The 55,406-nt window shown below is 59.0% G+C and carries 47 protein-coding genes; 18 read left to right on the top strand and 29 right to left on the bottom strand.

Annotation, left to right across the window (positions count from 1 at the left end):
• Nucleotides 1–178: 178 nt before the first annotated feature.
• The 17 genes from QF010_RS32425 to rpsB form a co-directional block, all read right to left on the bottom strand.
• Entirely contained in the window at nucleotides 179–1,126 is a 948-nt protein-coding gene (locus QF010_RS32425) for an acetyl-CoA carboxylase carboxyltransferase subunit alpha (protein WP_008154040.1), read from the bottom strand.
• A 140-nt stretch (nucleotides 1,127–1,266) separates the two neighbouring features.
• Complete coding sequence (dnaE, locus tag QF010_RS32420) at nucleotides 1,267–4,788, bottom strand: DNA polymerase III subunit alpha (protein WP_429534707.1); 3,522 nt, start codon at nucleotides 4,786–4,788, stop codon at nucleotides 1,267–1,269.
• A gap of 83 nt (nucleotides 4,789–4,871) precedes the next feature.
• The gene (gene rnhB / locus QF010_RS32415; protein ID WP_033056287.1) at nucleotides 4,872–5,498 is read right to left on the bottom strand and encodes a ribonuclease HII; all 627 of its coding nucleotides are present in this window, start codon (nucleotides 5,496–5,498) and stop codon (nucleotides 4,872–4,874) included.
• An 11-nt stretch (nucleotides 5,499–5,509) separates the two neighbouring features.
• Nucleotides 5,510–6,640, bottom strand: coding sequence for a lipid-A-disaccharide synthase (gene lpxB, locus QF010_RS32410; RefSeq protein WP_429511992.1), 1,131 nt, complete (start codon nucleotides 6,638–6,640; stop codon nucleotides 5,510–5,512).
• Nucleotides 6,641–6,642: 2 nt separating this feature from the next.
• Nucleotides 6,643–7,419, bottom strand: coding sequence for an acyl-ACP--UDP-N-acetylglucosamine O-acyltransferase (gene lpxA, locus QF010_RS32405; protein WP_033056289.1), 777 nt, complete (start codon nucleotides 7,417–7,419; stop codon nucleotides 6,643–6,645).
• Nucleotides 7,416–7,856, bottom strand: a complete 441-nt coding sequence (gene fabZ, locus QF010_RS32400; RefSeq protein WP_008154051.1) for a 3-hydroxyacyl-ACP dehydratase FabZ — start codon at nucleotides 7,854–7,856, stop codon at nucleotides 7,416–7,418. Before fabZ ends, lpxA begins: the two co-directional genes overlap by 4 nt.
• Nucleotides 7,857–7,963: 107 nt before the next feature.
• On the bottom strand, nucleotides 7,964–9,019 hold the full coding sequence (gene lpxD, locus QF010_RS32395) for a UDP-3-O-(3-hydroxymyristoyl)glucosamine N-acyltransferase (RefSeq protein ID WP_033056290.1): 1,056 nt from the start codon (nucleotides 9,017–9,019) through the stop codon (nucleotides 7,964–7,966).
• A 2-nt stretch (nucleotides 9,020–9,021) separates the two neighbouring features.
• Entirely contained in the window at nucleotides 9,022–9,525 is a 504-nt protein-coding gene (locus tag QF010_RS32390; RefSeq protein WP_010462812.1) for an OmpH/Skp family outer membrane protein, read from the bottom strand.
• A 45-nt stretch (nucleotides 9,526–9,570) separates the two neighbouring features.
• Nucleotides 9,571–11,961 carry an outer membrane protein assembly factor BamA gene (bamA, locus tag QF010_RS32385; protein WP_033056292.1) on the bottom strand — a complete coding sequence of 797 codons (2,391 nt, stop codon included), beginning with the start codon at nucleotides 11,959–11,961 and terminating at the stop codon, nucleotides 9,571–9,573.
• A gap of 74 nt (nucleotides 11,962–12,035) precedes the next feature.
• A complete protein-coding gene (gene rseP / locus QF010_RS32380) occupies nucleotides 12,036–13,388 on the bottom strand; it encodes a sigma E protease regulator RseP (RefSeq protein ID WP_033056293.1) in 1,353 nt (450 codons plus the stop codon).
• 53 nt (nucleotides 13,389–13,441) lie between these two features.
• Nucleotides 13,442–14,632 (bottom strand): 1-deoxy-D-xylulose-5-phosphate reductoisomerase, encoded by a 1,191-nt coding sequence (gene ispC, locus QF010_RS32375; protein ID WP_033056294.1) that lies wholly within the window; start codon nucleotides 14,630–14,632, stop codon nucleotides 13,442–13,444.
• Complete coding sequence (locus tag QF010_RS32370; protein ID WP_033056296.1) at nucleotides 14,629–15,435, bottom strand: phosphatidate cytidylyltransferase; 807 nt, start codon at nucleotides 15,433–15,435, stop codon at nucleotides 14,629–14,631. Before QF010_RS32370 ends, ispC begins: the two co-directional genes overlap by 4 nt.
• Nucleotides 15,435–16,190, bottom strand: a complete 756-nt coding sequence (gene uppS / locus QF010_RS32365; protein WP_033056297.1) for a polyprenyl diphosphate synthase — start codon at nucleotides 16,188–16,190, stop codon at nucleotides 15,435–15,437. The genes QF010_RS32370 and uppS overlap by 1 nt, the downstream gene beginning before the upstream one ends.
• Nucleotides 16,191–16,203: 13 nt before the next feature.
• On the bottom strand, nucleotides 16,204–16,761 hold the full coding sequence (gene frr, locus QF010_RS32360; RefSeq protein WP_033056300.1) for a ribosome recycling factor: 558 nt from the start codon (nucleotides 16,759–16,761) through the stop codon (nucleotides 16,204–16,206).
• Nucleotides 16,758–17,501 (bottom strand): UMP kinase, encoded by a 744-nt coding sequence (gene pyrH, locus QF010_RS32355; protein WP_003172271.1) that lies wholly within the window; start codon nucleotides 17,499–17,501, stop codon nucleotides 16,758–16,760. The genes frr and pyrH overlap by 4 nt, the downstream gene beginning before the upstream one ends.
• Nucleotides 17,502–17,710: 209 nt before the next feature.
• The gene (tsf, locus tag QF010_RS32350) at nucleotides 17,711–18,574 is read right to left on the bottom strand and encodes a translation elongation factor Ts (RefSeq protein ID WP_033056302.1); all 864 of its coding nucleotides are present in this window, start codon (nucleotides 18,572–18,574) and stop codon (nucleotides 17,711–17,713) included.
• Between the two features lie 192 nt (nucleotides 18,575–18,766).
• Nucleotides 18,767–19,504: a 30S ribosomal protein S2 gene (rpsB, locus tag QF010_RS32345; protein WP_003219330.1), complete on the bottom strand. Its 738-nt coding sequence runs from the start codon at nucleotides 19,502–19,504 to the stop codon at nucleotides 18,767–18,769.
• 373 nt (nucleotides 19,505–19,877) lie between these two features.
• Between rpsB and map the strand changes: the two genes are divergently transcribed.
• The 9 genes from map to QF010_RS32300 all read left to right on the top strand — a co-directional run bounded on the left by map (nucleotide 19,878) and on the right by QF010_RS32300 (nucleotide 29,879).
• Nucleotides 19,878–20,660 carry a type I methionyl aminopeptidase gene (map, locus tag QF010_RS32340; protein ID WP_008146676.1) on the top strand — a complete coding sequence of 261 codons (783 nt, stop codon included), beginning with the start codon at nucleotides 19,878–19,880 and terminating at the stop codon, nucleotides 20,658–20,660.
• Between the two features lie 45 nt (nucleotides 20,661–20,705).
• On the top strand, nucleotides 20,706–23,408 hold the full coding sequence (locus QF010_RS32335; RefSeq protein WP_429534706.1) for a [protein-PII] uridylyltransferase: 2,703 nt from the start codon (nucleotides 20,706–20,708) through the stop codon (nucleotides 23,406–23,408).
• A 43-nt stretch (nucleotides 23,409–23,451) separates the two neighbouring features.
• Nucleotides 23,452–24,651, top strand: coding sequence for a succinyldiaminopimelate transaminase (dapC, locus tag QF010_RS32330; RefSeq protein WP_429534705.1), 1,200 nt, complete (start codon nucleotides 23,452–23,454; stop codon nucleotides 24,649–24,651).
• 161 nt (nucleotides 24,652–24,812) lie between these two features.
• On the top strand, nucleotides 24,813–25,544 hold the full coding sequence (locus QF010_RS32325) for a M12 family metallopeptidase (RefSeq protein ID WP_429534704.1): 732 nt from the start codon (nucleotides 24,813–24,815) through the stop codon (nucleotides 25,542–25,544).
• 106 nt (nucleotides 25,545–25,650) lie between these two features.
• Nucleotides 25,651–26,397, top strand: a complete 747-nt coding sequence (locus QF010_RS32320) for a M12 family metallopeptidase (protein WP_033056448.1) — start codon at nucleotides 25,651–25,653, stop codon at nucleotides 26,395–26,397.
• A 377-nt stretch (nucleotides 26,398–26,774) separates the two neighbouring features.
• The gene (locus QF010_RS32315) at nucleotides 26,775–27,083 is read left to right on the top strand and encodes an arsenate reductase (RefSeq protein ID WP_231670529.1); all 309 of its coding nucleotides are present in this window, start codon (nucleotides 26,775–26,777) and stop codon (nucleotides 27,081–27,083) included.
• Between the two features lie 33 nt (nucleotides 27,084–27,116).
• The gene (dapD, locus tag QF010_RS32310) at nucleotides 27,117–28,151 is read left to right on the top strand and encodes a 2,3,4,5-tetrahydropyridine-2,6-dicarboxylate N-succinyltransferase (RefSeq protein ID WP_429534703.1); all 1,035 of its coding nucleotides are present in this window, start codon (nucleotides 27,117–27,119) and stop codon (nucleotides 28,149–28,151) included.
• 121 nt (nucleotides 28,152–28,272) lie between these two features.
• Entirely contained in the window at nucleotides 28,273–29,478 is a 1,206-nt protein-coding gene (locus QF010_RS32305) for an aminotransferase class V-fold PLP-dependent enzyme (RefSeq protein WP_429534702.1), read from the top strand.
• Entirely contained in the window at nucleotides 29,475–29,879 is a 405-nt protein-coding gene (locus QF010_RS32300; protein WP_429534701.1) for a SufE family protein, read from the top strand. Before QF010_RS32305 ends, QF010_RS32300 begins: the two co-directional genes overlap by 4 nt.
• A 93-nt stretch (nucleotides 29,880–29,972) precedes the next feature.
• On the opposite strand, the gene tcdA is transcribed toward QF010_RS32300, so the two are convergent.
• A complete protein-coding gene (gene tcdA / locus QF010_RS32295; protein ID WP_197281731.1) occupies nucleotides 29,973–30,785 on the bottom strand; it encodes a tRNA cyclic N6-threonylcarbamoyladenosine(37) synthase TcdA in 813 nt (270 codons plus the stop codon).
• Between the two features lie 277 nt (nucleotides 30,786–31,062).
• Here tcdA and QF010_RS32290 point away from each other — a divergent pair, with 277 nt between their 5' ends.
• The 4 genes from QF010_RS32290 to QF010_RS32275 all read left to right on the top strand — a co-directional run bounded on the left by QF010_RS32290 (nucleotide 31,063) and on the right by QF010_RS32275 (nucleotide 36,275).
• A complete protein-coding gene (locus tag QF010_RS32290) occupies nucleotides 31,063–33,654 on the top strand; it encodes a glycosyltransferase (RefSeq protein ID WP_429534700.1) in 2,592 nt (863 codons plus the stop codon).
• A 199-nt stretch (nucleotides 33,655–33,853) separates the two neighbouring features.
• A complete protein-coding gene (gene dapE, locus QF010_RS32285; RefSeq protein ID WP_008146697.1) occupies nucleotides 33,854–35,005 on the top strand; it encodes a succinyl-diaminopimelate desuccinylase in 1,152 nt (383 codons plus the stop codon).
• Nucleotides 35,005–35,814, top strand: a complete 810-nt coding sequence (locus QF010_RS32280; RefSeq protein ID WP_033056314.1) for a putative RNA methyltransferase — start codon at nucleotides 35,005–35,007, stop codon at nucleotides 35,812–35,814. The genes dapE and QF010_RS32280 overlap by 1 nt, the downstream gene beginning before the upstream one ends.
• A gap of 83 nt (nucleotides 35,815–35,897) precedes the next feature.
• Entirely contained in the window at nucleotides 35,898–36,275 is a 378-nt protein-coding gene (locus QF010_RS32275; RefSeq protein ID WP_046054558.1) for a hypothetical protein, read from the top strand.
• Between the two features lie 69 nt (nucleotides 36,276–36,344).
• Here the strand turns inward: QF010_RS32275 and QF010_RS32270 are convergent, their stop codons facing one another.
• Nucleotides 36,345–36,554 carry a cold-shock protein gene (locus QF010_RS32270; protein ID WP_008146705.1) on the bottom strand — a complete coding sequence of 70 codons (210 nt, stop codon included), beginning with the start codon at nucleotides 36,552–36,554 and terminating at the stop codon, nucleotides 36,345–36,347.
• A 164-nt stretch (nucleotides 36,555–36,718) separates the two neighbouring features.
• Here QF010_RS32270 and plsB point away from each other — a divergent pair, with 164 nt between their 5' ends.
• Genes plsB through QF010_RS32255 form a run of 3 tightly spaced genes read left to right on the top strand, consistent with a single transcriptional unit; the run spans nucleotide 36,719 to nucleotide 40,392 of the window.
• Nucleotides 36,719–39,223 carry a glycerol-3-phosphate 1-O-acyltransferase PlsB gene (gene plsB / locus QF010_RS32265; RefSeq protein WP_033056317.1) on the top strand — a complete coding sequence of 835 codons (2,505 nt, stop codon included), beginning with the start codon at nucleotides 36,719–36,721 and terminating at the stop codon, nucleotides 39,221–39,223.
• Nucleotides 39,224–39,274: 51 nt separating this feature from the next.
• The gene (locus QF010_RS32260; protein ID WP_429534699.1) at nucleotides 39,275–39,673 is read left to right on the top strand and encodes a YbaY family lipoprotein; all 399 of its coding nucleotides are present in this window, start codon (nucleotides 39,275–39,277) and stop codon (nucleotides 39,671–39,673) included.
• 29 nt (nucleotides 39,674–39,702) lie between these two features.
• On the top strand, nucleotides 39,703–40,392 hold the full coding sequence (locus tag QF010_RS32255; protein ID WP_046046320.1) for a DUF4197 domain-containing protein: 690 nt from the start codon (nucleotides 39,703–39,705) through the stop codon (nucleotides 40,390–40,392).
• A 43-nt stretch (nucleotides 40,393–40,435) separates the two neighbouring features.
• On the opposite strand, the gene QF010_RS32250 is transcribed toward QF010_RS32255, so the two are convergent.
• From QF010_RS32250 to QF010_RS32240, 3 genes are all read right to left on the bottom strand, one after another.
• Nucleotides 40,436–41,788, bottom strand: a complete 1,353-nt coding sequence (locus QF010_RS32250; RefSeq protein ID WP_429534698.1) for a Fic family protein — start codon at nucleotides 41,786–41,788, stop codon at nucleotides 40,436–40,438.
• 96 nt (nucleotides 41,789–41,884) lie between these two features.
• On the bottom strand, nucleotides 41,885–44,950 hold the full coding sequence (locus tag QF010_RS32245) for an efflux RND transporter permease subunit (protein WP_429534697.1): 3,066 nt from the start codon (nucleotides 44,948–44,950) through the stop codon (nucleotides 41,885–41,887).
• A gap of 6 nt (nucleotides 44,951–44,956) precedes the next feature.
• Entirely contained in the window at nucleotides 44,957–46,057 is a 1,101-nt protein-coding gene (locus QF010_RS32240; RefSeq protein ID WP_429534696.1) for an efflux RND transporter periplasmic adaptor subunit, read from the bottom strand.
• A 93-nt stretch (nucleotides 46,058–46,150) separates the two neighbouring features.
• Here QF010_RS32240 and QF010_RS32235 point away from each other — a divergent pair, with 93 nt between their 5' ends.
• On the top strand, nucleotides 46,151–46,795 hold the full coding sequence (locus QF010_RS32235; RefSeq protein ID WP_033056324.1) for a TetR/AcrR family transcriptional regulator: 645 nt from the start codon (nucleotides 46,151–46,153) through the stop codon (nucleotides 46,793–46,795).
• Between the two features lie 118 nt (nucleotides 46,796–46,913).
• Here QF010_RS32235 and QF010_RS32230 read toward each other — a convergent pair whose 3' ends face one another.
• Nucleotides 46,914–47,696, bottom strand: coding sequence for a class I SAM-dependent methyltransferase (locus QF010_RS32230; protein ID WP_033056325.1), 783 nt, complete (start codon nucleotides 47,694–47,696; stop codon nucleotides 46,914–46,916).
• Between the two features lie 93 nt (nucleotides 47,697–47,789).
• Between QF010_RS32230 and QF010_RS32225 the strand changes: the two genes are divergently transcribed.
• Nucleotides 47,790–48,410, top strand: coding sequence for an energy transducer TonB (locus tag QF010_RS32225; protein WP_429534695.1), 621 nt, complete (start codon nucleotides 47,790–47,792; stop codon nucleotides 48,408–48,410).
• A gap of 13 nt (nucleotides 48,411–48,423) precedes the next feature.
• On the opposite strand, the gene QF010_RS32220 is transcribed toward QF010_RS32225, so the two are convergent.
• From QF010_RS32220 to ppc, 6 genes are all read right to left on the bottom strand, one after another.
• On the bottom strand, nucleotides 48,424–49,245 hold the full coding sequence (locus tag QF010_RS32220) for an isocitrate lyase/PEP mutase family protein (protein ID WP_429534694.1): 822 nt from the start codon (nucleotides 49,243–49,245) through the stop codon (nucleotides 48,424–48,426).
• A 33-nt stretch (nucleotides 49,246–49,278) separates the two neighbouring features.
• On the bottom strand, nucleotides 49,279–50,139 hold the full coding sequence (locus tag QF010_RS32215) for a DUF72 domain-containing protein (protein ID WP_033056330.1): 861 nt from the start codon (nucleotides 50,137–50,139) through the stop codon (nucleotides 49,279–49,281).
• Nucleotides 50,139–50,456: a hypothetical protein gene (locus QF010_RS32210; protein ID WP_429534693.1), complete on the bottom strand. Its 318-nt coding sequence runs from the start codon at nucleotides 50,454–50,456 to the stop codon at nucleotides 50,139–50,141. The genes QF010_RS32215 and QF010_RS32210 overlap by 1 nt, the downstream gene beginning before the upstream one ends.
• A 276-nt stretch (nucleotides 50,457–50,732) precedes the next feature.
• On the bottom strand, nucleotides 50,733–51,407 hold the full coding sequence (gene tsaB / locus QF010_RS32205) for a tRNA (adenosine(37)-N6)-threonylcarbamoyltransferase complex dimerization subunit type 1 TsaB (RefSeq protein ID WP_033056334.1): 675 nt from the start codon (nucleotides 51,405–51,407) through the stop codon (nucleotides 50,733–50,735).
• A gap of 93 nt (nucleotides 51,408–51,500) precedes the next feature.
• Nucleotides 51,501–52,148: an adenylate kinase gene (gene adk, locus QF010_RS32200; RefSeq protein WP_008156862.1), complete on the bottom strand. Its 648-nt coding sequence runs from the start codon at nucleotides 52,146–52,148 to the stop codon at nucleotides 51,501–51,503.
• A gap of 289 nt (nucleotides 52,149–52,437) precedes the next feature.
• Nucleotides 52,438–55,068: a phosphoenolpyruvate carboxylase gene (gene ppc, locus QF010_RS32195; protein WP_429534692.1), complete on the bottom strand. Its 2,631-nt coding sequence runs from the start codon at nucleotides 55,066–55,068 to the stop codon at nucleotides 52,438–52,440.
• Nucleotides 55,069–55,406 lie beyond the last annotated feature (338 nt).

The following is a 55,406-nucleotide window of genomic DNA, read 5'->3' as shown; positions in this document are numbered from 1 at the left end:
TCTCCCACGGTCTGTACTGGTCAGAGTCAGAATCGAGTCTGTAGTCCCACCCACCCCTTCAAGTCTAAACATACAAGCGAGCCTGCTCGCGATGAGGGCTTAACATTCAACAAATCTGCTGACTGTTATACCGCCATCGCGAGCAGGCTCGCTCCCACATGGGTAAAGCGAGGTCAGATCAGAGACCGTAGCTCATCAGACGCTCGTAACGGCGAGCCAACAGCGCTTCGTTATCGAACTTCTTCAACATCGCCAGCTGCGAGCTCAGCTCGGCACGGATCGATGCAGCCGCAGCAGCCGGATTACGGTGCGCGCCGCCCAACGGCTCGCTGATCACTTTATCCACAATACCCAGGCCTTTCAGGCGCTCGGCAGTGATGCCCATGGCTTCGGCAGCGTCCGGCGCTTTCTCGGCGGTCTTCCACAGAATCGAGGCGCAACCTTCCGGCGAAATCACCGCGTAGGTCGAGTACTGCAACATGTTCAGTTGATCGCATACGCCGATCGCCAGAGCACCGCCGGAACCACCTTCACCGATCACGGTGGCGATGATTGGGGTTTTCAGGCGTGCCATGACGCGCAGGTTCCAGGCAATCGCTTCGCTCTGGTTGCGCTCTTCAGCGTCGATACCAGGGTAAGCGCCCGGGGTGTCGATGAAGGTCAGGATCGGCATTTTGAAACGCTCGGCCATTTCCATCAGGCGGCAAGCCTTGCGGTAGCCCTCCGGACGCGGCATGCCAAAGTTGCGACGAACTTTCTCGCGTACTTCGCGGCCTTTCTGGTGACCGATGATCATCACCGGCTGATCGTCCAGACGCGCAATGCCGCCGACGATCGCAGCGTCGTCGGAGAAGTGACGGTCGCCGTGCAGTTCATCGAACTCGGTGAAGATGTGTTCGATGTAGTCCAGGGTATATGGACGTTTCGGGTGACGCGCCAGACGCGCGATCTGCCAGCTGGTCAGCTTGCCGAAGATGTCTTCGGTCAACGTGCTGCTTTTGTCCTGCAGGCGGGAGATCTCATCGCCGATATTCAGCGAATTGTCATTACCGACCAAGCGCAACTCTTCGATCTTGGCTTGCAGGTCGGCGATCGGCTGTTCGAAATCAAGAAAATTCGGGTTCATAGGCGTCCGTCTTGGGTCGACATCCAAGAGAGCTTGGGCCGGCCGGTTGTCTATTCGCGCCCTACCTTAAGGGACAGGCGCGTTCAGGTCGAGATTAAAAATTCTGGTCGAGATCGGGACCTACAGATAGCCCCCGACCGTCAACGGTATTGGAGGAAGACGTTGTCTCGCCCGAACTGGTCACGCAGGGCTTGAATCAAGGCATCCGCCGGGTCAATTCGCCAGGTCTCGCCGAACTGCAGCAAGGCCTTCGCATCGGGACTGGTGTATTCCATAGTGATCGGGCACGCGCCACGGTGACGCTTGAACAACTCACCGAGCCAGCGTAGCTGATCGCCTTTCAAATCCTGGGTTTGCAACTTCAAGCGCAGGCTTTCGGCCAGGTTGGTGCGCGCATCTTCCATGCTCATCACCCGCTTGACCCGCAACCGCAGCCCGCCGGAGAAATCGTCGTTACTGACTTCGCCTTCGACCACCACCATCGCGTCGGTCTGCAACAGCGACTGCGCCGAATGGAATGCTTCGGCGAACAGCGACGCTTCGATCCGACCCGAGCGGTCGTCGAGGGTGATGAAACCCATCTTGTCGCCCTTTTTGTTCTTCATCACGCGCAAGGCGATGATCATGCCCGCGACGGTCTGGGTATCACGGGCCGGTTTCAGGTCGATGATGCGTTGACGGGCGAAACGGCGGATCTCACCTTCGTATTCGTCGATCGGGTGACCGGTCAGGTACAGGCCCAGGGTGTCTTTCTCCCCTTTCAGGCGTTCCTTGAGGGTCAACTCCTTGGCCTTGCGGTGATTGGCGTAGACGTCGGCATCTTCTTCGACGAACAGACCGCCAAACAGGTCGACATGACCGCTATCGTGGGTACGCGCGGTTTGTTCGGCGGCCTTGATCGCCCCTTCCATGGCGTTCAGCAAGACCGCTCGGTTGCGGTCGATATTGGCCTGATAGGCTTTCTGCTCGTCATGGAAGTAAGGCCCCAGACGATCCAGCGCACCGCTGCGGATCAATCCGTCCAGGGTGCGCTTGTTGATACGTTTGAGATCGACACGGGCGCAGAAATCGAACAGATCCTTGAACGGACCTTCCTGACGCGCCTCGGTGATGGCTTCCACCGGACCTTCGCCCACACCCTTGATCGCGCCGAGGCCGTAAATAATCCGGCCTTCGTCATTCACCGTGAACTTGAACTCCGAAGTATTCACATCCGGCGCGTCGAGACGCAGCTTCATGGTGCGAATTTCTTCGATCAAGGTCACGACCTTGTCGGTGTTGTGCATATCCGCCGACAGTACCGCGGCCATGAATGGCGCCGGGTAGTGCGTTTTCAGCCACGCGGTCTGGTATGACACCAGGCCGTAAGCGGCGGAGTGGGATTTGTTGAAGCCGTAACCGGCGAATTTCTCTACCAGGTCGAAAATGTTACCGGCCAGGTCAGCGTCGATATTGTTGGTCTTGCAACCGTCAATGAAGCCGCCGCGCTGCTTGGCCATTTCTTCGGGTTTTTTCTTACCCATGGCTCGACGCAGCATGTCCGCACCGCCGAGGGTGTAACCGGCCATGACCTGGGCAATCTGCATCACCTGTTCCTGATACAGGATGATGCCGTAAGTCGGAGCCAGAACCGGCTTGAGGCCTTCGTACTGGTAGTCCGAGTGCGGGTACGCGAGCTCGGCGCGACCGTGCTTACGGTTGATAAAGTCGTCCACCATGCCCGATTGCAACGGGCCCGGACGGAACAGGGCCACCAATGCGATCAAGTCTTCCAGGCAGTCGGGCTTGAGCTTTTTGATCAGCTCTTTCATGCCGCGCGACTCAAGCTGGAACACCGCAGTCGTTTCAGCTTTTTGCAGCAACTGGTAAGTCGGCTTGTCATCCAGCGGGATGAACGCGATATCCAGCGGCGGCTCATCAACCTTGGCGCGATCACGGTTGATGGTTTTCAGCGCCCAGTCGATGACCGTCAGGGTCCGCAGACCGAGGAAGTCGAACTTCACCAGGCCCGCGGCTTCAACGTCATCCTTGTCGAATTGGGTAACCAGACCATCACCGGCCTCATCGCAATAAATCGGCGAGAAGTCAGTCAGCTTGGTCGGGGCAATAACAACACCACCGGCGTGCTTACCGACGTTACGCACAACGCCTTCCAGCTTGCGGGCCATTTCCCAGATTTCGGCGGCCTCTTCATCGACCTTGATGAAGTCACGGAGGATTTCTTCCTGCTCGTAGGCCTTTTCCAGGGTCATGCCGACTTCGAACGGAATCATCTTCGACAGACGATCCGCCAAACCGTAGGACTTGCCCTGCACCCGCGCCACGTCACGGACCACAGCCTTGGCTGCCATGGAACCGAAGGTGATGATCTGGCTTACCGCGTTGCGGCCGTATTTCTCGGCCACGTAATCGATTACACGGTCACGACCGTCCATGCAGAAGTCGACGTCGAAGTCGGGCATGGAAACCCGTTCCGGGTTAAGGAACCGTTCGAACAGCAGGTCATATTCCAGCGGGTCAAGGTCGGTGATCTTCTGCACGTAGGCCACCAGCGACCCGGCACCCGACCCCCGGCCTGGACCTACCGGCACGCCGTTGCTCTTGGCCCACTGGATAAAGTCCATAACGATCAGGAAGTAACCGGGGAACCCCATCTGGATGATGATATCCAGCTCGAAATTCAGCCGGTCGACGTAGACCTGACGCTTGGCTTCGTAGTCTTCGGTGGTGTCCTTGGGCAGCAGAACGCTGAGGCGATCTTCCAGGCCATCGAAGGAAACCTTGCGGAAATACTCGTCGATGGTCATGCCATCGGGGATCGGGAAGTTGGGCAGGAAGTGAGTGCCCAGCCTCACTTCAATGTTGCAGCGCTTGGCAATCTCGACGGTGTTTTCCAGCGCTTCGGGAATGTCGCTGAACAACTCGGCCATTTCCTCGGCGCTTTTGAGGTATTGCTGATCGCTGTAATTCTTCGAACGCCGCGGATCGTCGAGGGCTCGGCCCTCACCGATGCAAACGCGGGTTTCGTGGGCGGCGAAGTCTTCCTGCTTGATGAAGCGCACGTCGTTGGTCGCGACCAGCGGCGCACCGATTTTTTCAGCGAGGGCCACGGCACCGTGCAACTGTTCTTCGTCGTTGGGGCGGTTGGTGCGCTGGATTTCCAGGTAGAACCGATCCGGGAACACGGCCATCCATTCGCGTGCCAGGTTTTCCGCTTCGGCCGGGTTGCCACTGAGCATCGCCAGACCGATCTCGCCTTCTTTCGCCGCCGACAGCATGATCAAGCCTTCGCTGGCTTCGGCCACCCACTCGCGCTCGATGATGACCGAGCCATTGCGCTGGCCGTCGATGAAGCCGCGGGAGATCAGCTCGGTGAGGTTGCGATAACCCACGGCGTTCATCGCCAGCAGGCTGATCCGGCTCAGAGCGTTATCCGGATCCTTGTTCGACAGCCACAGGTCGGCGCCACAGATCGGCTTGATCCCGGCGGCCATGGCGGCTTTATAGAATTTGACCAGGGAACACATGTTGTTCTGGTCGGTGACCGCTACGGCAGGCATGTTCATGCCGACCAGGGTCTTGACCAGCGGTTTGATCCGCACCAGACCGTCGACCAGGGAATACTCAGTGTGCAGGCGTAGATGAACGAATGAAGCCGGCATAGTGATCCTGTCTAGAAACTAGAAACGTGAAGACAACAAGGCCCGGATTGTACCGGGCCTTGGCAAAAACATCAGCCTTGCGACTAACTCTCGATCAGGTTTTCCCGCGCCTCGTACGCCAGGCGTACCGGGGCGAACGAGCGGCGGTGAATCGGCGTTGGCCCCAAGCGGGCCAGCGCCTCCAGATGAACGGGCGTCGGGTAACCTTTGTGGCCACCGATGCCGTAACCCGGGTAAATCAATTCGAACGCTGCCATCTCGCGGTCGCGGCTGACCTTGGCCAGAATCGAGGCTGCGGCGATGGCCGGTACCTTGCCGTCGCCCTGCACCACCGCTTCGGCACGCATCGACAGCTTCGGGCAACGATTGCCATCGATCATCGCCAGTTTCGGCGTAATGTGCAGGCCTTCGACGGCGCGCTGCATGGCCAGCATGGTGGCGTGGAGAATGTTCAGCTCGTCGATTTCTTCGACTTCGGCCCGAGCGATGCACCAGCTCAGGGCTTTTTCGCAGATCTCGTCGTAGAGCTTTTCGCGGCGGGCTTCGGTGAGCTTCTTCGAGTCGTTCAGGCCCAGGATCGGACGGCTCGGATCAAGGATCACGGCAGCCGTTACCACTGCGCCACAAAGCGGGCCGCGACCGACTTCGTCAACACCGGCAACCAAATCTTCGACTTCAGCGACCAAGGTGAAATCCAGCCCCATTTGCATGCTTGTTTTACTCATTGTACTTGGCCGATCAGGTTCAGCACTGCATCTGCAGCCTGGTTGGAGGCATCCAGACGAAGGGTCCGGTGGATTTCATCGAAGCCGCGGGTCTGTTCTTCACCGCCTTCGATCAGTGGCGACAGCGTCTGGGCCAAGGCTTCAACGGTCGCATCGTCCTGTAACAACTCGGGCACCAACAGGCGCTGGGCCAGCAGGTTCGGCAACGAGATGTAGGGGCTTTTCACCATGCGCTTGAGAATCCAGAACGTCAGCGGCGCCAAGCGGTACGCGACCACCATCGGCCGTTTGTACAACAACGCTTCAAGCGTCGCCGTTCCGGAGGCAATCAGTACAGCGTCACAGGCTGCCAGCGCCAGATGGGATTTACCGTTGAGCAATGTCAGCGGCAGATCCCGGCCCGCCAGCAGCTCTTCAAGTTGCTTGCGGCGCTCGGGGCCGGCGCAAGGCATGACGAACCGCACACCAGGGCGCAGGGCTCGCAGACGCTGGGCCGTATCGAGGAACAACGCACCGAGACGGCCAACTTCGCCACCGCGACTGCCGGGCATCAGAGCAACCAGCGGCCCGTCGGGCAAGCCGAGTTCAGCCCGCGCGGCGGCGCGATCGGCCTCCAGCGGGATGGCGTCAGCCAGGGAATGCCCGACAAACCGCACCGGCACGCCCTTCTCTTCATAGAATTTCGCTTCGAACGGGAACAGCGTCAGCATCAGATCGCAGCCTTCGCGAATCTTCAGCACCCGTTTCTGCCGCCACGCCCAAACCGACGGGCTAACGTAATGCACGGTCTTGATCCCGGCCTGACGCAGCTTGAGTTCGATATTGAGGTTGAAGTCCGGGGCATCGATACCGATGAACACGTCCGGCTTCTCGGCGATCAGGTCGGCAACCAGCTTCTTGCGGCGTGCCAGCAACTCGCGCAAGCGGCCCAGCACTTCCACCAGGCCCATGACCGAAAGACGCTCCATCGGGAAATACGAGGTCAGGCCTTCGGCCTGCATCAGCGGACCGCCGACACCGATGAACTCGACTGCCGGGTGCTGAGCCTTGAGTGCGCGCATGAGACCCGCGCCAAGAATGTCGCCGGAAGCCTCACCCGCTACCAGCGCAATACGCAGATTAGCCATGATTAACGAGTGATGCCGCGGGTCGAAGACTGGATGGAGTCACGGAATACCGCGACTTCCGGGAACTGATCCGAAGGCTCGGCCAGTTCGGCGAGCGCTTGTTCGACCGTAAGGCCCTGGCGATAAACCACCTTGTAGGCACGACGCAGCGCGTGGATCGCATCTTCGCTGAAACCGCGACGACGCATGCCTTCGAAGTTCATGCTGCGAGCTTCGGCCGGGTTGCCGAACACCGTGACGTACGCCGGGACGTCCTTGCCGATGGCGGTGCCCATACCGGAAAAGCTGTGGGCGCCGATATGGCAATACTGGTGAACCAGGGTAAAACCGGACAGGATTGCCCAGTCTTCAACGTGCACATGGCCCGCCAACGCGGTGTTGTTGACCAGGATGCAGTGGTTGCCGATGACGCTGTCGTGGCCGATGTGGGCATAAGCCATGATCAGATTGTGATCGCCCAGGGTTGTTTCAGAACGGTCCTGAACGGTCCCTCGGTGAATCGTCACGCCTTCACGGATAACATTGTGGTCACCAATGACCAGACGGGTTTCTTCACCCTTGTATTTCAGATCGGGCGTGTCCTCGCCTACCGAAGAAAACTGGTAGATGCGGTTGTGCTTTCCGATTCGGGTCGGGCCTTTGAGTATCACATGCGGCCCGATCACTGTTCCCTCGCCGATTTCCACACCTGCACCGATGATCGACCAAGGGCCGACCTCGACGCCGTCGGCCAGGATAGCCGTCGGATCGATGATTGCGCGAGGGTCAATCAAACTCATAGTTTGCGTTCCGCGCAGATGATTTCAGCAGAGCAGACTGGCTTGCCATCGACCGAAGCCTGGCACTCGAACTTCCAGATCTGACGCTTGCAGCTGATGAAGCGGGCTTCGAGGATCAACTGATCGCCTGGAGTGACGGGCTGGCGAAAACGCAGCTTGTCGGAGCCGACGAAGTAGTAGAGCGTGCCGTCGGCAGGCTTCACGTCGAGCATTTTGAAGCCAAGGATACCGGCAGCCTGAGCCATCGCTTCGATGATCAATACACCTGGCATGATTGGATGCGCAGGGAAGTGACCATTGAAGAAGGGTTCGTTGATGCTGACATTCTTGTAGGCGCGAATGCGCTTGCCTTCCACATCCAGATCCACGACCCGATCCACCAGCAGGAACGGGTAACGGTGAGGCAGGTATTCGCGAATCTCGTTGATGTCCATCATTTCGGGGGGAAGCCTATGTAAAGATTGGGAGGCGCGACTGACGCGCACCCCTCTAGCAAATCAAGGAGGCAGTCTAGCGGCTGTGCACACTTGATATGGAAATGGTATCAGCCATCTGATGAAGCATTACCGTCAGGGGTCACTTCCCCTACACGCTTTTCCAGCTGTCGCAACCGCCGCGCGATGTCATCGAGCTGACGGATACGGGCCGCGCTTTTGCGCCATTCGGCTGCCGGTTGCATGGCTGTACCGGAAGAATAGGAACCCTTTTCGGTAATCGAATGGGTCACCATGGTCATCCCGGTGATAAAAACGTTGTCGCAAATTTCGATATGCCCCACCAGCCCTACGCCACCGGCGAGCATGCAATGCTTGCCGATTTTGGTGCTGCCGGAGATCCCCACGCACGCGGCCATGGCGGTGTGATCACCGATCTGGACGTTGTGGGCGATCTGAATCTGGTTGTCGAGTTTCACCCCGTTACCCAGCACGGTATCGGCCAGTGCACCGCGATCGATAGCGGTATTCACGCCAATTTCCACGTCGTCACCGACCAGGACACCACCGATCTGAGCGATCTTCTGCCAGACACCTTTCTCGTTGGCAAAACCGAAACCTTCGCCACCGAGCACGGCACCCGATTGAATCACCACCCGTTTACCGATGCGAACATCGTGGTACAGCGTGACTCGCGGGGCCAGCCAGCCGCCCTCGCCAATCTCGCAGCGGGCACCGATGAAGCAGTGCGCGCCAACGGTCACGCCCGCAGCAATACGCGCGCAGCTTTCGATCACCGCAAAAGCACCAATGCTCGCCGCTGGATCGACCACCGCGTCCGCTGCTACAACGGCTGTCGGATGAACACCGACAGCAGCCTTTGGCTTGGGATCGAACAGATGGGAAATCCGCGCGTAGGCCAGATACGGATCAGGCACGACCAGCGCATTACCGGCAAAACCTTCAGCGTCAGCGGCCTTCAGCAACAGGGCTGCGGCCCGGCTGTCCGCCAGGTATTTACGGTATTGAGGGTTTGCGAGAAAGCTCAACTGAGCTGGGCCAGCCTCTTGCAAAGTGGCTAGCCCAGTAATTTCTTTCTCCGGGTCGCCACGCAGTGTGGCGCCGAGGAACTCGGCCAATCGGCCGAGCTTTATAGTCGCTGTCATGGTTACTTCAGCTGATTCATGCGCTCGATAACCTGGCGAGTGATGTCGTACTGAGGCTTGACATCAATCACTGCGCCACGCTCGAAGACCAGGTCAAAAGCACCTTTCTTGATGACTTCTTCCACAGCGCTGTCCAGTTTCGGCTTGAGCTGCTTCAGCATTTCACGATCAGCAACGGCTTTGGCTTCGTTCAATTCCTTGGACTGGAACTGGAAGTCACGGGCCTTTTGCTTGAACTCGAGTTCCAGGCGTTCACGCTCGCCTTGCTGCATCTTGTCGCCGCCAGCCATCAGACGGTCCTGGATACCTTTGGCACTGCTTTCCAGAGTCTTGAGCTTGCTCAGCTGTGGGCCGAACTTCTTCTCGGCATCCACGGCGTACTTCTTGGCCGCATCGGATTCCAGCAGCGCCATCTGATAGTTCAGAACGGCGATTTTCATGTCGGCAAAAGCCGGACCTGCAACCAGTACGGTCGCCAGGAGAACCAATTGAGTCAACTTACGCACGATGCACTCCTACAAAATCCATTGTCGTTATCTTGGGTCAGACGCTTAGAACGTCTGGCCGAGGGAGAATTGGAACACTTGAGTCTCAGCGTTATCCGGTTTCTTGACCGGCATGGCCAACGCGAAGCTCAGAGGACCCAGTGCGGTAACCCAGGTCACGCCGACGCCGACGGAGCTGGCCATGTTGCTCAGGCTGATGTCGTTACATTCTGTTTGAGCGGTTGAACCGACATTTGCGTTCGTCGTTTTATCGCACTTGGAGTCGAATACGTTACCCACATCCCAGAATACCGAAGTACGCAGGGAACGCTGATCCTTGACGAATGGCAGCGGGAACAGAACCTCGACACCACCCTGGATCAAAACGTTACCACCGAACGGCAGCGGATCCTGGTCCGGGTCGGCGAGCGTGCCGGTGTTACCCGTCACCGCAGCGCCACGACTTGGAGTACTGCGAGGACCGAGGGTGCTGTCCTTGAAGCCACGAACCGAGTTGAAACCACCAGCATAGTAGTTTTCATAGAACGGCAAGCCATCGGTAGAACCATAACCATCGCCATAGCCCAGTTCAGTGTGCAGGCGCATGGTGTAGTTTTCAGACAATGGCTGGAACAACTGGCCACGGTAATCAAGTTTGAAGAACGACAGGTCGCTGCCAGGCGTGGTGGTTTCCAGTGTCAGGCTTTGGGAATGACCACGGGTCGCCAATACACCTTTGTTCAGTGTGGATTCGGACCAGCCGGCCGAAGCCTTGAAGTTCAGATAGCTGTCGCCTTCCTTGTTAACGAAGTCGAAGATCTCGTCAACGGTGTATTGACCGGTCTTGATCTTGTCTTGTTGCGCGGTCAAGCCGAAGGTCAGACGCGAAGTCTCGCTGATCGGGTAACCGACGCTCACGCCCGCACCCAGGCTGTCCACGGCATAGCTGGCTACGTCGACGTCGAGGTCTTTGTAGTCAGTGGTGCGATAGAACGCGTTGTAACCCAGGCTCACGCCATCAGCTGTCCAGTACGGGTCGACGTAACCGAAGTTATAGCGACTCTGGTATTGACTGCGGGTCAAACCGATGCTGACTTTGTTACCCGTACCCAGGAAGTTGTTCTGAGTGATCGAACCACCGAGGATCAGACCGGCGCTCTGGGCAAAACCAACGCTGGCGGTAATCGAACCGGAAGCCTGTTCTTCAACGCTGTAGTTAACGTCTACCTGGTCGTCGACGCCCGGCACGGCCGGTGTTTCGACGTTGACTTCCTTGAAGAAGCCCAGACGCTCAAGACGAGTCTTGGATTGGTCAATCAGGTAAGTCGAAGCCCAGCCGCCTTCCATCTGGCGCATTTCACGACGCAGCACTTCGTCTTCGGACTTGGTGTTGCCACGGAAGTTGATGCGGTTCACGTAAGCACGCTTGCCCGGATCGACGGCAAACGTGATGTCGACGGTGTGGTCTTCATCGTGAGGCTGAGGCACGCCATTGACGTTGGCGAAGGTGTAACCCTCGTTACCCAGACGGCGTGTGATCAGTTCGGACGTGGTGGTCATCAACTTGCGCGAGAACACCTGGCCTTTCTGGACCAGCAACAGAGATTTGACCTGGTCTTCAGGGACTTTCAGGTCGCCGCTCAGCTTGACGTCACGGACGGTGTACTTCTCGCCTTCATTGACGTTGACGGTGATATAGACGTGCTTCTTGTCCGGGGTGATGGACACCTGGGTCGAAGCGATATCCATGTTGATATAGCCACGGTCCAGGTAGTAGGAGCGCAGACGCTCCAGGTCACCGGAAAGTTTTTCACGAGCATACTTGTCATCGTTCTTGAAGAACGACAACCAGTTGGTGGTCTTGAGTTCAAACAGGTCGGTCAGGTCTTCTTCAGGGAAGACGGTGTTACCCACCACGTTGATGTGCTGGATAGCAGCAACGGTGCCTTCGTTGATATTGACCTTCAACGCAACGCGGTTACGCGGCTGCGGCACCACTTCAGTGTCGACGGTAGCCGAGTAGCGACCCTGAGCGACGTATTGGCGCTGCAGCTCGTTACGCACACCTTCGAGGGTGGCGCGCTGGAAAATCTCGCCTTCGGCCAGACCGGATTGTTTGAGGCCTTTCATCAGGTCTTCAGTGGAGATCGCTTTGTTACCCTCGATCTCGATACTGGCGACCGACGGACGCTCGACTACAGTAATGACCAGGACGTTGCCATCGCGGCCCAGCTGGATATCTTGAAAGAAACCGGTTTTGAACAACGCACGAGTGGATTCCACCAGGCGACGATCATCCGCCTGTTCACCGACGTTCAACGGCAAAGCACCAAAGACGCTACCCGCGGAGACCCGCTGGAGGCCATTGACGCGAATATCAGAGATAGTGAAGGACTCGGCGTGAACTTCGGCGATCATCAATACGGTGAGAACCGCAGTTAGCAGCAGACGTTTCATGAAGTCCTTTCTTATTCCAACTGGCAATAAACAAACTGCCGCAAAATGCGGCAGATTCGCAATTCAGCGAAGCGTTACAGTCGACCCAGATCATTGACAAGAGCAAGCAACATCACCCCGATCACCAAACTGATACCGATCTGTATCCCCCAACCCTGCACCCGATCCGACAAGGGGCGACCACGCGCCCACTCGATCAGATAAAACAACAAATGCCCCCCATCCAGTACAGGAATGGGCAACAAATTCAGAACCCCCAAGCTAATACTCAGATAAGCAAGGAAATTCAGGAAATCAGCGACACCCGACTGGGCAGAAGCGCCCGCCACTTTAGCAATGGTTATCGGTCCACTCAAGTTTTTTACCGAGAGCTCACCGAACAACATTTTCTTGAGCGAATCGAGGGTCAGTACGCTCATGGTCCAGGTGCGTCGAGCACCCTCCCCAATCGCTGCCACAGGACCATAACTCACTTCGCGAATCATCTCTGGCGGCCAATCAACGGCCTTCACCCCAGCCCCCAGATAACCACTGGGTGCCTTCTTCTCGCCGCGAGCGGCCAGCGTCACAGGGACGTCGATTTGAGCACCATCGCGCTCGACGCGCAGCATGATTTTGGTATCAGGGTGCATACGGACCGTGTCCACCACCTGTTGCCAGTCATCAAGCGACTTGCCGTCCAGCGCCAACAGTCGGTCACCGGTCTTCAAGCCAGCAGCCTGTGCCGGGCCTTTCGGATCAAGTTCGGCCAGGACCGGCGGCAGCGCCGGACGCCAAGGGCGCAAACCCAGCGAACGAATCGGATCCGGCTCATCGGCACCCTTGAGCCATTTATCCAGCATCAGCTCACGGGGCGAATCCACTGTGGAACCCTGGTCACGGACCAGCAACTGCAGGGAACCGCTCTCCCCAAGACGACGGACCAACTGCAGGTTCACCGCGGCCCAGCCGGTAGTTGGCTCGCCATCGATGGCAATGATTTCCTGGCCCGCGCTCAAACCAGCCTTGGCGGCGATACTGCCGGATTCGACTGCGCCAATGACCGGGCGCACTTGCTCGCTGCCGAGCATGGCGAGCACCCAGAAAAAAATCATCGCCAGTAAAAAGTTGGCAATCGGACCCGCCGATACGATAGCGATGCGCTGGCGGACGGATTTGCGATTGAAGGATTGATCAATCTGGTCGGCGGGCACTTCACCTTCGCGCTCGTCGAGCATTTTCACGTAACCGCCCAGCGGGATCGCGGCGACGACGAACTCAGTGCCTTTCTTGTCGTGCCAGCGCAGCAACGGCATACCGAAGCCCACGGAGAAACGCAGCACTTTGACCCCACAGCGACGTGCGACCCAAAAATGGCCGAATTCGTGGAAGGTGACCAGCACACCCAAAGCCACCAGGGTGCCGACAATCATATAGAGCGCGCTCATCTACTTTCTCCGCAATCCTGTCCAGTGCCGCATGGGTCAACGTATTGCAGCACTTACCGCCCGTGACGACTCAACCATTGTTCGGCCAGTGCTCGCGCTTTCGCGTCGGCCGTGAACACTGCCTCGAGATCGTCAACCGCAACCACGGGCTCGAGATTCAACACTTCTTCGATGATACTCGCGATTTCCGGGTAGCGAACCCGCCCGTCGAGAAAGGCCGCGACCGCCACTTCATTCGCCGCATTAAGCATGGCCGGCGCACTATTACCGGATTCGGCTGCCTGACGCGCAAGGCGCAGGCACGGGAATCGTTCTTCATCAGGCGCCTGGAAGTCCAGCCGCGCAATTGCAAACAGGTCCAGCGGCGCAACACCCGAATCGATCCGCTCCGGCCAGGCCAGCGCGTTGGCGATCGGTGTGCGCATGTCTGGGTTACCTAACTGGGCCAATACCGAACCGTCGATGTAATCGACCAGCGAATGAATCACGCTTTGAGGATGAATCACCACTTCGACCTGGGACGGCTTGGCATCAAACAGCCAGCAGGCTTCGATTAACTCCAGCCCCTTGTTCATCATGCTGGCCGAATCCACCGAAATCTTGCGCCCCATGGACCAGTTCGGATGGGCACACGCTTGCTCAGGAGAAACATGCACCAGTTCAGCCATAGGTGTCTGTCGGAACGGACCGCCAGAGGCCGTGAGTAAAATCCGACGCACCCCGACGGCACTCAGCCCACGAGCGAAATCCTGTGGCATGCACTGGAAAATCGCGTTGTGCTCGCTGTCGATCGGCAGCAGCACCGAACCACTCTTGCGCACCGCCTGCATGAACAGCGCACCGGACATCACCAGTGCTTCTTTGTTGGCCAGGAGGATTTTCTTGCTGGCTTCGACCGCCGCCAGAGTCGGTCGCAAGCCCGCAGCACCAACGATGGCCGCCATGACCGCATCGACCTCAGGATCGGAAGCAACCTGACACAGGCCCTCCTCCCCCACCAGCACGCGGGTCGTCAGGCCTGCGGCGCGCAAGTCGTCCTGCAAGCCTCGGGCAGCGCCCGCCTCAGGCACCACGGCGAACCGTGGCGTATGGCGAACACACAGCGCCAACAGCTCGCTCAGACGGGTGAAACCGCTCAAGGCGAAAACCTGATAACGCTCGGGATGGCGAGCGATGACATCAAGCGTGCTCAGACCAATCGAACCGGTCGCTCCCAGGACAGTAATCTGCTGCGGGCGGCTCACGGTGCCGCCATCCACAGCAGTACAGCAAACACTGGAATCGCTGCAGTCAGGCTGTCGATACGGTCCAGCACGCCGCCGTGCCCCGGCAGCAGGTTACTGCTGTCCTTGATCCCGGACTGACGCTTGAACATGCTTTCGGTGAGATCACCTACCACCGAGATGAACACGATGATGGCTGCACCCATCAGACCTTTGAACAACTGCGCCACCGTCCAGTCTCGAACCAGACTGACAATGACAGTAATGACCAGACTCACCGCGAGGCCGCCGTAGACGCCCTCCCAGCTTTTGCCGGGACTGACCTGTGGCGCCAGCTTGCGCTTGCCAAAGGCCCGGCCAGAGAAGTAAGCACCGATATCAGCACCCCAGACCAGCACCATAACCGCCATGATCAGCCAGTTGCCCAAAAGCTCCTGCTTGATCTGAACCAGGCCTTGCCACGCGGGCAGCAGGATCAGCAGACCGATCACCAGTTTGCAGGCAGCGCTGGACCAGAGTTCGCTGGAACGCGGATAAGTCAGCACCAGATAGGTTGCAACACCCCACCAAAGCACCGAAGCACCCAACACCCAAGGCGCGAGCCCAGGCACGATATGCATGACAAACAGCATCAACGCGACCACAGCCGCAAAGCCAACGCGAATCGGCTGCTCAGTGAAGCCCGCCAGGCGAGCCCACTCCCATGCACCGAGGGTCACGACCAGCCCGATGAACAGCGCAAAACCGGTGCCTTCGAGCAGGAAAAACCCGCACAAGGCGATCGGCAGCAGGATCAGCGCAGTGATGATTCGTTGTTTAAGCATTAAACCCGGGCTCCAGCCTCGACCTGCTCGCTCGTTTTACCGAAGCGGCGCTGCCGAGAAGCAAAATCGGCCAGCGCGGTACGCATGGCATCGTGTTTGAAGTCCGGCCAGAACAGGTCGGAGAAGTACAACTCGGCGTAAGCCAGTTGCCACAGCAGGAAGTTACTGATGCGGTGCTCGCCACCGGTACGGATGCACAAGTCCGGCAACGGCAAATCGCCGGTAGCCAGACAGGTTTGCAACAGTTCCGGGGTAATGTCTTCCGGACGCAGGTGCCCGGCCTGAACTTCCCGAGCCAGACGCTGCGCGGCCTGCGCGATATCCCACTGTCCGCCATAGTTGGCAGCGATCTGCAGAACGAAGCGATTGGTGCCCGCCGTCATTGCCTCAGCTTCACGCATGGCAGCCTGAAGCTCTGGATGAAAACGTGAACGGTCGCCAATGATGCGCAAACTGATGTTGTTTTCGTTCAGGCGCTTGGCCTCGCGACGCAATGCCTTGAAGAACAGATCCATCAAGGCGCTGACTTCGTCAGCCGGGCGCTGCCAGTTCTCGCTGGAGAAGGCGAACAGGGTCAATACTTCGACCCCGGCCTCAGCACACACTTCGATTACCGCACGAACCGCATCCACGCCCGCTTTATGACCGGCGACACCCGGCATAAAGCGCTTTTTCGCCCAGCGATTATTACCATCCATGATGATCGCGACATGGCGCGGCACCGCGGACGGCGCAGTCTGCTTGGTCTTTTCCATGAAAACGTGACCCTTATACGGCCATCAGGTCTTTTTCTTTCTGCGCCAGATTCGCGTCGATTTCAGCCACGAACTTTTTGGTCAGGTCATCGATCTCGCCAGTGGCGCGGCGCTCTTCGTCTTCGCTGATTTCTTTTTCCTTGACCAGATCCTTGAGCTGGCTGTTCGCATCACGACGGATGTTGCGCACCGCAACACGGGCATCTTCTGCGACATCGCGAGCCTGCTTGGTGAAGCCCTTACGGGTTTCTTCGGTCAGGGCCGGCATGGAGATCAGCAGCAATTCACCCAGGTTGGTCGGGTTGAGGTTCAGACCCGCGCTACCGATGGCTTTGTCGACGGCACCCAGCATGTTGCGCTCAAAGGCAACGACTTGCAGGGTACGGGCGTCTTTGACGGTGATGTTCGCCACCTGTTTGATCGGGGTGTCAGAACCGTAATACGGCACCATCACGCCTTCCAGAATGCTTGGGTGCGCCTGGCCAGTACGAATACGGCCGAAGTTATGCATCAGCGATTCGACGGATTTCTGCATACGCTCTTTAGCGTCTTTCTTGATTTCATTGATCATTGTTGGCCTTCCTCGATCAGGGTTCCTTCAGCGCCGCCATGTACGATATTCAGCAGGGCGCCGGGCTTGTTCATGTTAAATACGCGCAACGGCATCTTGTGGTCGCGGCACAGGCAAATAGCAGTCAGATCCATCACGCCCAGCTTGCGATCCAGCACTTCATCGTAAGTCAGATGATCGAACTTCTCGGCATGCGGGTCTTTGAATGGGTCAGCGGTGTAGACGCCATCGACCTTGGTCGCCTTGAGCACGACATCGGCATCGATTTCGATTGCACGCAAGCACGCTGCCGAATCCGTGGTGAAGAACGGATTGCCGGTACCGGCCGCGAAAATCACGACTTCCTTGGCGTTCAGGTGGCGCATGGCTTTGCGGCGATCATAGTGATCGGTTACGCCAACCATGGAAATGGCCGACATCACGATGGCCGAGATATTGGCACGTTCCAGCGCATCGCGCATGGCCAAGGCGTTCATCACAGTGGCCAGCATGCCCATGTGGTCGCCGGTGACCCGATCCATGCCGGCCGCGCTCAGCGCTGCACCGCGGAACAGGTTGCCGCCGCCGATCACCAGACCGACCTGAACACCGATGCCGACCAGTTGGCCGACTTCCAGCGCCATGCGATCCAGAACTTTCGGATCGATCCCGAACTCTTCCGAGCCCATCAGGGCCTCGCCGCTAAGCTTGAGTAGAATGCGTTTATAGCGAGCCTGATAACCACTGCCCTGCTGAGCCATTGCGAATCTCTCCTGCGGCGTATTTTAAAAATTCTTTGCGAGCTGTTTACAGCTGGCGTTCACTCTAACTTGGCGCTGCTTCAGCGCCATCGGAACATGGCTTTGTAAGCCAGTTCCAAAGGGAAACCAATTAAAAATTGGTGCCCCATCTGAAAAGAGGCTGCGCGCGTGAGCGGGCAGCCTCTTCAGGGCGACAGTTAAAAACCGTCTTATTGCTTGGCGGCAGCCAGCTGGGCAGCAACTTCTTCAGCGAAGTTGTCGACCGGCTTCTCGATACCATCGCCTACTTTGAAGTAGGTGAAGGAAACGATTTCTGCACCGGCTTTCTTGGCCAGTTCGCCAACCTTGATTTCAGGGTTCTTGACGAACGCCTGCTCAACCAGGCTTGCTTCAGCCAGGAACTTGCTGATACGGCCTTTGACCATGTTTTCAACAATGTTTTCTGGCTTGCCAGCGATCTTGTCAGCGTTGAGGGTCAGGAACACGCCTTTCTCACGCTCTACCGCTTCAGCGGAAACTTCCGATGGCAGCAGGAATTCAGGGTTGGTCGCCGCTACGTGCATGGCGATGTCTTTGGCCAGCTCAACGCTGCCGCCTTTAAGGGCAACCACAACACCGATCTTGTTGCCGTGCAGGTAACCACCAACAACATCACCTTCAACGCGAGCCAGGCGACGGATGTTGACGTTTTCGCCAACCTTGCCGACCAGAACCAGGCGATCGGCTTCTTGAGCTGCGATCAGCGGAGCAACGTCAGTCAGTTTGTCAGCGAACGCTTTTTCAACGCTGGAAGCGACAAATGCCTTGAAGTCGTCCTGCAGAGCCAGGAAGTCGGTCTGCGAGTTCACTTCCAGCAGAACGGCGGATTTACCGTCTTCTTTAAGAGCGATAGCGCCTTCAGCGGCAACGTTGCCAGCTTTCTTGGCAGCCTTGATGGCGCCCGAAGCACGCATGTCATCAATGGCTTTTTCGATGTCGCCGCCAGCCTTGGTCAAGGCCTTTTTGCAGTCCATCATGCCTTCGCCAGTACGCTCGCGCAGTTCTTTGACCAACGCTGCAGTAATCTCTGCCATTTCAAAATTCCTCTTGGATAGGTTTTCAACCATTCCACCCGACCGAACGGGCGATCAATTCTTCCCGAATCACCCATGCTGGCTGCTGCAGGTTACAAAGGCTGTAACTGCGCTGCCGACAAACGGTTTTCGAGGTGGCAAAAAGGGGGCCAAGCCCCCTTTTTGCTTACTGAGTCAACGCCAAGGCGTCAATTACTCAGCTGCTGCTACCGGAGCTTCTTCAACGAACTGCTCGGTGCCGCCAGCAACGTGGTTGCGACCGCGGATTACAGCGTCAGCCATCGAACCCATGTACAGCTGGATAGCGCGGATTGCGTCATCGTTGCCTGGGATGATGTAGTCAACGCCTTCCGGGCTGCTGTTGGTATCGACTACGCCGATAACCGGGATGCCCAGCTTGTTGGCTTCGGTGATCGCGATGCGCTCGTGATCAACGTCGATAACGAACAGTGCGTCTGGCAGACCGCCCATGTCCTTGATACCACCCAGGGAACGATCGAGCTTCTCAAGATCGCGAGTGCGCATCAGCGCTTCTTTCTTGGTCAGCTTGGCGAAAGTACCGTCTTCGGCTTGCACTTCAAGGTCACGCAGACGCTTGATGGAAGCACGGATGGTTTTGAAGTTGGTCAGCATGCCGCCCAACCAGCGGTGATCGACGTACGGCGAACCGCAACGTGCTGCTTCTTCAGCAACGATCTTGCCAGCGGAACGCTTGGTGCCGACGAACAGAATCTTGTTTTTGCCCTGGGCCAGACGCTCTACGAAAGTCAGAGCTTCGTTGAACATTGGCAGGGTTTTTTCAAGGTTGATGATGTGGATCTTGTTACGCGCGCCGAAAATGTACTTACCCATTTTCGGGTTCCAGTAACGGGTCTGGTGACCGAAGTGCACACCGGCCTTCAGCATATCGCGCATGTTGACTTGGGACATGATAGTTCCTTAATAAGTCGGGTTTGGCCTCCACGTATCCCAATGACCAACCAGCAGCATCAGCTGAAGGCACCCAGGTCATCGTGTCGACACGTGTGTGGATTTAGGCTTTTCAGGGGATCCCCGGAAAGCGGCGCATTTTATATCACAAGGCTGAAAAAAACGGAACCCGGATTGTTAAATCCCGGGGCGCGCTTTGGTTCCAGCCCTTGGAATCCTCCAAGAATGCGCCATTCTATAAGGAGAAGCGATGCACAGAGGCTCAGATTTGCGCGGATCGTCTGTTAGAATCGCGTTTTTCAGGGCCGCGAAGATCGACCGCGCAACGCCCATTCCGTTTTAGAAGGCGCCATCGAGCGCAGAGAGAGCCTGTATGACCGTCACCCTCAAAACCCCAGAGGACATCGCAAAAATGCGCATCGCCGGCAAACTGGCCGCCGATGTGCTGGAAATGATTGCCGAACATGTCAAGCCGGGCATTACCACTGAAGAACTGGACCGCATCTGCCACGACTACATCGTCAACGAGCAGAAAGCCATCCCTGCCCCGCTCAACTACAAGGGCTTCCCGAAGTCGATCTGCACCTCGATCAACCACGTGGTCTGCCACGGCATTCCGAACGAGAAGCCATTGAAGGATGGCGACACGCTGAACATCGACGTCACCGTCATCAAGGACGGCTACCACGGCGACACCAGCCGCATGTTCCACGTCGGCACCGTGCCTGTCTGGGCCGAGCGCCTGTCGCAAGTGACTCAGGAATGCATGTACAAGGCGATCGAGATCGTCAAACCCGGCTGCCGTCTCGGCGACATCGGTGAAGTCATCCAGAAGCACGCTGAAAAGAACGGTTTTTCCGTGGTTCGCGAATTCTGCGGTCACGGCATCGGCAAGGTGTTCCATGAAGAGCCGCAGATCCTGCACTACGGCCGCGCCGGCACCGGCATGGAACTGAAAGCCGGCATGACGTTCACCATCGAGCCGATGATCAACCAGGGCAAGGCCGACACCAAGGTATTGGGCGACGGCTGGACCGCGATCACCAAGGACCGCAAGCTGTCGGCACAGTGGGAACACACCTTGCTGGTAACCGAAACCGGTTACGAGATCTTCACCCTGCGCGCCGACGACACCATCCCGCGCGTTTCGGCCTGATCCGGGCGCGCAGCTCCTCAGCCTTATAGACAGGAAAGCCAATCGATGCCGCAGGTGGATCCCGAACTCTTCGACCGTGGCCAGTTCCAGGCTGAACTGGCCCTGAAGGCAAGCCCGATCGCGGCCTTCAAGAAGGCAATTCGCCAGGCCCGCGAGGTGCTCGACGAGCGCTTTCGCAGCGGCCGCGACATTCGCCGGTTGATCGAGGATCGCGCCTGGTTCGTCGATAACATCCTGCAAAAGGCCTGGGAGCAATTCAACTGGAGCGAAGAAGCCGACATCGCGCTGGTCGCGGTCGGCGGCTACGGTCGCGGCGAGTTGCACCCTTATTCCGACATCGATTTGCTGATCCTGCTGGACAGCGCCGATCACGAAGTTTTCCGCGACTCCATCGAGCGTTTTCTGACGCTGCTGTGGGACATCGGCCTGGAAGTCGGCCAGAGCGTGCGTTCGGTGGACGAATGCGCCGTTGAGGCCCGCGCCGACTTGACGGTCGTCACCAACCTGATGGAAAGCCGCACCATCTGCGGCCCCGAGCGCTTGCGCCAGCGCATGCTGGACGTCACCAGCACCGCGCACATGTGGCCGAGCAAGGACTTCTTCCTGGCCAAACGCGCCGAGCAGAAAGCCCGTCACCACAAGTACAACGACACCGAATACAACCTGGAACCCAACGTCAAAGGCTCGCCCGGCGGCCTAAGGGATATTCAGACGATTCTGTGGGTGGCCCGTCGTGAATACGGCACCCTGAACCTGCGGGCCCTGGCCGGTGAAGGTTTCCTGGTCGAAAGCGAAAACGCCCTGCTGGCCTCCTCCCAGGAATTCCTGTGGAAAGTTCGTTACGCCCTGCACATGCTCGCCGGCCGTTCCGAAGACCGCTTGCTGTTTGATCACCAGCGCACCATTGCCGGGCTGCTGGGCTTCAAAGGCGATGACGCCAAGCAAGCCATCGAAAACTTCATGCAGCAGTATTACCGCGTGGTCATGAGCATTGCCCAGCTCAGCGACCTGATCATCCAGCACTTCGAGGAAGTCATCCTCGCGCCGGAAGACCAAGCGACGCCGCAGCCGATCAACTCGCGATTCCAGTTGCACGACGGCTACATCGAAGCGCGCAACGACAACGTGTTCCGCCGCACACCGTTCGCCATGCTCGAGATCTTCGTGCTGATGGCGCAGCAGCCTGAAATCAAGGGCGTGCGCGCCGACACCATTCGTCTGCTGCGCGAGCACCGTCACTTGATCGACGATGATTTCCGCAACGACATTCGCAACACCAGCCTGTTCATCGAACTGTTCAAGTGCAAAATCGGCATCCACCGCAACCTGCGACGGATGAACCGTTACGGCATCCTCGGGCGCTACTTGCCGGAGTTCGGCTTCATCGTCGGGCAGATGCAGCACGATCTGTTTCACATCTATACGGTCGATGCTCACACCCTGAACCTGATCAAACATCTGCGTAAGTTGCAGTACACCCAGGTGTCGGAAAAATTCCCGCTGGCCAGCAAGCTCATGGGTAAATTGCCCAAACCCGAGCTGATCTACCTGGCCGGCCTGTACCACGATATCGGCAAGGGCCGGCATGGCGATCACTCGGAAATCGGCGCCGTGGATGCCGAAGCCTTTTGCCAGCGCCATCAGTTGCCGGTGTGGGACAGCCGCCTGATCGTCTGGCTGGTGCAGAACCATTTGGTGATGTCGACCACCGCCCAGCGCAAGGACTTGTCCGACCCGCAGGTTATCCACGATTTCGCGCAGATCGTCGGCGACGAAACCCACCTCGATTATCTGTACGTGTTGACCGTCGCCGACATCAACGCCACCAACCCGACGCTGTGGAATTCCTGGCGCGCCAGCCTGTTGCGCCAGCTCTACACCGAGACCAAGCGTGCCTTGCGTCGCGGCCTGGAAAACCCGGTCGATCGCGAAGAGCAGATCCGCCAGACCCAGAGCGCAGCACTGGACATTCTGGTACGCGGCGGTACCGACCCGGACGACGTCGAGCAATTGTGGTCGCAATTGGGCGATGACTATTTCCTGCGCCACACCGCCGGTGACGTGGCCTGGCACAGCGACGCGATCCTTCAGCAACCGGCCGACGGCGGGCCGCTGGTGCTGATCAAGGAAACCACCCAGCGAGAGTTCGAAGGCGGCACGCAGATCTTTATCTATGCGCCGGATCAGCACGACTTTTTCGCTGTGACCGTGGCGGCAATGGACCAGCTCAACCTGAACATTCACGACGCCCGGGTCATCACCTCCAGCAGCCAGTTCACGCTCGACACCTACATCGTGCTCGACACCGACGGCGACTCGATCGGCGATAACCCGGCGCGGGTCAAACAGATTCGCGAAGGCCTGACCGAGGCCCTGCGCAACCCGGACGACTACCCGACCATCATTCAGCGGCGGGTACCGCGCCAGCTCAAGCATTTCGCGTTTGCGCCACAGGTAACGATCCACAACGACGCCCAGCGTCCGGTGACCGTGCTGGAACTCAGCGCGCCCGACCGCCCGGGCCTGCTGGCACGCATCGGCACGATCTTCCTGGAGTTCGACTTGTCGCTACAGAACGCCAAGATCGCCACCCTCGGCGAGCGCGTGGAAGACGTGTTCTTCATCACCGACGCGAACAACCAGCCGTTGTCCGACCCCTTGCTGTGCAGCCGCTTGCAGGATGCAATCGTCGAACAGCTGACTGTCAGTAACGAACCCGATATCAAACTGTCGCGCATCAGTATCTGATTGCGCGTCAGGATTCAGCCGCTTTGAACGAGACCCCGTACCGATGAACAACGCTCTGAACCAGTTGCAGCCCTACCCGTTCGAGAAGCTCCGCGCTCTGCTCGGCAGCGTCACGCCAAACCCGGAAAAGCGCGCCATTGCGCTGTCCATCGGCGAGCCGAAACACCGTTCGCCGAGCTTTGTCGCCGAAGCCCTGGCAAGCAATCTGGATAAGATGGCCGTGTACCCGACCACCCTCGGCATTCCGGCCCTGCGTGAAGCCATCGCGGCGTGGTGCGAACGTCGTTTCAGCGTTCCGAACGGCTGGCTCGACCCGGCGCGCAATGTGCTGCCGGTCAACGGCACTCGTGAAGCGCTGTTCGCCTTCACCCAGACCGTAGTCAACCGTGGCGACGATGCACTGGTAGTCAGCCCGAATCCGTTCTATCAGATCTATGAAGGCGCAGCGTTCCTCGCCGGGGCCAAGCCGCATTACCTGCCATGCCTGGACGAAAACGGCTTCAACCCGGACTTCGACGCCGTTTCCCCAGACATCTGGAAACGCTGCCAGATCCTGTTCCTGTGCTCGCCGGGCAACCCGACCGGCGCACTGATCCCGGTCGAAACCCTGAAGAAGCTGATCGCCCTGGCCGACGAATACGACTTCGTGATCGCCGCCGACGAGTGCTACAGCGAACTGTACTTCGACGAACAAACCCCGCCGGCCGGCCTGCTCAGCGCCTGTGTGGAACTGGGCCGCAAGGACTTCAAGCGCTGCGTGGTGTTCCACAGTCTGTCCAAGCGTTCCAACCTGCCTGGCCTGCGTTCAGGCTTCGTGGCCGGTGATGCGGACATCCTCAAGGGCTTCCTGCTGTATCGCACCTACCACGGCTGCGCGATGCCGGTTCAGACCCAACTAGCCAGTGTTGCCGCGTGGAATGACGAAGTGCATGTACGTGCCAACCGTGCGCTGTATCGCGAGAAATACGATGCGGTGCTGGAGATCCTTGGTCCGGTGATGGACGTGCAGCGTCCAGATGGCGGTTTCTACCTGTGGCCAAACGTTGAAGGCGACGATGAGGCGTTCTGCCGTGATCTGTTTGTGGAAGAACACGTGACCGTGGTGCCGGGTTCTTATCTGTCTCGTGAAGTTGATGGCTCCAATCCGGGCGCCGGACGCGTGCGCATGGCACTGGTCGCGCCGCTGGCCGAATGTGTAGAAGCGGCCAAGAGAATTCGCGAATTTATTATCCGCAACAAATAAGCACTCCTGCCCGCACTGTGCAACGCAGTGCGGGCACTCTTATATAGCCAGTTACATTTCGTCCACAATTAAAGCTCACCACACTGCAGAGTTCCCCTTACTCTCATGCAGCACATTAGTGTGCGCATTCACATAACCTTACTTCATGGAAGAAGTAGCCAATGAACAGCATTGAAGACTGCACCCTTATCCAATGGCCCGACGATCAACAATCCTACGAAGCCGCCATCAACGAGAACCCTGAGAATGCCAGTAAGGGCGGCGGCACTCGTCGCAAACGCTCTCTGATCAATTATTCAAAACTGTGGGCAAACGGGCGCACACTCAAGATCGCGTTTATCGACGGCCCCGATAATGCACGCAAACAGAAGATCATCAATGCAGCCAAACAATGGTTGCCCCATATCAATCTGACCTTCGATTTCGTCGAGGGGCTTGAAGGTGATATCCGAATCGCAACCAAAAACAATGACAACAGCTCAATGCTGGGCACTGACGCGCTATTGATTCATCCAGACTGGCCAACCATGAACCTGGGGGTCAAGCCCGAACATGAAGACTTCGATGTGATCGTGACTCATGAGTTTGGGCATGCCTTAGGCGCCATGCATGAACACCAACACCCTGAGGCCAATATCCCCTGGGATAAACCAAAAGTGTATGCGTTCTACCAGAACCGAGAAATGAATCCACTGACCAAAGAACAAGTCGACAGGAACCTGTTTCAGCCCTTCGATACAATCGAAGCGATTTATACGCCGTACGACAGAAAGTCGATCATGCACCATCCAGTGGCGAATACCCTGACATTGGGTGACTGGGAAATTCCAATCAACCGCAAGATCAGCAAAAAAGACAAGCGCTTGATGAAACTGCTCTATCCCAAGCGCTAAAACTTTATTCTTTGCAATGATCAATAACAGGGGCATCGTCTTTAAGTTAACGGACGAGCACTGCCGCCATCCAAACGACTATAAGTACACTATAAGCACATCCATCATGAACATGAGTACTCCCTGTAAAACGATCCGCCCAATTGATGAACTCGCCTCTTACGACGCCGCTATCCTGGAAAACCCCGACAACGCACAACGCTCTTCCACGGGCCGACGTTCCAAGCGTGCCATTGGTACCTGGAGTAAATTCTGGGCTAATGGCCGGACGTTAAGAATCGCGTTCGTGGATACTCCAACTCAACCGAAAAGGCTTGCCATCGAAGCGATGATCAAGCAATGGCAACCCTCTGTGAACTTGCAGTTCGAATTTATTGACCAAGGCGAAAGCGAGATCAGGATTTCAACATCCAGCGCGGCAAACAACTCCGCAGTAGGCACTGATGCGTTGTTGTACGAACAACATGTACCGACGCTGAATTTGAATATTGAATTCGACCATCCAGAATTCGAAATAACCGTACTGCATGAGTTCGGTCACGCGTTGGGTCTGCAGCACGAGCAGCAGCATCCAAAAGCGAACATTCCCTGGGACAAACCAAAGGTTTACGAGTTTTATAGAACCCACTATGGGTGGACCGAGGCAGACACAGATTTTAACGTCCTGATGCCCCTTGGAGGCAGCGACCATCTATGGGGTCGCTATGACAAGGATTCGATCATGCACTACGCAGTCCCGAACGAACTGACAACAGGGGATTGGGAAGTGGGTATCAACACCAAAATCAGCATGCTGGACAGGCGAGTCATGCGTAAAGCCTACCCAAAATTTCGACCGGACGAAGCTGACTGAGTCCAGCGAACGCACAGGCTAGCTCATCCGGCACTTCTCGCAATACGTCATCACCCCTCTGGTGATGACGGCTGAGGAGGCTATACAACTCCAGGCGCTGCGCCCGCAACGCCCCACATAAAGCGCGGTTGCCAAGACAATCGACAGCATTGAAGTGCCATATTAGTCGTTTAGACTGCGGGCAAGCCGTTTCACCCATGTCGCATACAATGGCTGATCGCCACGACCCACGGACAAACCCGAGCACGACCGACGCGAAACCGTCCGGTCATGGCATAATCCGTCACCTTTTATTTTCAGCACCTGCTAAAGGGGGCAATTCCTTGACCGTTTCAAGCAAAACGTTGCACCTTTTCGGCATCAAAGCCTGCGACACCATGAAAAAGGCGCGCACCTGGCTCGATGAACACGCTGTCAGCTATGACTTTCATGATTACAAGACGGTCGGCATCGACCGTGAACACCTGAACCAATGGTGCGACGAGCACGGCTGGCAAGTGGTGTTGAACCGTGCTGGCACGACCTTTCGCAAGCTCGACGACGAACGCAAAGCCGATCTCGACCAGCCGAAAGCCATCGAACTGATGCTCGCACAACCCTCGATGATCAAGCGCCCGGTGCTTGATCTCGGTGACCGAACCCTGATTGGCTTCAAGCCAGATATCTACGCGGCAGCGCTCAAGTAAGGCAGCCCGTTCCATTTTGTTAGAGGTATCAACATGTCCACTACCCCGTTCAGCCTGGCCTTTGGTGTCGGCACTCAAAACCGTCAAGGTGCATGGCTGGAAGTGTTTTACGCACAGCCACTGCTCAACCCTTCGGCCGAACTGGTCGCTGCAATCGCGCCAATTCTGGGCTACACCGAAGGCAACCAGGCCATCGCGTTCACTACCGCTCAGGCCTCCCAACTGGCTGAAACCCTGAAAAGCGTCGACGCTGCCCAGGCTGCCTTGCTGACCCGTCTGGCCGAGAGTCACAAGCCGCTGGTCGCGACCATTCTGGCCGAAGACGCTCAGTTGACCTCCACCCCTGAGGCCTACCTCAAGCTGCACCTTCTGTCCCATCGTCTGGTCAAGCCGCACGGCCTGAACCTGGCGGGTGTGTTCCCGTTGCTGCCAAACGTGGCATGGACCAGCCAGGGCGCGATCGACCTCGCCGAACTGGCCGAGCATCAACTGGAAGCCCGTCTGCGTGGCGAGCTGCTGGAAGTGTTCTCGGTGGACAAATTCCCGAAAATGACCGACTACGTGGTTCCGGCCGGCGTGCGCATCGCTGACGCGGCACGTATTCGTCTGGGCGCTTACGTCGGCGAAGGCACCACCGTGATGCACGAAGGTTTCGTCAACTTCAACGCCGGCACCGAAGGCCCTGGCATGATCGAAGGCCGCGTTTCCGCTGGCGTATTCGTCGGCAAGGGTTCGGACCTGGGCGGCGGTTGCTCGACCATGGGCACCCTGTCGGGCGGCGGCAACATCGTGATCAAGGTCGGCGAAGGCTGCCTGATCGGCGCGAACGCCGGTATCGGCATTCCGTTGGGCGATCGCAACACCGTTGAGTCGGGCCTGTACGTAACCGCGGGTACCAAAGTGGCGCTGCTGGACGAAAACAACAAACTGGTCAAAGTCGTGAAGGCGCGTGAACTGGCCGGTCAACCTGACCTGCTGTTCCGCCGCAATTCGGAGACCGGTGCCGTGGAATGCAAAACCCACAAATCGGCGATCGAACTGAACGAAGCGCTGCACGCTCACAACTAAGCAGTGCATGATCACCTGTAGGAGCGAGCCTGCTCGCGAAGCTTTTGGCGACCTCGCGGACGCCTTCGCGAGCAGGCTCGCTCCTACAAGGTCCGGCGTAAACCCACCAGGGCCCGACAGCATGATGATTCCTTCTCCCTGGCGCGCCGATTTTCCGGCCATCGCCGCATTGCAACGGCAAGACCAGACCTATCTGGACAACGCCGCCACCACGCAAAAACCTCAAGCCCTGCTGGATGCCCTGGCGCATTACTACGCCAACGGCGCGGCCAACGTGCATCGGGCGCAACACCTGCCCGGCGCCCACGCCACCCAGGCGTTCGAGTCCAGCCGCAGCAAAGTCGCCCACTGGCTCAATGCCGGCGAGTGCGGGCAGATCATCTTTACCCATGGCGCAACGTCTGCGTTGAACCTCCTGGCTTACGGCCTGGAACATCTTTTCAATCCGGGCGATGAAATTGTCATCAGCGCCCTGGAGCATCACGCCAATCTGTTGCCGTGGCAGCAACTGGCCCACCGCCGCGACCTGAAGCTGGTGATCCTGCCACTGGACGCCGACGGTTTGATTGACCTTGATGCTGCCGCGCAGATGATCGGTCCGCGAACCCGTTTGCTGGCAGTCAGCCAGTTGTCCAACGTACTCGGCGCCTGGCAGCCATTACCCGCCCTCTTGACGATGGCCAAGGTGCATAACGCGCTGACCGTAATCGATGGCGCCCAAGGGGTGGTCCACGGTCGGCACGACGTGCAGGCGCTGGGTTGCGACTTTTATGTGTTTTCCAGCCACAAGCTTTACGGCCCCGAGGGTCTGGGCGTGCTGTTCGGTCGCAACGAAGCGCTTGAGCAACTGCGCCATTGGCAATTCGGCGGCGAAATGGTGCTGGATGCGGATTACCACAGCGCACGGTTCCGCCCGGCGCCGCTGGGTTTCGAGGCGGGTACGCCGCCGATTGCCGGTGTGATTGGTTTGGGCGCGACGCTGGATTATCTGGCCGGGCTTGATCAGGACGCGGTTTGCGCCCATGAAGCGGCGCTGCATGACTATTTGCTCAAAGGACTTGAAGCGCGCAACGGCATTCGGTTGCTGGGCAAGCCGCAACTGGCGCTGGCCAGTTTTGTCGTCGAGGGTGTGCATAACTCTGATTTGGCGCATTTGCTCACTGAACAGGGGATCGCGGTGCGCGCCGGCCATCACTGCGCCATGCCGTTGCTCAAGCGTTTTGAGCTGGCTGGGGCGATCCGGGTGTCAATGGCGCTGTACAACGATTCCGAAGACCTGGAGCGGTTCTTTGAAGCGCTGGATCAGGCGCTGGAGTTGTTGCGATGAGCTTGCCTGCCGATGCGGCTACGGCGCTGGAGACTTTTCAGAATGCTGCCGGCTGGGAACAACGCGCGCGGCTGTTGATGCAATGGGGCGACCGTCTGCCCGCGTTGAGTGATGTGGATAAGAGTGACGCCAACCGCGTGCATGGCTGTGAAAGCCAGGTGTGGTTGGTCGGCACGTTGCAGGACGGGCACTGGCAATTCAGTGCCAGCAGCGATGCACGATTGATTCGCGGGTTGGTGGCGTTGCTGCTGGCGCGGGTTAACGGGTTGTCGGCGGTTGAGTTGCAGCAAGTGGATTTGCCGGATTGGTTTAATCAGTTGGGCCTGGGTCGCCAGTTGTCCCAGTCCCGTAGCAATGGCTTGAATGCGGTGTTACAGCGGATGCGTGAGTTGGCCAACTAAACCTACACCTGTAGGAGCGAGGCTTGCCCGCGAAAGCGGTGTGTCGGATAAAACGCCTTCGCGGGCAAGCCTCGCTCCTACAGGGAGGGTGTTTCAAGCCTCAGGCTTGATGCGATCCGCGGGGCGCCGCACCCCGGCAACAATCTTATCCACAGCCTTGGTCGCCGCGACCATGCCAAACGTCGCCGTCACCATCATCACCGCACCAAACCCTCCGGCGCAGTCGAGCTTCACACCATCGCCGACAAAACTCTTCTGCAAGCAAATGCTGCCATCCGGTTTCGGGTAGCGCAGTTGTTCGGTGGAAAACACGCACGGCACGCTGTAATGGCGGGTCACGGTGCGTGAGAAGTTGTAATCGCGGCGCAAGGTCGAGCGCACTTTCGAGGCCAACGGATCATTGAAGGTCCGGTTCAAGTCGCAGACCTGGATCAGCGTCGGATCAATTTGCCCGCCTGCACCGCCGGTGGTGATGATCTGAATCTTGCGACGCTTGCACCAGGCAATCAGCGCCGCCTTGGCATTCACGCTGTCGATGCAATCAACGACGCAGTCGATATTCGGCGTGATGTATTCGGCCATGGTCTCGCGGGTGACGAAATCCGCCACGGCGTGCACGGTGCAGTCCGGGTTGATCCCGCGCAGGCGCTCGGCCATCACCTCGACCTTGGGTTTGCCGACGGTGCTGTCCAGCGCGTGCAACTGACGGTTGGCGTTGCTGACGCAGACGTCGTCGAGGTCAAACAGCGAAATCTCGCCAACGCCGCAACGGGCGACAGCTTCCGCCGCCCAGGAACCGACGCCACCCACGCCGACGATCGCCACGTGGGCCGCGCGCAAGCGCTCAAGCCCTTCGATGCCATACAAACGGGCGATGCCTGCAAACCGCGGATCTTCTGTACTCATGACCATTACCCCAAAAACCGGCGCGCATTATAGGGCCGTCAGCGGCCAAGAGCATCTTTGGGCTATGAACGGGCGTCTTGATCTCATTATTCAGCCTACACAGAACCAAGATTTAACCTACAAGGTCCAACGAAAGAACTTAAGCCGAGTTGGATTGCCCAACGTCCGGCATTTCCCTGTCCGCTGTACGGTCAGTGAACGCCCGGTGTAGGATGCGCGCCCCTTGGCGGTAGCCACCCGTTCCTTCGTTCCACAGCCTTTGGAACCCGAAATAGCTATGTCATCGCGTAAATTTGGACTCAACCTGGTCGTGGTGCTCGCCATCGCAGCCTTGTTTACCGGCTTCTGGGCGCTGATTAATCGCCCGGTCACCGCCCCCAACTGGCCTGAACAGATCTCCGGCTTTTCGTACTCGCCGTTCCAGCAAGGGCAGTACCCACAAAAAGAGCAATACCCGACCGACGATGAAATGCGTCGCGATCTGGAGATCATGAGCAAGCTGACGGACAACATCCGTACTTACTCGGTCGATGGCAGCCTGGGTGATATTCCCAAGCTCGCCGAAGAATTCGGTTTGCGCGTGACGCTGGGTATCTGGATCAGCCCGGACCAGGAGCGCAACGAGCGTGAAATCCTGCGCGCGATTGACCTGGCCAATACCTCCCGCAGCGTGGTTCGCGTGGTGGTCGGTAACGAGGCGATCTTCCGTAAGGAAATTACTGCCGCCGAACTGAGCGTGATCCTTGATCGCGTCCGCGCAGCCGTGAAAGTGCCGGTGACGACCTCCGAGCAATGGCACGTTTGGGAAGAAAACCCGAGCCTGGCCAAGCACGTCGACCTGATCGCCGCCCACGTCCTGCCGTACTGGGAACATGTTCCGATGGAGCAGTCCGGGCAGTTCGTACTCGACCGCGCCCGTGACCTGAAAAAGATGTTCCCGAAAAAACCGCTGCTGCTGTCGGAAGTCGGCTGGCCGAGCAACGGCCGTATGCGCGGTGGCGCCGACGCGTCGCCGGCAGACCAGGCGATTTATCTGCGGACCTTGGTCAACAAGCTCAATCGCCAAGGCTTCAACTACTTCGTGATCGAAGCTTTTGACCAACCGTGGAAAGCCAGCGACGAAGGTTCCGTGGGCGCTTACTGGGGCGTGTTCAACGCCGCGCGTCAGCAGAAATTCAACTTTGAAGGCCCCGTCGTCGCGATCCCGCAATGGCGCGTGCTGGCCATCGGTTCGGTGGTATTGGCTCTGCTGTCCCTGACCCTGCTGATGATCGACGGCTCGGCCTTGCGTCAGCGCGGTCGCACCTTCCTGACCTTCATCGCGTTCCTCTGTGGTTCGGTGCTGGTGTGGATCGGTTACGACTACAGCCAGCAATACAGCACCTGGTTCAGCCTGACGGTGGGCTTCTTGCTCGCGCTCGGCGCACTCGGGGTGTTTATCGTGTTGCTGACCGAGGCGCATGAACTGGCCGAAGCGGTCTGGACCCACAAACGTCGGCGTGAATTCCTGCCGGTGGTGGGCGATTCGGACTACCGACCGAAAGTCTCGATTCACGTACCTTGCTACAACGAGCCGCCGGAGATGGTCAAACAGACCCTCAACGCCCTGGCCAACCTCGACTATCCGGATTTCGAAGTCCTGATCATCGACAACAACACCAAGGACCCGGCGGTCTGGGAACCGGTACGCGATTATTGCGAAACCCTCGGCCCGCGCTTCAAGTTCTTCCACGTCGCGCCATTGGCAGGCTTCAAAGGTGGTGCGCTGAATTACCTGATTCCGCACACCGCCAAGGATGCCGAAGTGATTGCGGTGATCGACTCGGACTACTGCGTCGACCCGAACTGGCTCAAACACATGGTGCCGCACTTCGCCGATCCGAAAATCGCCGTGGTGCAGTCGCCGCAGGATTATCGCGACCAGAACGAAAGCACCTTCAAGAAGCTCTGCTACGCGGAATACAAAGGTTTCTTCCACATCGGCATGGTTACCCGTAACGACCGTGACGCGATCATCCAGCACGGCACCATGACCATGACCCGGCGCTCGGTGCTCGAGGAACTGGGCTGGGCTGACTGGTGCATCTGTGAAGACGCCGAGTTGGGTCTGCGCGTGTTCGAGAAAGGCCTGTCAGCGGCGTATTACCACACCAGCTACGGCAAAGGCCTGATGCCCGATACCTTTATCGACTTCAAGAAACAGCGTTTCCGCTGGGCTTACGGTGCGATTCAGATCATCAAGCGTCACACCGCCAGTTTGCTGCGCGGCAAGGACACCGAGCTGACTCGTGGCCAGCGTTACCACTTCCTCGCGGGCTGGTTGCCGTGGGTGGCGGACGGCATGAACATCTTCTTCACCGTGGGCGCCCTGTTGTGGTCGTCGGCGATGATCATCGTGCCGCAGCGGGTCGATCCACCGTTGCTGATTTTCGCGATCCCGCCATTGGCACTGTTCGTGTTCAAGGTTGGCAAGATCATCTTCCTCTACCGCCGTGCGGTCGGGGTCAACCTGAAGGATGCGTTCTGCGCGGCACTGGCCGGGTTGGCGTTGTCGCACACCATCGCCAAAGCGGTGTTGTACGGCTTCTTCACCAGCAGCATTCCGTTCTTCCGCACCCCGAAAAACGCCGATAACCACGGCTTCTGGGTGGCGATTTCGGAAGCTCGCGAAGAAATGTTCATCATGTTGCTGTTGTGGAGCGCGGCGCTGGGGATTTTCCTGGTGAACGGCATGCCGAGCAACGACATGCGCTTCTGGGTGACGATGTTGCTCGTGCAATCATTGCCGTACCTGGCGGCGCTGATCATGGCGTTCTTGTCGTCGCTGCCGAAACCGGCGGTCGAGGGCGAGACGGCACCGGCGGTCTAAATCGTTCCAGATGCACTAAACGGCGGCCAATGGCCGCCGTTTTGCTTTAAGATAACCGCCATTTTGCGCGCCTTGCCCCCCATATCCCGTAGGAGCGAGGCTTGCCCGCGAATGAAGCGACTCGGTGTAACAGAAAAACCTCATCATCGTTCTTCGCGGGCAAGCCTCGCTCCTACAAATAGAGCTTCCGGAGTCTTACATGACGGCCCACGCCGACCTTTCGCCGACCCTTCAACTCGCCATCGACCTGATCCGCCGTCCGTCCGTGACGCCGGTCGACGCCGATTGCCAGAAGCAGATGATGCAGCGCCTGGGCGATGCCGGTTTTGCGCTTGAGCCAATGCGCATCGAAGATGTGGATAACTTCTGGGCCACCCACGGTAAACACGACGGTCCGGTACTGTGCTTCGCCGGTCACACCGACGTAGTGCCGACCGGCCCGGTAACCGCCTGGCAAATCGATCCGTTCAACGCAGTCATCGACGAACACGGCATGCTCTGCGGCCGTGGCGCGGCGGACATGAAAGGCAGCCTCGCCTCCATGACCGTGGCGGCCGAGCGTTTCGTCACCGACTACCCGGATCACAAGGGCAAGGTCGCTTTCCTGATCACCAGCGACGAAGAAGGCCCGGCGCACCACGGCACCAAAGCGGTGATCGAACGCCTTGCCGCCCGTAAGGAGCGTCTGGACTGGTGCATCGTCGGCGAACCGTCGAGCACCACCTTGGTGGGCGACGTGGTCAAGAACGGCCGTCGCGGCTCCCTGGGCGCCAAGCTGACTGTGCGCGGCGTGCAGGGTCATGTGGCTTATCCGCACCTGGCGAAAAACCCGATCCACCTCGCCGCCCCGGCGCTGGCCGAACTGGCCGCCGAGCATTGGGACCACGGCAACGATTTCTTCCCGCCGACCAGTTTCCAGATCTCCAACGTGAATTCCGGCACCGGCGCGACCAACGTGATCCCGGGTGATCTGGTGGCGGTGTTCAACTTCCGCTTCTCCACCGAATCCACCGTGGAAGGCCTGCAAAAGCGCGTTGCTGACATCCTCGACAAACATGGCCTGGACTGGCACATCGACTGGGCGCTGTCCGGCCTGCCGTTCCTGACCGAACCGGGTGCGTTGCTGGATGCCGTTGCGTCGAGCATCAAGGACATCACCGGTCGTGAAACCAAGGCGTCCACCAGCGGTGGCACCTCCGACGGGCGCTTCATTGCGACCATGGGTACGCAGGTGGTTGAACTGGGCCCGGTCAACGCGACGATCCACCAGGTCAACGAACGAGTACTGGCTGCCGACCTCGACGTGCTGACTGAAATTTATTACCAGACCCTGATCAAGTTGCTCGCCTGATGCTCGCCTGCCCGATCTGCAGCGAACCGCTGAACGCGGTGGACAACGGCGTGGCCTGCCCCGCCGGGCATCGTTTCGACCGTGCGCGTCAGGGTTACCTGAACCTGTTGCCGGTGCAGCACAAGAATAGCCGCGACCCTGGGGATAACCTGGCGATGGTCGAGGCCCGACGCGACTTTTTGAACGCTGGTCATTACGCACCCGTGGCCAAGCGTCTGGCCGAACTGGCGGCGCAATACGCGCCTCAGCGCTGGCTGGACATCGGTTGTGGCGAGGGTTACTACACCGCGCAAATCGCCGAGGCCTTGCCGAACGCCGACGGTTACGCGTTGGACATCTCCCGGGAGGCGGTCAAACGCGCCTGCAAACGCAACCCGCAGCTGACCTGGTTGATCGCCAGCATGGCGCGAGTGCCGTTGGCCTCTGGCAGCTGCCAGTTTCTCGCCAGCGTCTTCAGCCCGCTGGATTGGGAGGAAGCCAAGCGCCTGCTCAGCCCCGGTGGCGGCTTGATGAAAGTCGGGCCGACCAGCGGCCATCTGATGGAATTGCGCGAGCGGCTTTACGATGAAGTCCGTGAGTACACCGACGACAAGCATCTGGCTTTGGTGCCGGACGGCATGGCGCTGCAACACAGTGAAACCCTGGAGTTCAAGCTGACGCTGGAAAAGGGTCAGGACCGGGCGAACCTGTTGGCCATGACGCCCCACGGCTGGCGCGCCAGTGCTGAACGCCGGGCGGCGGTCATCGAACAGGTCGAGCCGTTCGAGGTCACTGTTTCAATGCGCTACGATTACTTCGTACTTCAATAATTTTTAATTTTTTGGTCTTCGGCAGTTGCCGTAGACCGGCTAAATCCGCGAATGGATTTTTCAGACCCGCAGTGAGGACATCCATGCGCCAACCCGATATCGAGATTTACCTGAAAGACGCCGACGTCGACTACAAGGCCGTCGCGGCCTGGCTCGGCACTGCTTTGGGCCCATGCACCGACTGGGTCCAGAAAGGCCAGACCTACAAATGCAAGGCCGGCAACGTGTCGGTCACCTGGCTGCCGAAAGCCGTGGGCAAATGGAACAGCCTGTTCCTGGACAGCGACCAGACCCCATGGGAAGACGACATCGCCTGCGCCCGCGCAGCGTTTGCCGCGCTGAACGTCGAAGTACGTTGCGCACCGGGCAGCTGGGTTGAAGAAGAAGGTGAAGAGACAGCTGATCGCTGGATGCGCATCAGCGCTGACGGTGAAGAAGAGATCATCTGGAAAACTGCCTAAAAGCTGAACACAAAACCTGTGGGAGCAAGCTCGCTCCCACAGTGTTTTTTGGTGATCTGAAGAGTGGGTTTACAGCCCCACCACATCCTCAGCCTGCAAGCCCTTCTCGCCAGTCACCACGCCGTACTCCACCTGCTGACCTTCAGCCAGGGAGCGATGCCCTTCGCCGCGAATCGCGCGGTAATGCACGAACACGTCCACCCCGTCCTCGCGCTGAATGAATCCGTAACCCTTGGCATCGTTGAACCACTTCACATTGCCGGTTTCGCGCGTAGCCATGTCAGTACCCCCTTGTTTTTATTTTGAACGGCCGAGTATATGACAGCCGCCAAAACTCTCAACTCAACTTTACTTAGGCGCTTTTTTGCCGATTTTCGGCGAATACGGCACACTATCGCCCGCCCGAGCAATTGCTTGGTTTTATTCACTCACGCAGAAGCCGTATGACCCGTTCCCCGTTCCGCCGTCTTGTGTTTGGCACCTTGCGCCGACTGCTCTATCTCTGGGTTCGCTCGGAGACGATCAATCAGTCGTCGTTCACCCTCAACCTCGACCGCAGCCGTCCGGTGTTCTACGTCCTGCAAAACCCTTCGCTGACCGACCTGGCCGTGGTCGATACCGAGTGCAGCAAGGCGGGTTTGCCCCGCCCGGTGTTGCCAGTATCGGTAGGTACGCTGATGGAGCCCGCCGCGTTCTTTTACCTCACGCCGGAGCCTGATTGGCTGGGTCGTCAGGATAAGCGTGGTGCACCGCCGACCTTGACCCGCCTGGTCAGCGCCCTGAGCCAGAACGCCGCCGAAGACGCGCAGATCATTCCGGTCAGCGTGTTCTGGGGCCAATCGCCGGACAGCGAATCGAGCCCGTGGAAACTGCTCTTCGCCGACAGCTGGGCAGTCACCGGGCGCCTGCGTCGGTTGCTGAGCATCATCGTGCTGGGGCGTAAAACCCGGGTGCAGTTCTCGGCGCCGATCCATTTGCGCGAACTGATCGACCACAACAAGGGCCACGAGCGCACCGTGCGCATGGCCCAACGAATTCTGCGGGTGCACTTCCGCAACCTGAAAGCGGCGGTGATCGGTCCGGACATTTCCCACCGCCGCAACCTGGTCAAAGGCCTGCTCAATCAGCCGCTGGTCAAGCAAGCGATCCTCGACGAAGCCGAGCGCGAGAACATCTCCCCGGAGAAAGCCAAGGCCCAGGCCTTGCGCTATGGAAACGAGATCGCCTCGGACTACACCTACACCGCGATCCGCTTCATGGAAGTGGTGCTGAGCTGGTTCTGGAACAAGATCTACGACGGCATCAAGGTCAACAACATCGAAGGCGTGCAAAACGTCGCCCCGGGTTACGAAGTGATCTACGTACCCTGCCACCGCAGCCACATCGACTACCTGCTGCTGTCCTATCTGCTGTTCCGCAATGGCCTGACCCCGCCGCACATCGCCGCCGGGATCAACCTCAACATGCCGGGGATCGGCGGCCTGCTGCGACGCGGCGGTGCGTTCTTCATGCGCCGCACCTTCAAGGGCAACCCGCTCTACACCTCGGTGTTCAACGAATACCTGCATACCCTGTTTACCAAAGGCTTCCCGGTCGAGTACTTCGTCGAGGGCGGCCGTTCGCGCACCGGGCGCATGCTGCAGCCGAAAACCGGGATGCTGGCGATTACCCTGCGCAGCTTCCTGCGTTCGTCTCGGATGCCGATCGTCTTCATCCCGGTCTACATCGGTTATGAACGCGTGCTGGAAGGCCGGACCTACCTCGGCGAACTGCGTGGCGCGACCAAGAAGAAAGAATCGATCTTCGACATCTTCAAAGTCATCGGCGCGCTCAAGCAGCGTTTCGGTCAGGTGGCGGTGAACTTCGGCGAGCCGATCAAACTGGCGGAATTCCTCGACAGCGAACAGCCGGACTGGCGTAAACAGGAGCTCGGTCCGCAGTTCAAACCGGCCTGGCTCAACGAAACCACCAACCGCCTCGGCGAGAAAGTCGCGCAGCATTTGAACGAAGCGGCGGCGATCAACCCGGTCAACCTGGTGGCCCTGGCGCTGCTCTCCACCAGCCGTCTCGCGCTGGATGATCGCGCTATGGCGCGCGTGCTCGATCTGTACCTGGCGCTGTTGCGCAAGGTCCCGTATTCGCCGCACACCACCCTGCCGGAAGGTGACGGCCGCGCGTTGATCGAGCATGTGAAGGACATGGATCTGCTGTCCGAGCAGAGCGATGCCCTGGGCAAGATTCTGTACCTGGACGAGCAAAACGCCGTCCTGATGACCTACTACCGCAATAACGTTTTGCACATCTTCGCCTTGCCGGCGTTGCTGGCGAGCTTCTTCCAGAGCGCCTCGCGCATGAGCCGCGATCAGGTCCTGCGCTACACCCGTGCGCTGTATCCGTACCTGCAATCGGAGCTGTTCATTCGCTGGTCGATGGACGAGCTGGATGCGGTGATCGACCAATGGCTCGAAGCCTTCGTCGAGCAAGGTCTGCTGCGTTTTGAGAATGATGTCTACCTGCGGCCGGCGCCGAGCTCGCGGCATTTCGTGCTGCTGACCCTGCTGTCGAAAAGCATTGCCCAGACCTTGCAGCGCTTCTACATGACGGTTTCGCTGCTGCTCAACAGCGGTCAGAACAGCATCAGCGCCGAAGAGCTGGAAGACCTGTGCACGGTCATGGCCCAGCGCCTGTCGATCCTCCATGGCCTCAACGCCCCGGAGTTCTTCGACAAGAGCCTGTTCCGCCACTTCATCCAGACAATGCTCGACCTCGACGTGCTCAAGCGCGACGAGGCCGGCAAGCTGAGCTATCACATACTGCTCGGCGAACTGGCCGAAGGCGCGGCCAAGCGCGTGTTGCCGGCAGAGATTCGCTTGTCGATCCGTCAGGTCGCGTTGCATCGCAGTGAAGATGCGGCGGATCAGGTCTCGGCTCCCACGCTATCCGACTAAATTCCTACGGGCGCCAGGCCTCTTCTGGCGCCTTCGATACGGAGATCTCCGATGAAAAAACTCTCTTTATTGGCCATGACCACCCTGCTGGGCGCCTGTCAATCAATGCAACCCGACGCTAAAACCTCCCTCGATGGCGAAGTCTTCTACCTGCAACGCATCGCCCTGCCGCCGAGCGCCATGTTAAGCGTCAGCTTGCAGGACGTTTCCCTGGCCGACGCACCCGCCGTGGTCCTCGACGAACACAAAGGCCCGATCAAAGGCCAGGTGCCGCTGCCATTTCATCTGAGTTACGATCCAGCGCAGGTCAAACCGGGTCATCGATATTCCGTCAGCGCCCGTATCGAAGTGAATGGCGAACTGATGTTCATCAGCACCGAACATCATGCCGTGCAGCTGGATGGCAGCGACCCGCAGCCTCTGAAAATCCGCGTCGACGCCGCTCGCTAACTCTCATTTTTTGAACAAAGGAAGCTGCCATGTTCCGCCCTACCCTTCGCTTCGCCGGCCTGTGCGCAGGCTTGATGATCTCCGCCAGCGCCCTGGCGTTGTCGCTCAACGACCTGTCACAAAACGACGCCACCGGCGGCCTCAAGGATGCCCTGACTCAAGGTGCGCAACTGGCCGTGAAACAACTCGGCACGCCGGGTGGCTTCAGCAACAACCCGGACGTGAAAATCGAACTGCCGGGCAAACTGGGCAAAGTCGCCAGCAAGATGAAACAGTTCGGCATGGGCGACCAGGTTGATCAGTTGGAAACCAGCATGAACAAAGCGGCCGAAACCGCCGTGACGCAAGCCCAGCCAATCCTGGTGGACGCGGTGAAGAAGATGAGCGTGGAGGATGCCAAGGGCATTCTCAGCGGCGGCAAGGACTCGGCCACTCAGTACCTGAGCAAAACCAGCCGCGAACAGATCCGCGTCAAGTTCCTGCCAATCGTCAAGCAAGCCACCGACCAGGTGGGCCTGGCCAAACAATACAACTCGTTCGCAGGGCAAGCCGCGACGATGGGTGTGGTGGATGCGAAGAGCGCCAACATCGAAAGCTACGTGACCGAGCAGGCGTTGAACGGTCTGTTCGAGATGATTGGTAAACAGGAAGAAGCCATTCGCCAGAATCCTGCAGCAGCAGCGACGAGTTTGGCGAAGAAGGTGTTTGGTACCCTCTAATACTCTCTCCCGCTGACCGTTCCCACGCTCTGCGGGGGAATGGTCAGAACGGAGTTGTGTTTTGAGCCCGCAGAAAGAACACCCACTCGCGTCCCATCTTCCTTTTCTCAAACACCTCCAATTCGACCAGCCCATTCAACGTGGCCGAAGCGGTATTGTAAGAACAGTCCAGATTCTCCTTCACATTGACCGCCGTAAACTCCTTGGCCATACCGCTCTTGGCCGCTTGGAATACGGCTCGCTGCTTCTCGGTCAATCGGTCAAAAAAACCGGACGCCAACAACCAGCGATCAAAGCTTTCGGCATACGCCAGACTTTTCCGATATGCCTCGGTGAAACCGCTGACAGCCCGCAGGATGACCGAACACTGGAAATCGATGAAATAAGTCAGGTCGAGGTCATCAGCCTCAGTGTTCAGATACGACCGCCCGTATTTCACCGGCGCACTGCGCAGCAAAATGCTGATCGCAATGTAGCGAAAGGCTGAGAAGTCATTCTTGAACATGAACCAATAAAACAGTGCCCGCGCGACCCGGCCGTTGCCATCGCGGAACGGATGCTCATAGCCCAGAGCAAAATGCAGTGCGATACCTTTGATCAGTGGATGAAGGTAATCCGCTTGATCGGGATCGTTGTGGGGCTGATTGATCCACGTCGACAGCACCCGCAATCGTGACACCAGCCCTGCTGCGGGCGGTGGTGTATGCACGGTGTTACCCTCGCCGTCCTGCACCACCACATCATCGTTGCCCCTGAACTCCCCCGGCGAATACTGCGCGTCATCAATCCCCTCGACACCCACCCGGTGCATGGCTGAAATCAGTTCGACACTCAGGGCGTCATAACGCTTTTCCCAGGCGAAATTCATCATCTTGTAGTTGCCGATCACCATTCGCTCATCCGGCGTGCGCGGCAGGCGATTGCGTTTGAGCATGTCCTTGGCCACGCGCGTGGTGGTCGCCGCGCCTTCGAGCTGGCTGCTGCTGATGGCTTCGTCTTCGATCAAATCGTTGAGCAGATAGCTGAAGTGCGCATGCTCACCAATCTGACTGGTCATGTACTCCAGCGCGGCCGTTGTAGCTCGTCGATCGACGGCGGAAACAGCTTTCTGCGCCAACGGCGTGAGCACGAAGTTGCCCCATTGAAGCGGCTCGCCTAGCGGCAAAAGGCTTGAGTACTGCGCAGTCCGGGCTTTCTTCACCAGCACCCAGCACAGATTCGAATCCAGCCCCGACCCCCAGCGGTAGCGCAACTCATCGAAAGGCAGATAACGTCCCTGATCGTCCAGCGGCTTGAGCAAGGCGAGGTAATCCGAGAGGCGTTCCTTGTGGGGCGACTTCCCCAACAGGTCGAATACCGGGTCGGTCCGTCCCCTCAAAATCGGTGGCTTTTTCATTATTACTGTCTCAAAAACTCGTAAAACTGAGTCTTGAGTACAGCATTCAGACCCCTATGACTCAATATCAGAGGGATCTGAAATACATGTAGGACGTCAGGCCGGGTCCTTTTTTATCCTGAACCACGCCGCATACAGCGCCGGCAAAAACAGCAACGTCAACGCCGTCGCCACAATCAACCCGCCCATGATCGCCACCGCCATCGGCCCGAAAAACACGCTCCGCGACAGCGGAATCATCGCCAGCACCGCCGCGAGTGCAGTCAACACAATCGGCCGGAAACGCCGCACCGTGGCTTCAATAATCGCCTGCCAAGGCTTGAGCCCGGAAGCAATGTCCTGCTCGATCTGGTCCACCAGAATCACCGAGTTACGCATGATCATCCCGGACAGCGCGATCGTCCCGAGCATGGCGACGAAACCGAACGGCTGACGGAACACCATCAGGAACAAGGTCACACCGATCAAACCCAAAGGCGCCGTCAGAAACACCATTACCGTGCGTGAGAAACTGCGCAGTTGCAGCATCAGCAATGTCAGCACCACCACGATAAAAAGCGGCACACCGGCCTTCACCGAATTCTGCCCGCGAGCCGAGTCTTCCACCGTGCCACCGACCTCCAGCAAATACCCGTCCGGCAGTTCGGCGCGAATCGGATCGAGGGTCGGCATGATCTGCTTCACCAGCGTCGCCGGTTGTTCCTTGCCGTAGATGTCGGCGCGCACTGTCACGTTCGGCAAGCGGTTGCGGTGCCAGATAATGCCTTCTTCGAAGCCGTATTCCAGGGTCGCGATTTGCGACAGCGCCACGCTGCGACCGTTATCAGTCGGCACCGCCAGGCTTGGCAGCAATGACAGCTCAGTGCGTTCGTGCAACGTGCCGCGCAACAGAATCTCGATCAATTCGTTGTCTTCACGGTACTGGCTGACGCTGGAACCGGTCAGAGAGCTTTGCAGGAACTTCGACAGGTTCGCGGTGCTCACGCCAAGCGCCCGGGCGCGGTCCTGATCGACGTTCAGATAAACGACTTTGCTCGGTTCTTCCCAATCCAGATGGACGTTGACCACATGCGGATTCTCGCGAACCTTGGCCGCCACTTTTCGGGCCAGCGCGCGGACTTCCTCGATGTGCTCACCGGTGACCCGGAACTGCATCGGATAGCCAACCGGTGGCCCGTTCTCCAGACGTGTCACCCGCGCGCGCAGGGCCGGGAATTGTTCCTTGAGGGCTTCGATCAGCCAAGTGCGCAGGACTTCGCGCTCCTCAATGGTTTTGGCCAGGACGACAAACTGGGCGAAGCTTGCTGCAGGAAGTTGTTGATCCAGCGGCAGGTAAAAACGTGGTGAACCGGTGCCCACATAAGCGACATAGTTATCGATACCAGCGTGATCCTTGAGCAGTGCTTCGAGGCGTTTGACCTCATCGCGGGTGTGGCTCAATGAGGCCCCTTCCGCCAGTTTCAGATCAACCATCAACTCCAGACGACCCGATGCCGGGAAGAACTGTTGCGGTACAAAGCGAAACAGCACGATGGAGCCGATGAACAGCACCACGGTCAGCACGATGACGGTTTTACGCCAGCGCACGCACCATTCCACCAAGCGTCTGACACGCTGATAGAACGGAGTGCCGTATGGGTCGGGCTGACCTGTGCCATGTTTGGCTGCATGAATCTTCGCCAGATCCGGCAGGAGTTTTTCCCCCAGATAAGGCACAAACACAACGGCGGCCACCCACGAGGCCAGCAACGCGATGGTCACCACCTGGAAGATCGAACGGGTGTATTCACCCGTACCCGATTGCGCCGTGGCAATCGGCAGGAAGCCGGCGGCGGTGATCAGCGTACCGGTGAGCATCGGGAATGCGGTGCTGGTCCAGGCGTAACTGGCCGCCTTGATCCGGTCGAAGCCCTGCTCCATTTTGATCGCCATCATTTCCACGGCGATGATCGCGTCGTCCACCAACAAACCCAGCGCCAGCACCAATGCCCCGAGGGAAATCTTGTGCAGGCCGATGCCCAGGTAATACATGCAGGCGAAGGTCATCGCCAATACCAATGGAATCGCCAGTGCGACCACCATGCCGGTGCGCACGCCGAGAGAGAAGAAGCTCACCAGCAGGACGATGGCGAGTGCTTCCACCAGCACCTGAACAAACTCACCGACACTGCTTTTCACGGCGGCGGGCTGGTCGGAGACCTTGCGCAGCTGCATACCGGCAGGCAGGTTTTTCTGGATCCGGTCGAACTCGATTTCCAAGGCCTTGCCCAGCACCAGAATGTCGCCGCCCTCCTTCATGGCCACGGCCAGTCCAATGGCGTTTTCCGCCATGAAGCGCATGCTCGGCGCAGGCGGATCGTTGAACCCCCGGCGCACATCCGCCACATCGGCGATGCGGAAGGTGCGATCACCAACGCGGATCGGGAAGTTCTTGATCTCTTCGACCGTCTGAAAATTCCCCGAGACGCGTAGCTGCAATCGCTCACTGGTGGTCTCGAAGAACCCGGCGGTGGACACCGCGTTCTGCTCTTCAAGGGCTTGCTGCACCGCCGCCAACGGTAGGCCGAGGGTGGCGAGTTTGACGTTGGAGAGTTCGATCCAGATCTTCTCGTCCTGTAACCCGAGCAGATCGACCTTGCCCACATCCTTGACCCGTTGCAGCTGAATCTGCACGCGATCGGCGTAGTCCTTGAGCACCGCGTAATCAAAGCCTTCGCCCGTCAGCGCGTAGATATTGCCAAACGTTGTGCCGAACTCATCATTGAAGAATGGCCCCTGGATGCCCGGTGGCAGGGTCTGACGAATGTCACCGATCTTCTTGCGAACCTGATACCAGAGGTCCGGGATTTCCACCGAGTGCATGGAATCACGGGCGACGAACGTCACTTGGGATTCGCCCGGACGGGAGAACGAAACGATGCGTTCGTACTCGCCGGTTTCCATCAGTTTCTTTTCAATACGCTCAGTGACCTGACGCGACACTTCCTGAGCCGTGGCCCCCGGCCAGTTGGTCCGAATCACCATGGCCTTGAAGGTGAACGGCGGGTCTTCACTTTGGCCGAGTTTGGTGTAGGACAGCGCGCCGACAATGGCCAGCAAGAGCATCAGGAACAGTACGATCTGGCGATTACGCAGCGCCCATTCGGAAAGATTGAAACCCATCGGGGATTACTCCTTGTCCGCCAGATTGACCACGCGGTTGGAGCGATCCACCGGGCGCACTTGCTGCCCTTCAAGCAGCACATGGACGCCAGCGGCCACCACCCAATCGCTGGCATTCAGGCCTTCGAGCACGGGTACGGTTTTCTCGCCGAAGGCTCCGACCCGGACCGGGGTTTTCTTCAGGGTGTTGTTGGCGTTGACGACCCAGACGTAGGTCGCGCCGTTTTCTGCGGTCAGCGCGGAAAGCGGCACCGACAGCGGCACCACATCGGAGGTCTGGACGAACACCCGGGCGCTCTGACCGAGTTCAGCGGGGACCTTGCCGCCAGTGAACGCGATGCGGGCGGCAAAGGTGCGCGATTTTGGATCGGCAGCGGGCGACAGCTCACGGATGCGCCCGGCGAAACGTTGGTCGGGTTGGGTCCAGAGTTCCACCGACACTGGCTGACCGACCTTGAAGCGGCCAAAGCTCTGCTCCGGCAAGCTGATCAACACTTCGCGCTCGCCATCGGTGGCGAGGGTAAATACGGTTTGCCCCGCCGCTACCACTTGCCCGACTTCAACCGCGCGTTTAGCCACAACACCATCCTGAGGTGCACGCAGTACGGCGTAACTGGCCTGATTGGTCGAAACGTTGAATTCGGCTTTGATTTGCTTGAGGCGTGCTTCACCGGATCGGTAAAGGTTTTCGGAGTTGTCGTACTGCGAACGGCTGACCATCTGACGGTCCATCAGGGTCTTGTAGCGATCACGCTCGGCGCGCACCAGGTTCAGGTTGGCCTCGGCAGCGGCGACCTGGGCACGGGTGGCTTCCAGTTGCAGGCGCACGTCCTGAGGATCGAGCTCCGCCAGAGGTTGGTCAGCCTTGACCCGCTGCCCTTCTTCGACCAGTCGTCGACTGACTTTACCGCCAATGCGAAACGCCAGGTCCGGCTCATAGCGAGCGCGGACTTCACCGGGAAAGCTCTCCATCGCCTGGGCCGAGGGCTCTGGCTGCACGACCATGGCCGGGCGAACGGTGACTTGGGGCGCCTCTTCGTGACCACACGCAGACAATAAAAACGCCAGACTGACTGGCAACGCGAGGGGCAAGGCATAGCGGAACATGGTGAAGGACCTTTCGCTAATGGTGCTTGGAATAATTATACTGAGCAGTATGTTATTAATAGCAAACTCACCAGTCCAGTATTAAAAGCGCATATGCCTAACAATCTTTCAGTACCTAACGGCCCAGGCCGTCCCAAGGATCTGGCCAAGCGCCAGGCGATCCTCGATGCGGCGAAAATTCTGTTTCTGAGCAAGGGTTATGCGAATACCAGCATGGACGCCGTCGCGGCCGAGGCCGGCGTGTCGAAGCTGACGGTCTACAGCCACTTCAACGACAAAGAGACGCTGTTCTCCGCCGCCGTGATGGCCAAGTGCGAAGAGCAGTTGCCGACGCTGTTTTTCGAATTGCCGGACGGCACTGCCGTAGAAACGGTGCTGTTGAACATCGCGCGCGGCTTTCATCAGCTGATCAATAGCGACGAATCGGTCAACTTGCATCGGCTGATGATGACGCTGGGCAGCCAGGACCCGAAACTCTCGCTGATCTTCTTCGAGGCCGGGCCTGAGCGCATGCTGCAGGGCATGGAGCGGTTGCTGAGCAAGGTTGATCAGAGCGGCGCGTTGAGCATCGACAAACCGCGCAATGCGGCCGAGCATTTTTTCTGCCTGCTCAAGGGGGCGGGGAATTTCAGGCTGCTTTATGGCTGTGGCGAGCCGCTGACCGGGGATGCGGCCGAGAGCCATGTGCAGGAAGTGGTGGGGTTGTTTATGCGGGCCTACAGGCCTGAGACAGCCTGATAAGGTTTGGTTGCCTGGTCTGCCCCCTTTGCGAGCAAGCCCGCTCCCACATTGGATCTATGCACCACCATAGATCCCCTGTGGGAGCGGGCTTGCTCGCGAAGGGCGCGCCTCGGTATCAGGGCTTGAGTGCTTTCTTCGGGTAAATGTCATACCGGCTGGATTTACCGTCCAGCGCATGACTCGGTTTCGGCCCTTCGATGCATGGCGCCTTGCGCGGGCGCTTGACCACCACCCGGTGGCTGGCCAACGCCAACGCCGCTTCGAGCAGTGCAGGCGCATCCGGGTCATCGCCTACCAGCGGCCGGAACAGGCGCATTTCCTTCTTCACCAAGGCCGTCTTCTCACGATGGGGAAACATCGGGTCGAGGTAGATCACCTGCGGCGGCTCGCCCTCCCAGTTGCGCATCACCTCGATCGAATTGCCCTTGAGCAAGCGCATCCGCGCCACGATCGGCGCCACGTCAAAGTCTTCCGCACCGCGTGCCAGGCCATCTTCAAGCAACGCGCCAATCAGCGGCTGACGCTCAATCAGGCTCATCTCGCAGCCCAGGCTCGCCAGCACGAACGCATCTTTGCCCAGCCCCGCCGTGGCATCCAGCACGCGCGGACGCACGCCTTGGGCAACCCCGACAGCCTTGGCGATCATCTGACCGCTACCACCGCCGTACAAGCGACGATGGGCCGCACCGCCCTCGACAAAGTCCACCCGCACCGGCCCCGGTGCGTCCGGGCCCAGTTGCTGCAGCTGCAAACCCTGGTCGCCGACCTGCAAGGCAAACTCACCGTCATCCACCTGCATCGGCAAACCCAGGCGCTCGGCCCATTGTTCGGCCTGTGGCTGAAAAGTCGCGGCCAGGGCCTCGACATGGATGCGGCAGGCCGCAGGTTGCTCAATCATGGGAAAACACGCTCAAAAAATTAATGATCGGCAAAAACGGCCGATAACAAAACTATCGAGCATTTTGCCAGAGCTGAGCGTCGACCGAGAGAAATGTCAGACATTCAACGCACATCGATAGACTACATCTCGCCCCACGGCGATTTTGGCCTACGAAACTCCCAAGCACTGAGCAGCGTCAGTCACCTGTGGCAGGATTTCTTTGCCCAGGCCCTGGCCGATCAGTCGGGCGATGTCGTACCGGCTTCTCTCAACTTTCCACCGGTCGATCTTGATAGCCCAGTCGAACCCACCGTTGGCAGCGAACTGCTGGCGCACATCATTTCCCAGCGCGAATGCGATGTGAAAGAAACCGAGGTCCGCCCGCCCGAGCCGCTGTTCCTGCCGATTGCCGAGTTCGAAATGGACCTGGCCGACAAACCTTTCCCACCGTTCCCGGCACAAGAAATCGTCGCTCAACAGAAACAACAAGACTTCGAAAGCCGCTGGGTCCGCCCGATCGTGCTCACGGCCGGTCAACCGCTGCCAGTGCCTGGCGCCGCACCGCAACCGCGTCCGCTGCACCTGCCGATCGCCGAATTCGAACTCGATCTGCTGGACAAGCCATTCCCGCCGTTCTCGCCCGAAGCGCTGGTGGAGCAACAGAAACAACTCGATTTCGATAACGGCTGGGCTCGCCCGATCGTCCTGCAGAACCTGCGCATCGCCGCTTGAACCTCAGCGATCGTCAGCCTTTGAACAATTGATTGGCCTGGGCGTACGGCATGGATCGCGATGTGAATCCGAACGTGCCCAACGTCTTGATCTCTTCAGCAGCGCGGAAGAACTCACCGTACGCTGCCAAGGCCAGCGCCGAACCGACGCTGATACGTTTGACGCCCATTTCGCTCAACTGCTCGACCGTCAATTTCAGTCCGCCAGACATCAACACATTGACCGGTTTCGGCGCCACGGCGCGGACCACCGCCAATACGTCTTCAGCACTGCGCAGACCCGGCGCATAAAGTACGTCGGCACCCGCCTCGGCAAACGCCTGCAAGCGGCGAATGGTATCGGCGAGATCAGGATTGCCGTGTAGAAAGTTCTCCGCGCGAGCGGTCAACATGAAGGGAAACGGCAAGCTGCGAGCGGCTGCCACCGCAGCCTTGATCCGCGCGACGGCATGCTCGAAGCAGTAGATCGGCGCTTCTTCACGGCCCGTGGCATCTTCGATTGAACCGCCGACCGCGCCGGCCTCTGCCGCACGCAAAATACTCTGTGCGCATTCGGCTGGATCGTCAGCGAAACCGTTTTCCAGGTCGACGGCGACGGGCAGATCCGTTGCCGCGACAATCGCCCGAACGTTTGCCAGGGTGTCGTCCAGCGTCAGTGCGCCATCGGGGCGGGCGTTGGAAAAGGCGTATCCGGCACTGGTGGTCGCCAGCGCTTCGAAACCAAGGCTGGCGAGCATTTTCGCCGAGCCGGCGTCCCAAGGGTTGGGAATGACAAAAGCCCCCGCGCGTTCGTGCAGTGCTTTAAACGCTTGGGCTCTAAGGGTTTGCGCATCCATTGGCAGGCTCCTGAAAAGGGCAAGAAATCCGCTTCAGAGCAGGCCAAGTTGCTCGGCAGCGGGCTCTCTGTATAGCTCAGGCAGCGGCGGCAGGCCAGGTAAACGCAGCATCAGTTTTGCGTGAAAACGTTGCGCCAGTTTGGCGGCCAGTAAATTGTCGGCGGTGTGCAGGAAGATATAGGGCGTACGCCCCTCTTCGATCCACACGGCGATTTTCTCGACCCACGGCACCAGGAACGGGTCGTTGGCCTCAAGTTGCGGATGGCCGATGAAGCGCACCTGCGGACATTGCGTGAAGGCGGCCGGACGGGGCGGCACCCTGGGCTTTTTCGATTGGGCGTGAAGTACAGAAGGATCGGTCGATGTGCAGCTGAACAGCGCGCGGGGATCGAGGCAGATCCGCTCGACACCGCGATCCAGCAGCAGACGATTGAGCATTCGCTCGGCATCGCCCTTGGCGAAGAACTCGTCATGCCGCACTTCAACCGCCAGAGGCCGGTCAACGGCATCAATAAATCCGGCAAGCTCCGACAGCCGCTGCGGCGTAAAGCTTTTCGACAGTTGCAGCCACAGCGGTGAAACCCGTTCGCCGAGGGGGCTGAGCAATTGCAGGAAGGTTTCGGCCGCGGTCAATTGTTCGCGCAGGTCACCGCCGTGGCTGATGTCACCGGGGAACTTGGCAGTGAAGCGAAAGTGTTCGGGCATGGTTTCGGCCCAACGCTGCACAGTGGTCGCAGCCGGGCTCGCGTAGAAGGTCGTATTGCCTTCCACGGCGTTGAATACTTGGGAATAGAGACTCAGAAATTCGGCGGGTTTGGCGTCCAGCGGATAAAGATAATCGCGCCAGGCGTTTTCACTCCAGGACGGACAGCCCAGGTAGTAAGGCAGCCGCATCAGATGTACAGGTCGAGGCCCAGCACATCCGAATCCCAATCGACAAAACCGGCGGTGCTCAGGTAGCTGGCCAGGGCCTTCGCGACACTGCTGCTCATGGCACGGTGATAAAGCATGTCTTGTTGACGGGCGGGGAGATTGCTCAAGCGTTGCGCAGAGGCTTTGGCAGCGCGGGCGGCCAGTTGCTCTTCGGATGGAATTTCCAGCTCGCCATCGATATCGATATCGATATCGACGTAGTCATCCTCTGCCACAGGACCTTTGCGAGGCTTGCGTTTGATGGGGTAGGACTGGGAGGGAACGCCGTCTATACGCATGAGTACATGTCCGGGATCAATGATGGCAGTTTAGTGGCGCATAGTCCGCTTCGCAAACCGCCGAGTGATAACTAGAACACAGAAAATGGAAAAGGTTTAAAAGCCGGGGATATAAAACGACGATTGGCTGCGTTGGTACACATTGTGGCGAGGGAGCTTGCTCCCGTCCGGCTGCGAAGCAGTCGTAAAATCAGGCTGCGCGATGTACCTGCCTACAATTGGGGCCGCTTCGCAGCCCAGCGGGAGCAAGCTCCCTCGCCACAAAAGCAATGCGGATCAACGTGCTTTCGGGGTGGCGACTTTATCGCGCAAGTACACCGGTTGAGCCTCATCTGCCACGATCGCCTCACCACGCGCCCAGGCAAAACGCGCCAGGGTCAGCAGGTCCTCGGCGTGAGGCAGCATGCCCGCATCCTGCCCGGTGAGGCTGACGGCGATTCGCTCGGCATAACCCCAGCCAGTGCCGGCGCCAAACCACTCACCGCTGGCGTCAGCCGGCAACGCGGCCACTTCCGGCGCAAGCACTGCTTCATTGCCGACCAGCCGCATCTCCCCCGCCGTTTCGCGGTAGCAACCCCAATACACTTCGTCCATGCGCGCATCGATGGCGGCCGCGACCTGGCTCACGCCATGTTCGCGATAGGCCCGCTGCGCCAGCACGGCCAGGTTCGACACCGGCAACACCGGGCGATCCAGCGCAAACGCCAGCCCCTGCACCACGCCGATGGCGATCCGCACGCCGGTGAAGGCACCCGGACCACGTCCGAACGCGATGGCATCGACCGCTTGCAACGTGGTCCCGGCATCCGCCAGCAGTTGCTGAATCATCGGCAGCAACTTCTGCGCATGCAGGCGCGGGATCACCTCGTAATGACTCGTGACTTTGCCGTCATGCAGCAAGGCAACGGAGCAAGCTTCAGTCGCGGTGTCCAGGGCCAGCAAGGTGCTCATCGATGTTTCCGTAAGAGAGGTCAGAAAAAGTGCGCCAGTATAAACAACTACGGCCCGCAAGCGGGCCGTAGAAGATGAAGCGATTCAGACTTTTCAGCTCAGTGCTTCAAGCACCTTGCCGGTGATCACTTCAACCGAGCCAACACCTTCGACGTGGCTGTACTTCGGTTTGCCTTGAGCGGCGGACAGCTCCTGGTAAAACTTCACCAGAGGCTCGGTCTGGGCGTGGTAGACCGACAGGCGATGACGCACGGTTTCTTCAGTGTCGTCTTTGCGCTGCACCAGTTCGTCGCCGGTGATGTCGTCTTTACCGGCAATTTTTGGCGGGTTGTAGACGATGTGGTACACGCGGCCGCTGGCCTCGTGAACACGACGGCCAGCGATACGCTGAACGATGTCTTCGTCTTTAACGTCGATTTCCAGCACGTGATCCAGCTCCACGCCGGCTTTCACCAGGGCTTCAGCCTGAGGAATGGTGCGCGGAAAACCGTCGAACAGGAAACCGTTGGCGCAATCGGCTTGGCTGATGCGCTCCTTGACCAGGTTGATGATCAGGTCATCGGAAACCAGACCACCGCTGTCCATGACGCTCTTGGCGATCAGGCCCAGCTCGGTGCCGGCCTTGACCGCGGCACGCAGCATGTCGCCGGTGGAGATTTGCGGGATACCGAATTTTTCGGTGATGAACTTAGCCTGAGTACCTTTACCGGCCCCGGGAGCTCCCAGCAGAATGACGCGCATCGATGTGCTCCTCAATTTTTTATATAAATAACGTCAGATTCGCCTCGTGGGGCCAATCTCAAAAAAAGGGTCGTGACCGCCCAAACGGTCAAAGGCTGATCAAGATACACAGCAGGCCCGGAGCACACAAGCCGCCGAAAGTCGGAGAAACCCGCGCCTGATGTGGCCTTTCGTCGGGGTAACCCTAGTCGCAACCCCATCACTAACTGTCGCCTGGCAGCACTTTTCAACCCCTCGCCCACAGGCAACTCGACGCTCACGCCGAGTGCCTTGCCCCACGACGAAAACCTTAGCCGGTATTACGCAAACCGGCGGCAATCCCCGCCACAGACACCAGCAGCGCCTGTTCTACCGGGCTGCCCTGCGCCACTTCCTGTTGTCGCGAACGCGCCAACAACTCAGCCTGCAATAGATGAAGAGGGTCGAGGTAAGTGTTGCGCAAGCGGATGAATTCAAGCGTGGCTGGGCTATGTGCCAGTAGCTGAGACTGACCGGTCAGCCCCAGGACCACCGAGCAGGCCTGCGACAATAGGTCGCGTAAATGCGCACCCAAAGGGAGCAGATCCGGCTCGACCAAACGCTCATCGTAGGACCGGGCGATATCGGCATCGGCCTTGGCCAACACCATTTCCAGCATATCGATGCGCGTGCGGAAGAACGGCCACTGCTCGCGCATCTGCCCCAGCAGCTCGCCTTCGCCGCGCTCCAGCGCCTTGCTCAACGCAGCTTCCCAGCCGAGCCACGCCGGCAACATCAGACGCGTCTGGGTCCAGCCGAAGATCCACGGGATCGCCCGCAGGCTTTCAATCCCGCCAGCGCGACGCTTGGCCGGGCGACTGCCCAACGGCAAGCGTCCCAGTTCCTGTTCAGGGGTGGACTGACGGAAATACTCAACGAACTGCGGGTTTTCCCGCACCACGGCGCGATAAGCACTGACACCGTCAGCCGCCAATTCGTCCATCAGATTGCGCCAGGCCGGCTCTGGTGGCGGCGGTGGCAACAAGGTCGCTTCCAATACCGCTGCCAGGTACAGGTTGAGGTTCTGCTCGGCGATGTCCGGCAGGCCGAATTTGAAACGAATCATTTCCCCCTGCTCGGTGGTACGGAAACGCCCCGCCACCGAACCCGGTGGCTGCGACAGAATCGCTGCGTGTGCCGGACCGCCGCCGCGCCCCACGGTGCCACCGCGACCGTGGAACAACAGCAGTTCTACTTGTTGCTCGCGACAGATGTCGACCAAGCGCTCCTGCGCCCGATACTGCGCCCAGGCCGCCGCCGTCGTGCCGGCGTCCTTGGCCGAGTCGGAGTAGCCGATCATCACTTCCTGCGGCCCTTGCAGGCGCGAGCGATAACCGGGCAGCAGCAACAGCTTTTCGATTACCGGGCCGGCGTTGTCGAGGTCGGCAAGGGTCTCGAACAGCGGCACCACGCGCATCGGCCGCAACACACCAGACTCTTTGAGCAGCAATTGCACGGCCAGCACGTCGGAAGCGGCGCCGGCCATGGAGATCACATACGAACCGAGCGATGCGCCCGGCGCCGCAGCGACTTCCCGGCAGGTCGCCAGCACTTCGGCGGTATCCGCCGATGGTTTGAAGTACGCCGGCAGTAACGGTCGGCGGTTGTTCAATTCGCGCATCAGGAAGGCGATGCGCTCTTCCTCACTCCAGTCCTCGTAGCGCCCCAGGCCCAGGTAATCGGTGATCTCGGTCATGGCCGCGGTATGTCGCGTCGAGTCCTGACGCACATCGAGCCGCACCAGGAACAGCCCGAACGTCACCGCCCGCCGCAGGCAATCGAGCAGCGGTCCATCAGCGATCACGCCCATGCCGCACTCATGCAGCGAGTGGTAGCACAGCTCCAGCGGATCGAGCAGTTCGCGGTTGTCTTGCAACACATCGGCGGGTGCCGTCGTGGTCTTCGTCAAGGAGGCGTGAGCCCAGTTACGCGTCGCGCGCAGGCGTTCACGCAGCTGTTTCAGCACCGCGCGGTAAGGTTCGGCGCTGTCCCCGGCCTTGGCCTTCAAGTCGTCGCTGGCCTGCTGCATCGACAACTCGGCCGCCAGGTGATCGACATCGCGCAGGTACAAGTCCGCGGCCATCCAGCGTGCCAGCAGCAAGACTTCACGGGTTACGGCAGCGGTCACGTTGGGGTTGCCGTCCCGGTCGCCGCCCATCCACGAGGCAAAGCGAATCGGCGCTGCCTCCAGTGGGAGGTGCAGGCCAGTTGCGTCATGCAGGGCTTTATCAGCCTTGCGCAAATAGTTGGGGATCGCCTGCCACAGCGAATGTTCGATCACCGCGAAGCCCCATTTGGCCTCATCTACTGGAGTTGGGCGGGTGCGGCGGATTTCTTCGGTGTGCCAGGCTTCGGCGATCAGGCGCTGCAACTTCGTGTGGATCTGCTCGCGTTCGGCAGTGGTCAGGTCGCGATGGTCCTGGGCGGCCAGTTGTGCGGCAATCGCGTCGTACTTCTGGATCAGTGTGCGGCGCGCCACTTCGGTCGGGTGCGCGGTGAGGACCAGTTCGATCTCCAGCCGTCCCAGTTGCCGGGCCAGGGATTCGGCGCTGTGGCCCTCAGCGCTGAGCCGAGCGAGCAGTTCCGGCAGTACTCGCGCTTCGAACGGTGCAGGCTGCGACTCTTCGCGACGGTGAATCAGCTGATATTGCTCGGCGATATTGGCCAGGTTGAGAAACTGGTTGAACGCCCGCGCCACCGGCAGCAACTCTTCTTCGCTCAATTGGTTGAGGCTGGCGCTCAGTTCAGCGTCCATCGAACCGCGACGGTCGGCCTTGGCGCCCTTGCGGATCTGCTCGATCTTGTCGAGAAATCCGTCCCCGTACTGTTCACGAATGGTGTTGCCCAACAGCTCACCCAACAGGTGAACATCTTCGCGCAAGCGTGCATCAATATCGGTCATCAGCAGTTCTCCAGCGAAAATCCGGGTGACTTGGTGTCCATGCTCTTGAGTTAGAGAGTGCCGCTGTAAAGCGGTTCTTACAAGCGGACGACTGAGGGAATGCTGTTCGCCTGAAAAAGTTTTGGGGATCGGGGATTGGGATTGGGATTGGTGGGGGACATATCCGTTTCTGCGGTGATGGCGGCTGGCGGTTTCGCTCTTACAGCGAGTCACTTGGAAAAGCCCCAAGTAACCAAGGGCTCCTGCCCCGCCATTCGGTGCCTCGCCTAGGCTCGGCATGCCCTCACTCCGGCATTGCTCCGGGGGCCCGCCGCCATCGGCCATCCATGGCCGGGGGC

The sequence above is a fragment of the Pseudomonas silensiensis genome, from assembly GCF_050434865.1.
Lineage (GTDB): Bacteria > Pseudomonadota > Gammaproteobacteria > Pseudomonadales > Pseudomonadaceae > Aquipseudomonas > Aquipseudomonas fluorescens_W.
This window is presented reverse-complemented; position numbering and strand designations above follow the sequence as displayed.

Excerpts from the sequence above, each read along its gene's own strand:
- QF010_RS32425 (WP_008154040.1), bottom strand. The coding sequence starts at position 1,126 with ATGAACCCGAATTTTCTTGATTTCGAACAGCCGATCGCCGACCTGCAA.
- dnaE (WP_429534707.1), bottom strand. The coding sequence starts at position 4,788 with ATGCCGGCTTCATTCGTTCATCTACGCCTGCACACTGAGTATTCCCTG.
- rnhB (WP_033056287.1), bottom strand. The coding sequence starts at position 5,498 with ATGCAAATGGGGCTGGATTTCACCTTGGTCGCTGAAGTCGAAGATTTG.
- lpxB (WP_429511992.1), bottom strand. The coding sequence starts at position 6,640 with ATGGCTAATCTGCGTATTGCGCTGGTAGCGGGTGAGGCTTCCGGCGAC.
- lpxA (WP_033056289.1), bottom strand. The coding sequence starts at position 7,419 with ATGAGTTTGATTGACCCTCGCGCAATCATCGATCCGACGGCTATCCTG.
- fabZ (WP_008154051.1), bottom strand. The coding sequence starts at position 7,856 with ATGATGGACATCAACGAGATTCGCGAATACCTGCCTCACCGTTACCCG.
- lpxD (WP_033056290.1), bottom strand. The coding sequence starts at position 9,019 with ATGACAGCGACTATAAAGCTCGGCCGATTGGCCGAGTTCCTCGGCGCC.
- bamA (WP_033056292.1), bottom strand. The coding sequence starts at position 11,961 with ATGAAACGTCTGCTGCTAACTGCGGTTCTCACCGTATTGATGATCGCC.
- rseP (WP_033056293.1), bottom strand. The coding sequence starts at position 13,388 with ATGAGCGCGCTCTATATGATTGTCGGCACCCTGGTGGCTTTGGGTGTG.
- QF010_RS32370 (WP_033056296.1), bottom strand. The coding sequence starts at position 15,435 with ATGCTTAAACAACGAATCATCACTGCGCTGATCCTGCTGCCGATCGCC.
- uppS (WP_033056297.1), bottom strand. The coding sequence starts at position 16,190 with ATGGAAAAGACCAAGCAGACTGCGCCGTCCGCGGTGCCGCGCCATGTC.
- frr (WP_033056300.1), bottom strand. The coding sequence starts at position 16,761 with ATGATCAATGAAATCAAGAAAGACGCTAAAGAGCGTATGCAGAAATCC.
- pyrH (WP_003172271.1), bottom strand. The coding sequence starts at position 17,501 with ATGGCTCAGCAGGGCAGTGGTTATCAGGCTCGCTATAAACGCATTCTA.
- tsf (WP_033056302.1), bottom strand. The coding sequence starts at position 18,574 with ATGGCAGAGATTACTGCAGCGTTGGTCAAAGAACTGCGCGAGCGTACT.
- rpsB (WP_003219330.1), bottom strand. The coding sequence starts at position 19,504 with ATGTCCCAAGTCAACATGCGCGATATGCTGAAGGCCGGTGTGCACTTC.
- map (WP_008146676.1), top strand. The coding sequence starts at position 19,878 with ATGACCGTCACCCTCAAAACCCCAGAGGACATCGCAAAAATGCGCATC.
- QF010_RS32335 (WP_429534706.1), top strand. The coding sequence starts at position 20,706 with ATGCCGCAGGTGGATCCCGAACTCTTCGACCGTGGCCAGTTCCAGGCT.
- dapC (WP_429534705.1), top strand. The coding sequence starts at position 23,452 with ATGAACAACGCTCTGAACCAGTTGCAGCCCTACCCGTTCGAGAAGCTC.
- QF010_RS32325 (WP_429534704.1), top strand. The coding sequence starts at position 24,813 with ATGAACAGCATTGAAGACTGCACCCTTATCCAATGGCCCGACGATCAA.
- QF010_RS32320 (WP_033056448.1), top strand. The coding sequence starts at position 25,651 with ATGAACATGAGTACTCCCTGTAAAACGATCCGCCCAATTGATGAACTC.
- QF010_RS32315 (WP_231670529.1), top strand. The coding sequence starts at position 26,775 with ATGAAAAAGGCGCGCACCTGGCTCGATGAACACGCTGTCAGCTATGAC.
- dapD (WP_429534703.1), top strand. The coding sequence starts at position 27,117 with ATGTCCACTACCCCGTTCAGCCTGGCCTTTGGTGTCGGCACTCAAAAC.
- QF010_RS32305 (WP_429534702.1), top strand. The coding sequence starts at position 28,273 with ATGATGATTCCTTCTCCCTGGCGCGCCGATTTTCCGGCCATCGCCGCA.
- QF010_RS32300 (WP_429534701.1), top strand. The coding sequence starts at position 29,475 with ATGAGCTTGCCTGCCGATGCGGCTACGGCGCTGGAGACTTTTCAGAAT.
- tcdA (WP_197281731.1), bottom strand. The coding sequence starts at position 30,785 with ATGAGTACAGAAGATCCGCGGTTTGCAGGCATCGCCCGTTTGTATGGC.
- QF010_RS32290 (WP_429534700.1), top strand. The coding sequence starts at position 31,063 with ATGTCATCGCGTAAATTTGGACTCAACCTGGTCGTGGTGCTCGCCATC.
- dapE (WP_008146697.1), top strand. The coding sequence starts at position 33,854 with ATGACGGCCCACGCCGACCTTTCGCCGACCCTTCAACTCGCCATCGAC.
- QF010_RS32280 (WP_033056314.1), top strand. The coding sequence starts at position 35,005 with ATGCTCGCCTGCCCGATCTGCAGCGAACCGCTGAACGCGGTGGACAAC.
- QF010_RS32275 (WP_046054558.1), top strand. The coding sequence starts at position 35,898 with ATGCGCCAACCCGATATCGAGATTTACCTGAAAGACGCCGACGTCGAC.
- QF010_RS32270 (WP_008146705.1), bottom strand. The coding sequence starts at position 36,554 with ATGGCTACGCGCGAAACCGGCAATGTGAAGTGGTTCAACGATGCCAAG.
- plsB (WP_033056317.1), top strand. The coding sequence starts at position 36,719 with ATGACCCGTTCCCCGTTCCGCCGTCTTGTGTTTGGCACCTTGCGCCGA.
- QF010_RS32260 (WP_429534699.1), top strand. The coding sequence starts at position 39,275 with ATGAAAAAACTCTCTTTATTGGCCATGACCACCCTGCTGGGCGCCTGT.
- QF010_RS32255 (WP_046046320.1), top strand. The coding sequence starts at position 39,703 with ATGTTCCGCCCTACCCTTCGCTTCGCCGGCCTGTGCGCAGGCTTGATG.
- QF010_RS32250 (WP_429534698.1), bottom strand. The coding sequence starts at position 41,788 with ATGAAAAAGCCACCGATTTTGAGGGGACGGACCGACCCGGTATTCGAC.
- QF010_RS32245 (WP_429534697.1), bottom strand. The coding sequence starts at position 44,950 with ATGGGTTTCAATCTTTCCGAATGGGCGCTGCGTAATCGCCAGATCGTA.
- QF010_RS32240 (WP_429534696.1), bottom strand. The coding sequence starts at position 46,057 with ATGTTCCGCTATGCCTTGCCCCTCGCGTTGCCAGTCAGTCTGGCGTTT.
- QF010_RS32235 (WP_033056324.1), top strand. The coding sequence starts at position 46,151 with ATGCCTAACAATCTTTCAGTACCTAACGGCCCAGGCCGTCCCAAGGAT.
- QF010_RS32230 (WP_033056325.1), bottom strand. The coding sequence starts at position 47,696 with ATGATTGAGCAACCTGCGGCCTGCCGCATCCATGTCGAGGCCCTGGCC.
- QF010_RS32225 (WP_429534695.1), top strand. The coding sequence starts at position 47,790 with ATGTCAGACATTCAACGCACATCGATAGACTACATCTCGCCCCACGGC.
- QF010_RS32220 (WP_429534694.1), bottom strand. The coding sequence starts at position 49,245 with ATGGATGCGCAAACCCTTAGAGCCCAAGCGTTTAAAGCACTGCACGAA.
- QF010_RS32215 (WP_033056330.1), bottom strand. The coding sequence starts at position 50,139 with ATGCGGCTGCCTTACTACCTGGGCTGTCCGTCCTGGAGTGAAAACGCC.
- QF010_RS32210 (WP_429534693.1), bottom strand. The coding sequence starts at position 50,456 with ATGCGTATAGACGGCGTTCCCTCCCAGTCCTACCCCATCAAACGCAAG.
- tsaB (WP_033056334.1), bottom strand. The coding sequence starts at position 51,407 with ATGAGCACCTTGCTGGCCCTGGACACCGCGACTGAAGCTTGCTCCGTT.
- adk (WP_008156862.1), bottom strand. The coding sequence starts at position 52,148 with ATGCGCGTCATTCTGCTGGGAGCTCCCGGGGCCGGTAAAGGTACTCAG.
- ppc (WP_429534692.1), bottom strand. The coding sequence starts at position 55,068 with ATGACCGATATTGATGCACGCTTGCGCGAAGATGTTCACCTGTTGGGT.